We start from the raw sequence: 55793 nt of genomic DNA on the forward strand, positions 1-55793 counted from the left end.
GGTGACCCCACACACTGAGAACCAAGCTAACAGTTCATATGCCTGCAAGCCGAACACGTGTGTATGCAAACTGTTGTTGTCAACGACGATCCGATGATCCGCGCTGACGCCCTGCGTCACGTACTCGGCGATGACGTGACAGTCGAGGTCGCTGACCTGCAGACGACTGAGGATATCACCGAGACAGCAGCCGATGCCACGGCCCTTGTTGTCGATGTCCAGACCGATGTTCCGGCCGCGGTCTTCGAAGCCTGTGAGAATCTGGAGATCGTCGCTCGCGCAGGCGTCGGCGTCGACGGCGTTGATATCCCAGCCGCAGCCGACCACGGCGTCACCGTCGTCAATGTGCCTGATTACTGCCGCGAGGAGGTCTCGACACATGCGGTCTCGTTGCTGTTGGCCTCGATCCGGCGACTCAACGTCTACGATCGGTCGGTCAAAGGCGGCCGCTGGGATTGGGCGGATGGCGCGCCGATCCATCGCCTCACCGGCGAAACCGTTGGCTTCCTCTCGTTTGGCCAACTCGCCAAGGCGACCGCCGAGAAGCTTGCCGGGTTCAACTGCGACATCGTCGCCGCCGATCCGTACGTTGAGGCCGACGAGATGGCAGCCCTCGGCGTCGAGAAGGTGCCGCTCGACGAACTGCTCGAAACAGCGGATCACGTCTCGGTGCACGCGCCGCTGACCGATGATACCCGCCACCTCTTCGACCGCGATGCGTTCCGCAAGATGAGCGAGACTGCTGTCCTCGTCAACGTTGGCCGTGGCCCGATCGTCAAAGAGGACGCCCTTGTGTGGGCGCTTGAAAACGACGAGATCGCCGCTGCCGGGCTCGATGTCCTCGAAGACGAGCCGTTGACAGACTCGTCGCTGGCCGACCGCGACGATGTCATCCTGACGCCGCATACCGCCTTCTACTCCGAGGAGTCGCTGACAGATCTCAACGAACACATCGGTCACGATATCCGCTCGGTTTTCGACGGCGAGGAACCAGCAGGCTACATCGATCCCGAGGCCGACTGGCTGTAGCTGCGTCGCCTCGGCTCTGACCGCGACGGCAACGTTTAGAACCAACCGGGTCGCATACCCGCATATGACAGTCAGCGATTGGGGCGATTGGTTGCCGACCGCCGTCGCCGACGCCGACCCCGAGACCGTCGCCGTCTGGTATCTCGGCTGCAATGGCTTTGTGATCAAAGGCAGTGAGGGCACAACGATCTGGATCGATCCCTACGTCGGGCTGGGTGATCCGCCGCGGACGATCCGGATGATCCCGGTGCCGTTCGATCCCGAGGATGTGCCGGCGTCCGAAGCCGATGCCGTGTTGGCAACGCACGAGCACACCGACCACACCCACGGCCCGAGTCAGGGGCCGATTCTCGAACGGACAGGCGCGGAGTTTTATGGCCCCGATGACAGCCTCGCGGTCGCCTTTGACGACGAGAATTGGCTCGACAGCTACGACATCACCGAGTCACAGTTCACCGAGGTCACAGAGGGTGACCGTATCGAGGTCGGCGAGTTCACGATCGATGTCGTTGAAACACAGGACGCCGATTCGACCCACCCGGTCGGCTACATGATCCAACATGAGTCGGGAACGATCTTCCATGCCGGCGACAGCAAGCCCGCCGACAATTTCGCCGATCTTGGCGAGGAGTACGATATCGATCTCGGGATGCTCGCCTTCGGGGCGATCGGCAATATCCCTGACAAGGAGACCCGCGAGCCGGGACGAACGAAGTGGTATGCGACCGAAAACGAGACGATCAAATCGGCGTCGGATCTCCAACTCGATCGATTGCTGCCAACCCACTGGGATATGTGGAAAGGGATGACCGCCGATCCAACTGTGCTCCACCACCACGCTGCGTCCTATGGGTATCCCCAAGCGTTGGAGATCGTCGAGGTCGGTGACCGCGTCGAGTTGTAACGAGAGTAGATCGCCCAACTGCCGGCTTACTGTTACCCCACTCGTTTGTGTGTTGTAGAAGGCTGTTCGTACAGATTAAAGGAAAACACCGGCGTGTATATACACATATAATGGCATTTCGATTCGCACACCAACAGTTAACTCTGTAGCAAACATATGTATATTCGAAGTAGCAGCGCAGACAGCACAACGAGCGCTGTGTAACAGTACGGAGAACAACACAATGATGACTGACTACGACTTCCCGGTGTGGTTCTGGGATCCGGAGACGACTGACAAAGACCGCAACGACTGGATGACCCGAGAGCGGTGTCGCCGCCAGGCGATGCGACAGCAGACTGCCTACCGCCGTCGCATGGAGCAATCGGCCGAACGACGGGCACGCCGCGACGCAGCCAACCCCGCGACGGTGGCTGTCGAAGAATACCGATAGACCCTCTTACCGCCCCGGTCGACGACATTTGCGTGGCAGTCGCTGACGGTGGGCGTTGCCGGGCATCGGCGGTGTGTGACCGTCCACCAGCCCGCATATTTTAAGTCACTGGTTGAGTAGTCCTTTTTATGAGCCAGGGGCCAGACACGGATGACCTCGTGACGGTGTCCAACGACGGCGTTGTCGTTGAGAAGACCGTCACGGCCGAGGAGTTCCCCGTCCCAGCCGTCGCGTTTACACTCACGTCGAACACGGATGTGCCGATCCATGTTCGACTCACCGACCAGATCCCGAGTTCCTTCCCGATGGAGCGGGTCGGCTTCCATCCTGACTACCACAGCGACGCGTGGACGGCCTACAAGAACCATCGGGTCGAGTTCGAACAACCCCTCGACCCAAACGAGACGATCGAAACCGTCTACGGCATCCGGACTGACAACCCCGAAGAACTGCAGCAGTTCCTGACCGAACCCACGATCAAAGAGGTCGCCACCGCTGGGGACGACCCCAACGATATTGAGGGGGTGCTTGGCCCAGACAACAGTCAACTCATCCGTGACGTGCTGGCCGGTGAACGCTCCTCACTCCCCGGTGCAGACGCCAGCGATTCCCCGCTCGATGGCCCCACCGATCCCAGCGAGTCGGATGTCGACCCTGAAACACCACCCGCAGACGCGACCGAGAGCAGCCACACCGATGATGACGGCAGCGACAGCGAGGAGGCGGTGGACGACATACCATCGCCCGACGTTGCCGATGACCCCGTTGACGCGGGGCCGCCGACCGACGACGGTGTCGGTACCGACGAGTCCGCAAGCGACCCACCAGCAGCCAACGACGATGGATCCGACACCGGTGACATCGAGCCCATCGATAGCGACTCAGCAGCCGCTGACGACGCCACCGAACCGGAAGCTGCCGGTAACGACGCCGCCGATGACGATCCCGATATCGACCCGATTGATGGTGTTGATATCGACGCCGATCCAACCGAGACCGACGACGAGTGGGGGCCAGCAACCGGGCCCGATGCTGACAGCGATTCGACCGAAGACGACGAGTGGGGAACCGAAACCGGCCCTGACGCGACCGACGGTGATGCGTCACCCGCCGAGAGTGAGTCAGTAGCCGACGAGACGGCCGCTGTGGAGGCTGACTCGGAGGCGGTCGATGACGCGGAATCCGCTGTCGCCGACGAAATGTCGGCTGACGACGCGGCGCCAGCCGACCCAACAGCGCCTGACGACGGATCGCCATTTGATGATGCCGATAACGAACAGCCGGTTGCCGCCGCCGAGGATGCCGATGACACCGATGCTCCCATTCGGGACACCACGTCGGTGACTGACGCGGACGCCGACGACAAGGATTCGATCGACGATAAAACGGATCGTCACGCCGACGACGTTGAGACGGCCGCCGATCTCGACGTCGCTTCCGAACCGGATACCGAACCCACCGATGACGGTGCTGAATCGATTGCGGCAGCTGTCGACGACGCCGACGGTGTCGACACGGAGAAAACTGCCGATGACGGTGCCGAGCCCGCAGTGACCGCCGACAACGACGATGCCGTTGAGGAGGACGCTATGACACCTGATTCTGATTCTCATCCCGACGACGAGCCTGTTGCAGCGACAACTGACACCGAGCCAACAACCGCGGCGACCACCGACACCCCTGAGGGGATCGCCGCAGCCCTTGCTGCGGAACTCCGTGAAGGAACGATCTCCGAGGCGGATCGTTCAACGATCAAATCCGAACTCGGATTAGGGCTCCCCCGGAGCGCGGAGGTGCGGATCGAACGCCTCCAATCACAGGTTGAGGATCTGGCCGCCTACACCGACGCCCTTGAGGCGTTCATCGATGACCGCGGGACGAGCGACGACATCCTTGATGACCTCCGCGACGATGTCGACGGGCTCTCAGCGACTGTCGGGACGATAGAAGAGGAGCTGGCGGCCGACACCGCCGATCGTGAGGCGCTTGAAGCCTCGGTTGACTCGCTTGAGACCGAGGTTGAGACGACAACTGATGAGCTTACAACCCTCTCGGAGACGGTCGACAGCCACGAGCGAAGCCTCGACGATATCGAGTCCGACATCACCGTCCTCGATGAGCGACTGGACGAGACCGACGACACCGCAACCGAGGCGGCGGAGACAGCCGACACGGCTCACGCGACGGCCACCGACGCCGAGGCCGCCGTCGATGCGGTCGAAGACGAGCTTGACGATGCTGTCTCGGAGATCGATGCCGTCGTCGACGAGGTTGACTCCCTTACCACTACGATTGACACCGTCGACGACAGCGTCACCGACATCGAGGGAACAGTCGAGACGCTTGAGGACTCGGTTGCCGCCCTTGATGATGCCGTTGTCGACAGTCAAGCTGAGATCGACGAGCTCGGTGCCCAACTCGACTCGGTCGAGGCTGAGCTTGGCGCGGACATCGACTCGCTCCGAGAGACGCTCGGCGAGGTCGAACGGCTGGTGGATGCCGCCGCCGACGAAGACGACATCGCCGCCATCGAAGCCCGGATCGACGATGTCGAAGATGGGGTCGAAACCCTCGAACAGTTCCGTGAAGGCCTCAGTTCTGCCTTCGGCGGCGTTGGCGACGACAGCTAAGCCTCGGTCGCGTTGAATCGTTTGTTGGCCGCGAAAACGGAATCCGTTTAGTCGGGGACGACAAGTGTTGAGCTAATGACCGCGACGATCCCGGTTGCCGTCCCCAGAAAAGGCCGGCCGCTGGAGGCGGTGCTCGAACGCATCGCTGCCGTAGCCGATGTCGACGCCCTCGCAGACAGCATCATCTCCACGCTGCGCTACGAGAAGGCCCTCACCAAAGGCACGAAAACGGCCGACGCGGGCCCCTACGAACGGTTGGCCGACTACAGCGAGACAGATTCCCCCCACACCCCGGAGTATACGCTGCTGCGTGACGACCGAGAGGGGTTCCCCCGGCGAGTGGTTTTCGATAGCCTCACCGTCGCACTCGATGGGATCGACCTTCGGCTGATCGGCCGCGAGGAGCCGTTTCGGGCGCTGCGAACCCATGAGTTCGCTCTCGGCTTCGACAGCGCGGATCTGGTGCTCGAAGAGGTCGTCGAACTCCGGAAAGCGGGTGTTGGCTCACTTGCTGAGATCAACGCACGCATCGATCCACATGACACCGATGTCGCCGTCGTCACCGGCCTCGGCGATACTGTCTATCATACGCTGTTGGCAACACCCGGAGTCATCGGCGGGACGGCAACACTTGACCGTGAGTTTGTTGCCGACTACGAGGGGCCGCTGTGCATCTCGCCGCGGTACGAACGCCTCGTTGAGGCTGTTCTTGGAACGCGAGCGACCGATGGTGTCGAGTTCGTCTATCCGAGCGACGCCGCCGAGGAGGAAGCCGCGATCACAGAGGCCGGCCTTGGGGTCTACCTAACGGTCACCGGGTCGACAGCCAGAGAGCACGGCCTCGTGCTCGGCGAGCACCTGTTCCCGAGTGAAACGGTGCTGATGGAAAACACGGTTGAGGCCGACAGCGAGGCCGATGCGATCAAAACACTGCTCACCGAGCCCGCTACCGAGACCGCCTTACAGGTCGGGTAACTACTGTTCCGGCGTCGTTTTCGCGTGCGTGTTGGCCTGTTGTCGCCGAACGATACCGATATTGTTGGCGACACGTTTGGTCATCGCTTGGAACGCGGTTGCTGTCTCGCCATCCGATCGGACGATCGGCTCGCCGCCGTCGCCGCCGGCTCGGATCGCCGGATCGAGTGGGATCGCCCCAAGGAAGGGGAGATTTTCCTCGTCGGCAAACTCCTTGCCGCCGCCGCTGCCGAAGATATCGTGACTGCCGCCACAGTCAGGACACCGGAACGACGACATGTTTTCGACGATCCCCAACACCGGCGTTTCGTGCTCGCCGAACATGCGTAACCCCTTGACGGCGTCGTCAATCGCCACCTCCTGTGGTGTCGTGACGATCACAGCCCCCGTTAGTGGCAGCGTTTGAAGAACTGTGAGCTGTGTATCACCCGTTCCCGGCGGCAGGTCGACGACGAGATAATCAAGCTGGCCCCATTCGACATCCTCGACCAGTTGGGTCAGCATCTTGTGTACCATCGGCCCACGCCAGATCACCGGATCATCGGGGCCGACAAGGAAATCCATGCTCATCAGCTTGAGGCCGTACTGCTCGGGGGGGATCAGCGTCTTGTCGTCGGTTGCCTCCGGGGCGTCCTCGCTGTCAACCATGCGGGGGACATTCGGCCCGTAGATATCGGTATCGAACAGCCCGACTCTCGCGCCGCGCTTGGCGAGGCCAGCAGCGAGGTTCACCGAGACCGTTGATTTCCCGACACCGCCCTTCCCGGAGGCGACAGCGATGATATTTTGAATATTGGGGAGTACCTCCTCGTCGGTGTGGAGCCCCGGCGGCATCGCCGCGGTCAACTCGATCTCGCGGTCGATGTCGGCAACGGCGGCCCGCACCCTGTCGGCGATCTGTGATTCATTGGGGGCATACGGGGCACCGAGCGCAAGCGAGAGCCGGATCGTCTCGGCGTCAACGTCGATCGCGTTGACCAAGCCAAGCGAGATGATATCGTCGTCGAGATCCGGATCCTCGACGCTCGACAGCCGCGACCGCACCTCATCGGGGTTCATACTGATAGGTCGGCGAGTCCGTTGAATAAGGGTTTGGTACCGGGTGTGGCCTCAGTCCGCGCTCCCGCCGTCGATCAGCGTCCCCGGCGCGTCGCCGGCCAGAAACGCGCCAACAGCGTCAGGGCCGAAGATACGCGCTGGCCGTGCCAACGCGAGTAACTCCTCAACCTTGCCGGCCATCCCACCGCTCACATCGGTTGAGTCGCTGTCGCCTAACGCGGCAGCAACCGACTCGAAGTCGGTGATCGAGTCGATCACGTCGCCCTCGCTGTCAAGGACGCCCGGAACCGTCGAACAGAGCCCAACCCGTGCGGCATCAAGCCGCTCGGCCAGACCTGTCACGAGTTCGTCGCCGCTGAGCACTGTGACCCCCTCCCCAGCGTGGGCGATCACATCGCCGTGCAGCACGGGCACAAAGCCCTCAGCGCGGAGGCCCCCAACAGCAGCCGTCGGCAACGACACCGCCGCGTCGTCGTCACGAGCGACTGCTGACAGGGGATGGACGGGAACAGCCGCCACGCCGGCGGCGTGTAAGCGGTCGACGACGACACCGTTCAGCCGTTTCATCGCGCTGTGGATCGCTGTTACTGCCGCCGGATCATGTGTTCCTTCGGTCGTCGAGACACCGTGTTCGGACGCATGGACGTGCCCGAAGCTGCCGCCGCCGTGAACGATGAGTAGGTTTGCTTCGTTGCTCTCGTGATTGATCGCCGCGGACTCGGCGATCGCTTCGACCGCCGCCGCGAGCGCGTCGTTGTCGACTGTTTCGGGCGTCTCCTTGTCGGTGATGACGCTCCCACCGAGTTTGAGAATCGTTAGGTTATCGCTCCCGCTTGTGTCGCTCATTATTCGTCCTCCACGCGAACGCCGTCGGTGGCGAGCTCGGCGCGAAACGCCTGCTCACAGCCCGGCGTATACTGCAGACTCGTCTGGGTTTCAGTGGTTGCATCGAGGGCGACGATACAGCCACCACCGCCCGCGCCGGTCAGCTTTGCCCCATCCGCGCCGGCCTCACGGGCGGCCCAGACCATCGTATCCAGCGACCGCGAGGAGACACCGAGTGCCGACAGCAGCCCGTGGTTGATATCCATTAGCTCGCCGAGTTCACCGATCAGCTCCGCGCTGGGGTCGCTGTCGGGGTCGGCCGCCGACAGCAACGACTCGCCTTCCCTGACAATGTCGCCGATGGCGTCGACCGTATCGGCCGCAAACCCATAGCGGTCGCGCAGCGAGCGCACGCCGGCGACGAGTTGGCCGGTGTCACCCGCGCCGCCATCGAAGCCGACGACGAAGGGGAGTTCCGGCGTCTCAAGCCGGCTGCAGTCGTCGCCCTCGACGCGGACAGCTCCCCCCATCGCCGAACAGAACGTGTCGGCTCGGGAGGCTTGGCCGTCCTGGACATCGTACTCTGCTTGGTAGGCGCGGTTCGCAAGCTCACGGCGGTCAAGTGGCTCGCCCAGCGCGCGGGTTGCGGCGTCGATGCCGGCGACGACGACGGCGGCCGAGGAGCCAAGCCCCGCCCCAAGTGGGATCTCGCTGTCGACGGCAATATCGAAGCCGGCGGCCGGCGCGTCGGCGGCCTCCCGAGCCTGTTCGACGGCGGCATCAACGTAGCCGGTTGCGGCTTCGATCAGCGGCTTCGGCACGTCTACATCGGGGCCGCTGGCCGGCGAGTCGGCGTACTCAACGGCAAACCCATTCAGCGTGAGATCCTGGGCCTCGACGCGGACGTGACCGTCGTCGCGCGGTTCGACCGTGACAGTCGCGCGTTTCTCGATGGCACAGGGGACGGCTGGCTCGCCGTAGACAACGGCGTGTTCGCCAAAGAGATACACCTTCCCTGGCGCGCTGACGACGGTCATCGGATAGCCCCGTCGTCGCCCGCTCGCTCGTGTGTTGGGATCGAATTGTCCATCTATCTGTCCGTACGATAGCGTAGGTTTTTATATGGTTGCATGGTAACAGCAGGGTGTGAACGTCAACCACACCGTGGTTGACACTCACGTGTTTGGGGTGTGGCCCTCGCCCTCCTCAAGCGGGAACGGGGAATGCACGCTACGTCCGCACAGGTGTGCGGACACTAGTTCTCACTATTCGGGACGAGTAACGTAGCCCCCGGCCCGCGTCTCAACTGGATCCTCGCGGCATTCATTACGGTTTTGACCGTCTCAGTCGCTATCATCAGGCTAACAACCGCGCCATCCTGTACAACAAGGGCTCACGTTTGCCCGTCGGCTTGACCCTGATCGAAGCGTCGCTTACGCTTATCTCGGCGGCGACGGTCATGTTGGTGCGGTGGTATCCTCGAAGCACTCTTCGCTACCCTGTAGCGCGTCGTAGCGGTTGGGAATCGATGGCGAGGCGACGACACCACCGAGATCCGTTCGGTTGTCGCCAACCAGTGGGATCCGGGTATAGCGTATAACGAATCCGGTCAAGGTTGTCATCGACTGACCGCCCTGCCGATAGGGCGACGATGTTAGTCTGGAGTGTCGATATAGAGCCCATAGCGGTACAGCTGGTCGTTGTACCACAGCAGCCTGCCGTTCAGGCTTTCGTCGGTGGTCGCCACGCCGAGAGCCGCAAGCACCGCCTCGAAGGCCGCTGACAGCGGCGTCGACTCCGAATGCTCGCCGCCGAGCGTGCGATCTAACAGTTCACGGGCTGCCGTCGACAGCGAGGCATCGTCAACCTCGGCGTCGATCTCGGCGGCAAACACCACCTCGCGGAACGCAGCCTTGCTGTCGGCAACAGGGATCGCTCGCGTCGTGTACTCCGTCTCGCTGATCGAGTCGGTGCTGACGGAGACACGGTACGAAAACCCGCCGTCCTCGGTCATCGAGACGATCTGCCCATCGAGCTCACCGGTCGCCACCTCGCTTTCGCGCTCTGCTGGTCGCCGGAGAACATAGGCATCCCCTCGGAGCAGCTCGGCCGATGCCCCCGTGCCGTCGGTTGTGCTGTTGGTGTGGAGGATTTTGAGCGCCCGCGCACTCGGCCGATCGAGGCTGTCGACGTGGATCGCCGCCTTGCCGCTCTCGTCGCTCCCGCCGACAGCATCGTCGTCGAGCTTTTCTACCCGAACCAGCGTTCGATCCATCTCCTGCCGACCGGTGATCGCCGTCTTGATCTGGGAATACCGGCCTTTGCCGGCGACGTAGCCATCCTCCGGCAGCGGCGTGTAGCCGTAGGTTCTGTGTGTGTCCTCGGGGATGATCGCGGCCAGCGCGGCGCGGGCCGGGTCGCCGAACAACGGATCGTCGCTCGGCTCATACAGCGCGTGTTCGGTCGGGCTGGCCGCAACTGTGTCGATGCTGAGCGTGTATTCGGTTGACTGGTCGCTATTGCCGAATCCCTCGCTCGTACAGCCGGCAAGCCCGGCTATCAGCGTCGGTGCAGCCGTCTGGAGAAGTCGGCGTCGACTCGGGGACATACCCGGAGCTTTGGCCGAACAGACTTGCGAGTATCGAAGCCGACCACAAGCAAAATTGAACGGTAAAACCAGCTTACAGTGCGTCCTCGAAGTCTTCGAGCTCGTAGAGCGTGCCGGCGTTGCGTCGGTCGAGCGTCTCGTTGGCAAGCAGCCAGTAGACAACGCTCAGCGCGCGGCGACCCTTGTTGTTGGTCGGGACAACGAGGTCAACATTGCTGACCTGATTGTTGGAGTCACACATCGCAATCACCGGGATGCCGACGGTGATCGCCTCTTTGACCGCCTGGGCGTCGCCGATCGGGTCAGTGACCACAACGACATCGGGCTCGATGTAGCCCGCGTAGTCGGGGTTGGTCAGCGTCCCGGGGATGAATCGCCCGGTGCGGGCGCGTGCACCGATAGCGTCGGCGAACTTCTCGGCTGGGAACCGACCGTACTGCCGCGAGGAGGTCACGAGGATCTGCTCGGGGTCGTAGTTTTCGAGGAAATCAGCCGCCGTCCGGATGCGGCTGTCGGTCTGGCTCACATCGAGCACATAGAGCCCATCGTCACGGACACGGTGGATGAACCGCTCCATGTCGTTGGTCTTCTGTTGGGTACCGATGTGGACACCCGCGCCGAGGTAGTCCTCAACGGGGATGAGCAGGTCAGCCTCGTCATCCGGCATCACGTCGTCGTCGAACGGGGTGGCGTCCGCTTCCTCCTCAGCCTCGGCCTCGCCGCTGACATCAGCGTCGTCGGCCCCCTCGGTTGCTTCGGCCTCCTCGGCGGCCTCGCTGGCGGCGTCGGTGGCGTCCGGTTCATCATCGACAGGCGCGTCGTCCGCGTCGGCTGCGGCGTCGTCCTGTTCTTCGAGTTCTGTGTTGTTATCGCTCATACTGCGTCGTCCGCGATTCGGATCAGTTCGTTTAGCTTGGCGGTGCGTTCGCCGGCAACGGTGCCGGTCTTGATGTAGTCGGCGTCGGTGGCCACTGCGAGGTGGGCGATCGTCGTATCCTCAGTTTCACCCGACCGGTGGGAGATGATCGTCTCGTAGCCGTTCTCGACGGCCAGCTCGATCGCATCGAAGGTATCCGACAGCGAGCCGATCTGGTTGGGCTTGATCAGGATGCTGTTGGCCGCGTTGGCGTCGATGCCGTCCTGCAGCCGTGAGACGTTGGTGACAAAGAGGTCATCACCACAGATCAGCGTCTGGTCGCCGACCTGCTCGGTCAGCTCGGCGAAGGCCTCGTAGTCGTTTTCGTCGAGTGGATCCTCGACGTAGGCGAGGTCGTACTCCTCGACGAGATCAGCGACGTACTCGATCTGTTCGTCGGTTGATTTCTCGCCGTCGCTGTACTGGTAGGCGCCGTTTTCGTACATCTCCGCGGCGGCCATATCGAGGCCGAACTTGATCTCGAAGCCAACTTCATCGGCGACCTGTGAGACCGCCTCGTCGACGATTTCGAAGGCTTCCTCGTCGTCGATCGGTGGGGCCCACGCGCCCTCGTCGCCTTTGCCCGCACCGATGTCGCGCTCATCGAAGATGTCGCCGATCGCCGCGTGGACGGCGGCGTTGGCGAAGACGGCCTCCTCGACGCTCGGCGCGCCGACGGGAGCCGAGAGGAACTCCTGGATGTCGGTGGCGTCTTTGGCGTGTTCGCCGCCGCCGACAACGTTGCCCAGTGGGATCGGGAAGTTGTCGCCGCGGAACGCGCCGCCGAGATGCTGGTATAGTGGTGCGCCTAGCGTGTCCGCGCCGGCCTTGGCGGCGGCCATCGAGATGGCGACCGCGCTGTTGGCACCGATCTCCGAGAAGTCGTCGGTGCCATCGGCGGCCCGTAGTGCGTTGTCGACCGCGCGTTGGTCGCCCGCGTAGACGGTGTCGACCAGCCGTGGCACCGCGTGTTCGCGGGCGTTGGCGATGGCTTCCTGTGCCGGGAGTTCGATCGCCTCGAACTCACCGGTTGAGGCACCCGAGGGTGCTGCAGCGCGGCCGAAGCCACCGGCGTCGGTGAGGACATCTGCTTCAACCGTGGCGTTGCCACGGGAGTCCAGTACGCGTCGGAGTGAAACGGAGCTGATTCGTGTCATTGGTCTCGGTTGATCGTAAACGGCAGGACGCCCGCGTCGTACTCCTCGGCGGCGATGAGGATCGGTTCGCTCTGGTCAGTGTCGACGAGCACCGGGGCCCCATAGGAGATCTGCAGCGACCGCGCGCCGAGAATGCGGGCCTTCTCGTAGCGGTTGTAGTGGGTTGTCATTGATATGGGGCAACGACGTCGACGAGGTCGGTGTGCGATACCATCATGCGCCGACAGCAGTGGCGGGTGATCCCCAGGTCGTCGAGTACCTCCGCGGGGTCTTCATCGCCCTCGCCGGCGCGTGCCTCGAATGCCTCGTAGTGTTCACCGATGACCGTGCCACAGGTGAAACACCGGACTGGGATCATCATACTAGATCACCTCAGCGGTAGGACTTCTGGTAGCGGGCCCGTGCACCCGGGCCGCCCCACTTTTTCTTCTCGGATTGCCGAACATCGTTGACCAAAAGCGAGCGATCAAACTCGCGGTAGGCCTCACGCAGTTCGGCGTCGTTGTGATGCTGGACGAGCCCGCGAGCGAGAGCGGTGCGGACGGCGTCGGCCTGACCGCTGAAGCCGCCGCCCTCGACGGTCACATCGATGTCGACGCTGTCTCGCAGCTCGTCGTCGGCGATACGGAACGGTTCGAGCATCTTGAGCTGTGCCATCTCCGGCTCAACCAGCTCGACGGGCTGGGAGTTGATCCGGACACGACCCTCACCGTCGCTTACCGTTGCGCGAGCGATGGCCGTCTTCTTCTTACCTGATGTGTTGGTTACCATGTAACGTTTGCCCCCAGTTTCTCTGAGATCTCGCCAAGCGAGATGAACTTGATATTCGAGAGCCGATCCAGTGAGGTGCCGTCAAGCACCTCGCCCTCGGCGTCGTAGGGGTTGCCGAGGTAGACGCGGACGTTCTCGAAGGCCTCCCGGCCGTGATCCTGCTTGTACGGCACCATCCCACGGATCGACCGCTTGAAGATGCGATCCGGTCGTTTCGGATAGTGCGGCCCGCTGTCGGAGCCGATCTCGGCGCGTTTCCGGTAGGTCTCCATCGTCGACTCCGGATTGCCGGTGATGACGGCGTTTTCGGCGTTGACGACGGCGACGCGGTCACCATCGAGGGCCTGTTGGGCGACCTCGCTGGCGACGCGGCCAAGGATGCAGTCTTTGGCGTCGACGACAACGTCGACGTCGAATTTGGCCGCGCTCATCGAACCACCCGGACGTTACTGCCCTCGGGATTGCTGTCGAGGGCTTCTTCGAGTGTCACCGCGTCGCCGACCTGCCCGATCTTGCGGCGGGCGGTCGAAGAGAAGTCGACGGCGGCGATCGTGACGCTTGTTTCGAGCACACCACTGCCCAGCACCTTGCCGGGGACAACAACGGTCTCGTCTTCCCGGGCGTATCGTTCGATACGGCCAAGGTTGACTTCCGCGTGGGTGCGCCGTGGCTTTGCGAGACGGTCGGCGATATCGCGCCAGACACCGGCGTCTGACTCGCCTGCAACCGTCCGTAGCTCGGCGATGAGACTCTGTAGTCTCGGATTCGTTTTGCTGCTCATGAATACTGCTCCTGAGAGAAATCGGAGTGCAGGGAGCAGGATTTGAACCTGCGGACCCCTATGGGACAGCGCCCTGAACGCTGCGCCGTTGGCCTGACTTGGCTATCCCTGCACGCACTCTGAGATACCGCACACCACGGCTTACCTGTTTCGATCCCACGCCGGTCTGTCATCGACCGACGGCCACGGCTCGACGGCCACAAGGCTGTGCGGCCAGGGTGGCGAGCGCGTGAGTGGATCGGGTGTGTCGTCATATGCGGTGAATGCAGTCTAAGCGGTGACTGCGTCGTGTAGTTCGTCCGCGCGGTCGCCGAGCGATTCGGCGGCGCGGAGCACCAGTTCCTCGACATCGAAGGAGCCGTCGGTCTCAACGTGGAACACGTAGGCTCCGGGCACGTCTTCGACGGTCAGCTCCGTGCCGGGATACTTGTTGGTGAGGTCGTGATCGAACGCCTTGGTGAGGACAACCTCGCCCTCGTCGGTTTCGATCGCCCCACGCAGAATCTCCGGCTCCTGTTCGTCGAACTCGCCGATGTCGTCGCCAACGGTGACCGACTGGAGGTGGCGGAAGCCGACAGCCACGCCGCCCTGCTGTTTGGCGTGTTCTTTGCCGGTATCCAACACCGCGTCGGCCTCGAATTCGAGGCTGTGACCCTCTTTGAGCTCGACGATCGGGATATTCTCGTCAGCCGGCTGTACCAGCGCGTCACTGGATTCGATATCGCCGGAGTACGCTGTCGCCGGCCCCTCGACATCCAGGGCAACGGTGACGGTGTCGCCGATCTCGAAGTCGTCTAACGGCGTTGTCAACGGCACCAGCCCCAGTCGGAGGCCGATCATCTCGTCGAACATGACCGAGGAGTTCTCCGTGAACCGAACGGAATCGATGGCAAACGTCGGCACATCGGCGATCATCGACCGGCGGAAGCCGTTGGCTAACGCCGGTGTGAGCCCGCGAACAACGAAGCGGGCCTGCCGATCGTCGCGTTCGATGATCTGAACGTCGAATTGGCCTGACATACTAGAGTCGCTTGTTTTTCGGCGCGCGTGTCCCGTCGTGTGGGATCGGGGTTACGTCCTCGATGCGGCCGATCTCGATGCCGGCCCGGGCCAGCGCGCGGATCGTCGCCTGCGCGCCGGGGCCGGGGGATTTGTTGCCGTTCCCGCCGGGGCCGCGCACGCGAACGTGAACGCCCTCGATGCCCGCAGCCTTCGCCTTCTCGGCGACGACCTCGGCCATCTGCATGGCGGCGTACGGCGACGCTTCGTCGCGGTTCTGTTTGACCACAGTACCACCGGACGATTTGGCGAGGGTCTCCGCGCCGGTCTGGTCGGTGATCGTGATCAGCGTGTTGTTAAACGAGGAGAACACGTGGGCGATGCCCCACTTCTCATCTTGTGATTCACTCATTGGTTACTCCTGGGCCTCCGCCCGGGCTGGGTGCAGATCGTCTGCAAGCGGACTGGTCTCATCGTAGCTGATCGCCGACTCCTCGGCGACCTCGACGGTGCGGGACGGTGTCGTCGCCCGCGCGCCGTCGACGGTAATGTGGCCGTGAGAGATGAACTGCCGGGCCTGCTGTGGGGTGCTGGCCAAGCCATCCCGGTAGACGACCGTCTGGAGTCGTCGTTCGAGGATGTCGGTGACCTCAAGCGACAGAATGTCGGTGATCGTGTCGTTATCGGTGAGGATGCCGTAACGGCGGAGCTTGGCGAGGAACTCGCTGCCGGCTTCGGCGGCGGCCTCGGTGTCTCCCTGGGCCTCACCGATGAGGCGACGGGCTTCCCGTCGGATCGATCGAAGCTCCGACTGGGCGCGCCAGAGCTCTTCTTTGTTTGTCAGGCCGTAGCGGCCGACAAGGCCGCTCTCCTCGGCGATCCGTTCACCCTGGTAGGGGTGGTTCGGTGTCTCGTAGCCGACGGTGTTTTGACCGGTTGTCATTCGGCGTCACCCCCGGCAGCCGCCTCTTCGTCGGCGGCCGCGTCTTCGGCTTGCTCCTCTTTGATCCGCTCGACGTTGACACCGATCGTCCCTTCGGTACGACCGGTAGATTTGGTGCGCTGGCCGCGAACCTTCTGGCCGCGCTTGTGACGGATCCCTTTGTATGAGTCGATCATCTGCATGCGGTTGATATCCTGTCGACGCTGCTCTTCGAGATCACTACCTACAATGTGGGTGGACTCGCCGGTAAAGAAGTCGTCTTGCCGGTTGACCATCCACTCCGGGAGGTGTGAGTCGAGGTTTTCGACGACCTCGACAACGCTGTCGATCTCGTCGTCCTCAAGCAGGCCGAAGGTGGCTGTACGGTCGATACCGGCCGCCTCGGTCACGATGCGTGCCGTACGCTGGCCGATACCTTTCATGTCTGTGAGACTGCGTTCGACGCTCTTCGTGCCGTCGAGATCGGTCTGGCCGATCCGGACGAAGTACCGGAGGTCGTCATCGTCCTCCGCCGTCGAACCGTCTTCGGTGTCTTCTGCACTCATAGCTAGTTTAGTTGTGCGAGCGTTGCGGCGGGGATTCGAACCCCGGAGGCAGTGACGCCACAGAGTTAGCAACCCTGCGCCTTGGGCCAAGCTTGGCTACCGCAACCCGCGGTTGTCGGTCATATTGTCGCCCATCACGGACTCGGGGCCGGTCGCCCCTGCAGTACTACGAGTAGTCGAAGCCCTGTCGGTTACTTAAGGGTCACGGATAGTCGGAGGCATGCGGTGGTGTCGCATGGCTGTCAGCGACCGAGAAAACCGGATTCATTTTATCACCCCATCGAAACACTGGGATATGACCGACCACAGCGACGACCCCGAGGTGCCGATCATCTGTGAGGAGTGCGGCACGGAGACGACGGTGCCGCTGTCAAAGCTTGAAACGCAACTCGACCGACACAATGAAAATCGCCACGATGGCGAGGCGCACGCGAGCGTCGATCCGACGCTCAAATCCCAACTGCAGGATCTTGTCGCCGAGGATCTCGGGCTGTTTGAGTAGCCCTCAGCTTACAGAATCTGTTTTGTCGCGTTCTCGGCGTTGAACGTCCGGTTGTGGACAGCGACTCCCGAGTCAGTATCGAAGAGGTGGATCGAATCCGGCGGGAAGGTGGCGGTAACCTCATCGCCGGCCGAGATATCTCGAAGGCCGCTGACAGTCGCGGTGAACGTCACCGGGTCGTCGACGCTGCGGTCGAAGGTGAGGTGGATCGTGTTCTCGTCGCCCCGTGGCTCGACGACATCAACCGTTACCTCGAACTGATAGTTGTCGCTGAGCCCGCCGGGCTCCTTGATCCGGATATCCTCCGGCCGGATACCGAAAACGACGTTTGATCTGTTCCTGATGGCATCCTGTTGGGCCGGCTTGAGCGGGTACTCAAAGCGGTCGATGACGAGTGTTTCGCCGTCGACGGCCATCTCGAAGAAGTTCATCGAGGGGTCGCCGATGAAGCCCGCAACGAAGCGGTTGTTTGGTGTGTGGTAACACTCAAGCGGCGTGCCGACCTGCTGGAGCACCCCGTCGTTGAGGATGGCGATCCGGTCGCCCATCGTCATTGCCTCTGTCTGGTCGTGGGTGACGTAGACGGTCGTCACATCGAGGTTATCCTGAATCCGCTGGAGCTCCGTCCGCATCGTCGCCCGGAGCTTAGCGTCGAGGTTGCTCAGCGGCTCGTCCATGAGGAATGCTTCGGGCGCACGCACGATGGCCCGCCCGAGAGCGACGCGTTGCTGCTGGCCGCCGGAGAGATCGCTCGGCTTGCGATCCAACAGCTCCTCGATCTCCATGAGATCAGCGGTGTCAGCGACCGTCGATTCGATCTCGTCGTCGCTCATCTCGGTTGACTCCTCCAGCCCGAAGCTCATGTTTTCCCGGACGGTCATATGCGGGTACAGCGCGTAGGACTGAAACACCATGGCGATGTCCCGCCCGGCGGGCGGCTTCTCGTTGATGCGCCCGCCGGCAAGCCGGATCTCGCCGGTTGTGATCGTCTCCAGTCCTGCGATCATCCGCAACGTCGTCGATTTCCCACAGCCGGAGGGGCCGACCAACACGAGGAACTCGCCGTCCTCGATGTCGATCGAGACCTCGTCGACCGCGGTGATCTCGTTGCCGTCGTCTTCGGTGAATACCTTCGTTACGTCGTCGAGTGTTAGCTCTGCCATTGATGAGTTCCTCCTGTGAGTTCAGTGAACATACTATGCGGCGACCCCCTTGGCGAACTTGTCGCCGAAGAAGATGTACACCAACAGCGTCGGCAACGCCGCCAGCAACGCCGCGGCCATCCGCAGCGGAAAGTTCGTCCCCGACTGGGAGACGCCGATCCCGACCAGTTCCTGCGTGACGACCGCCGCATCGCCGAACTGGACGATGGTCAGCGCGAACAGCAGGTCGTTCCAGATCTGGGTGAACTGGTAGATGAACACAACAGCGAACATCGGGATCGACAGCGGCAGGATGATCCGCCGGTAGATCGTCGCGATTGAGGCACCGTCGAGCTGGGCGGCTTCGACCATCTCGTCGGAGAGTTTCTTGTAGTGGGCGCGGAACAGCAGCGTACAGATCGGCAGCCCGTAGGCCGTGTGGGTGATAATCAACGCCAGCAGCTTCCAGTGGTACGTCTCGACCAGCGGCAACGCCGCCAGCGGTTCGAACATCGACCGCAGCGGGACGATATTGTACCAAAACTGCGTCAGCGGTACCAACACCGCCTGGTAGGGGATGAAGATCCCTGCAACAAACAGGATGTAGATGCCGATCTGCCCGCGCCAACTGATCGTCGTCAACCCGAAGGCGGCCATACTGCCGAGCAGCCCCGAGAGAATCGTCGCCGGGACGACGAGGATGACGCTGTTAACAAGCCCCTGGCCGAGTCCGTCGAGGGCTCCGCGCCACGGTTCCAGCGAGAACGCTCCCGTTCCCGAAACCAGCGGCTCCAGCGGCGGGAGGTACGGCAGGTTCCCGGAGTAGGTTCCCGGGCTGATGATCGATGTCATCAGTCCGGTTTCGATCGGGATGAGATAGAACGCCCCCATCCCGAGAAGAACGAGATACAGGATGAGCCGCCGCAGCGAGTGGCCAAACAGGGTGCGTTCGCCTGCGCGACCCGTTTCGGTGCTCATAGCTCACCCCGCTGGTACTGCGTGTAGATGTATGGGGCGACGATGGCGAGTGCCATAATGAACAGCAGCACCGCGATCGCCGAGCCGTAGGCCCAGTTGCCGTTGGCGTAGGCCTCCCGAACCATCCGTGTGGCGAGGATATCCGCCGACGGCCCCGGCTGGTAGCCGCCATACATCGAAAACAGGAAGTCGAAGGCCTTCAGGGAGAACACCGTCAACACGACGAGCGCGCTCACCGTAGCCGTCCTGAGTTGGGGGATAATCACGCGCCAGTACATCCGAATCGTGCTCGCGCCGTCAACCCGGGCGGCCTCGAAATGGCTTGTCGGAATTGCCCGTAAGCCGGCCAGATAGACGATCATCGCATAGCCGCTGAACTGCCAGATCAGCGCGAAGGCGACCGCCGCCAACTTCAGGTCGGGGTTCTGGACGATCTCGATCGGGCCAACGCCAACCGCCCCGAGAATGAGGTTCACGAGGCCGGTTTCGACGTTGTACATGTAGAGCCAGAACTTCGCCGTCACGACAAACGAGAGGCTCATCGGCAGCAGGTAGATCGTCCGGAACGTGTTCTCAAAGCGGATCTCCTGGTCGACAAGGATCGCCATCACCAGCCCAACGGCCAGACAGACCACAGAAAACGACACCATCAGCACAACCGTGTTCCAAGCCGCATTCCAGACCGGATCAACGGTTAACGACGACCACGAGGGCGTCCCGCCGGTGAAGGCGATAACGTAGTTTTCGATATCAAGCGCGCTGTAATCGGGCGAGCCGAGCCCCTGGAAGTCGGTCAACGAGAGGACGATATTCCAGATGATCGCCCCGTAGATGAACAACCCGATCAACAGAAACGGCGGGAGCCAAAACGGGGCCGATCGCACCGAATCACGGTCGAGAATCGATCCTGCTTCCGTGGCGGTGCCGCCGTCGGCGCGTACCTCACGGTGGGCTGCGAGGCGTTGTCTGAGTATGGTAAGTGGATTGCGCATAGTGCGGGGATTGGAGCCTCCCGATCAGTTGAACGCGTTGATCAGCGCCTCTGCTGTGGCGGCGGCGTCGTAATCCTCAAGGAAGCCACTGAACGCGCTGCTGATGTTGGTGGCGACGCCGGGGGAGACAGCCAGGCCATGTTGGACTGACGGCGGCTGGTTGTCGGCGCTGTTGAAGTCCTCGAACTGATCCTGCTGGAAGGTGTTCAGTGAGGACACGTCAGCGTCGCTCCGCGGCGGGATCGAGCCCTTCTCGGCGTTAAACAGGACTTGTCCCTCCGCGCTGCCACAGTAGCTGAGGAACTGCTTTGTCGCCTCCGGTGAGGGGTTGTTGGCGAGATACGGGAAGGAGTCCATGTTGAGGAGATAGCTCCCACTCGTCCCGGGGTAGGTGACCTGCCCCCAGTCGTCGCCGTAGCTGAAGTCGTCAGCATTGCTGTAGGCTCCGGCGGCCCAGTCGCCTTGGTGGATGAACGCGGCGTCGCCGTCCATCACCATCGTGTTGGCCTCGGTGAAGCTGATCGACGAGGAGTCACTCGGGTAGTACTCGCTGAGATCGACGACCGACTGGAGGGCGCTCTCGACGGCCCCGGTGTCGCCGTTACCGCCGGTGAACGCCTCATAGCCGTCGATGCCAGCCTGACCAAGGAGGATCGTCTCCCACAGTTGGACGGTCGACCACGACCCGCTGGTCTGTTGGGCGAAGGGCACCGCATCGGTTTCGGCGGCGATCGTTTCACAGGCGTCGACAACATCGCTTGGCGACGAGAGGCTTTCGGGATCGACCCCGGCCTCCTCAAGGACGGCCGTGTTGTAAAACAGATTGTTGATCCGGTGGATGTTTAGCGGGACGGTGACGTAGGTGCCGTTGTACTGGGCTTGCTCCTGTGGCCCCGCCAGATAGTTCTCCTTGAGATCGTCGTCCCACACATCGTCCTCGATGTCCTCGTAGGCACCGTCAAACTTGGCGAGGGTGTTGCCGGGCCACGTCTGGAACGTACTCGGCGGATCGTTGGCCTGCAGTTTGTTGAGCACGACCTGATCGAGATTGCTGCGGGCCGCGCCGTCGACGGGCTCCTCGGCGAACTCAACATCGGGGTGTTCCTCCTGGAACCCTTCGATGAGGGCCGCGATCGCGGCGTTGCCGTCGCCGGACGACCACGCGTGAAGTAATTCGAGCTCGTTGCCGCCGCCGCTACCATCGCTGCCACCACCGCCACCACTACAGCCGGCCAACCCAGCGACAGCGGCAGCGCTGGTGGTCGTGAGGACGGTACGGCGTGACACATTGGGTTCGTGTTCAGACATTTGGTATCATTCCTCTGGGGGGATCGTGCTGCCGGTAGGCTGCCCGGACTACCATCACGCACGAATCCACAGATCGTCATGAAACACTAAGAAGCATTAACAATTATGTAGAATATAATTTATATAGTGTTTTAAAACCGGATACTGTACACGATTTGTAAACTGGTTCTGATTGCATCTTCTGCAGTATTTGCTACAGAGTACGAGTGGTACAACAGTCTAATCAGCAATATCGCCAACGTGATTCGGCGCAAATCGAACGTTCAGTAAACTGACCACGACGGCTATGTGAGTGTACTAGCGATGGCGGGAAGTTATCGACGAACGCTGACGAGCAGCCAGCCGATGTAGCTGAAGGCCACCAACACCGCCGCGATCGATCCCCAAACGATTCCACCGAACAGGAGGCTGCCGACCATCAGTCGGACACCTCCGAGGCTGCCGTGCCGTCCTCAGTCGCCGCCTCAGCCCCGGGCGGATCGAACGATCGGATCTCCGTGGTTAATGACTCAAAGGCGAAGCCGTCGCCACCGAGGACGGATGCAATAGCCGTCACAGCCGTCGAAACGGCGGTTGCCCCGAGAAATGCCGGGAGGAACGCCGGTTCGGGGAGCACCCCGGCGATTCCGGGAATCGTCGCGACCAGCCCGCGAAGCATCGGGAAGTAGGCGAAGCCGACGACGAGGCCGGCAAGACTCGCCACCAGCGCGCCCGCCTCGGTAAGATCACGGGAAAACAACCCCCAGATCAGCGGAACGAACACAGCGGCCGCAAGCAGGTCGGCCGTCAGGAACAACCGGAGAACGCTGTACTGTTGGGCCCCGATGATGACCGCTCCAAGCGCGACGAGCGCGGTGAGACCACGACCCGTCAGGCGAAGCGAACGGTCGTCTTCGACGTCGATAATCCGGGCGAGATCGACGGTGATGAGACTCGAGATCGCGTTGAGCATCGTGTCGGCCGAACTCATCACCAGTAGGACGACCAGCATGACGACGACGAAGGCGATCACGTCAGGCAGGGCCTCCGTGACAACGAGAAAGAACGCGACGCTGTTGGTTTCCGGGGTAGTGAGCCCTAACCCAGCAGCAGCGACGCCGAACAGCCCGGCTAACAGCACCATCGGAATCACGGTCAGAGCGGCGACGCTGAACGACCGCGAGAGCGTCGACTCACCATCGGCTGCATACACGCGCTGCCAGATCCCCTGATTCAGCATGTTGGCGCCGAGCACCGCAAAGACGACGTACAGGCCAAACTCAAGGCCGGGCCGGAAGCCCGGATCGAGCAGCGTCGGATCGGTTGCCATCGCCGTCTGATAGAGGTCGCCGGTGCCACCGAGCGAGACGACGGCCGCGGCGAAGCCAACCGCCAACAGCGGGAGGATCACGAGCGTCTGAACCGTATCGGTAAAAATGCTGGCGACGAGGCCGCCGTAGGCCGTATACACCAACACGAACGCGCCGACAACCGTGGCGGTCTGCCACGCTGGAACGCCGGCGATCAGCTCAAGTGCGCCCGCGATCCCGGTCATCTCCGCGGCAAGGAAGATGAACATGTAGAACACCGAGACGATGAGGACGAAGCCGTACATCACGGGGCCGAAGCGGACGAGCACGAACTCCGTCAGCGAGTGTCCCGTCGGCATCAACTCCCGAATCCGTTTGCCGACCGGGACAAACAACAGCAACGGAACCGCACTCCCGATGGCGTAGCCGAAGACGGCGGTGACGCCGCCGAACGCCGCACCTGCCTCCGCGGGACTAAACAGGATCCACGCGCCCATCGTTGAGGCGATCAGCGTCGCGGTCGTCATCCCCGTCCCCGTGGAGCTGCGTGCGGTCAGCAGATCCTCAACGCTACCGACGCGCCCGCGGGAGTACCACAGGCCGGCGACAGTAAACACCGCCAGCGTGGCGACTGTCAGGCCGAGGCCGAGACTGGTTGCAACCATGCTATGCGCCCTCCAGGGACTCGATTCGAACTCCGTAGTGTCGAGACATTCAGTTCAGTCGAGGTGTGCCGACCGCGACCTATATAATTGACGAATATAACCACTGAATAACTCGCTGCTGTAGGGTGACACGATGGTCGCGAGGCGACGGTGGGGCAGTTATGAGATCGAAACCCGAAGGCCGTCGCGAGCGACGTGTACCGTGCCGTCGAAGGACTCAGCAACGGCCGCACACATCGCCTCGTGGCTGCCCTCGGTGTGTGGGTAAAAATGGGTCAGATAGAGGTGGTCGACATCGCTGTCGGCGAAGGCCTCACCGAGTCGACTCGGCGTCGGGTGGCCGTCAACATCGACCGAATCCGGGAACGAGCAGTCGTGGGCGACAACCCGGCAGCCCGCAACGAACCGTGCCATCCCGGCGAAGGCTTCGGTATCGCTCGAAAACGCGAAGGCTGCGTCGCTTTCGACATCGACCGCGAACCGGTAGGCCAGCCCATCGATCGAGTGCCGTGTCTCCTGGCTCTCGACGCTGAACCCGCCGACGGTAACGGTCTCGCCGGCAACAATCTCCCGCACCTGGAGGTCGACCCGACCATCGAGATAGTCATGGACAGACAGAAGCGCATCAAGGAGGCCTTTGGTTCCGATCGGGCCGACAACTTCGAGATGTTCCTCGCCGGCGAGCCACCGCGCTTTGAGCAGCGGGAGCAGGTCGGCAACGTGATCCAGATGGAGATGCGTCAGCAGGACGGTACTCACGCCCTCGTAGCCGGCATTGGTCGCGGCAAGGCGGTGAAGGACGCCGCTGCCGCAGTCGACTAACAGCCGGCGGTCGTCGTGGGTCACCAACAGACCGGTTTGCACGCGGTCGCCGGTCGGCATCGCACTGCCCGTTCCGAGAAATGTGACCTCCATACCCGGAGCCTGTGGGGCGGCGTGGAAAGCGATTGCGTCACGCTGTCAGTTGTGGCTGTGAGTCCGATCCGCACAACGGACTTAGGGGTGCACGCGCAATCATGATTACTAATGGTACGCTCTGGGCGGGATCGACTCTGTGACGCCGACATCGACGTTCACTTTGATCCCGAGACCGTCGCTATCGCCGACGAGGACGTACTCTCCTTGCTTGAACCTACCGTCGCCGACTGGTGGGTCGACCAGTTTGGCGAATACGTCGACGGCAACGGCGGCTTTTTTACCCCGCCACAGCGCGGTGCGATTCCCCACATTCACGACGAGCAAAACGCCTTGATCTGTGCGCCGACCGGCTCGGGCAAGACACTGGCCTCGTTTGCGGCGATCATCAACGAACTCTTTGCCCGCGAGCAGGCCAGCCCGGACGGTCTCGACAACTCGGTGTACTGTCTCTACATCTCGCCGCTGAAATCGCTCGCCAACGACATCCACCGGAATCTCACCGTCCCGCTTGAGGGGATCGCCGACCGGCTGGCCGACGACGGCGTCGACACCGACATCCGGCATGCGATCCGCCACGGCGACACCGACAGCAGCGACCGCCAGGCCATGCTGGAGACAACGCCGCACATCCTCAACACGACGCCGGAGACGCTGGCGATCCTGCTCAACAGCCCGAAATTCAAACAGAAGCTCGAAACCGTCGAGTACGTCATCGTCGACGAGATTCACAGCCTCGCCGAAAACAAACGCGGCACGCATCTCGCGGTCTCGCTGGAACGGCTCGAAGCGATGGCCGAGACCTCGCCGACCCGCATCGGCTGTTCGGCGACGGTCGAACCACTGTCGACGGTCGGCGAGTTTCTCGTCGGCCGAAAGGAGCCGGGCGGCGACCCCCGCGAGTACGAACTCGTCGACAGCCGCTTTGTGCGGGAGTTCGATATCGAACTGGAGTGTCCGACTGACGATCTGATCAACACGCCCAGAGAGATCGTCCAAGGGCAGTTTTACGACCGTCTGCACGAACTCATCGGCGACAATGATCAGACGCTCGTCTTTACCAACACCCGGTCGGGCGCCGAGCGCGTTCTCCAGACGCTGCGCGAGCGGTTTCCCGCCGAATACGATGACGACAACTCCGGCTGTCATCACGGCAGTCTCTCAAAAGAACGGCGAAAGGCGATCGAGTCCGGGCTCAAAGCCGGCGATCTTGACGTAGTGACGACCTCGACGAGCCTCGAACTCGGGATCGACATGCCACACCTCGATATGGTCGTGCAGGTCGGCTCGCCGAAATCCGTCGCCGCTCTACTCCAGCGGATCGGCCGGGCTGGCCACCAGCTCGGCGAAACCGTCGCTGGCCGGGTGATCGCACTCGACCGCGACGAACTCATCGAGTGTGCAGTCATGTTGCAAAAGGCCGAGGAGGGGTTCGTCGACCGCGTCTTTATTCCCGACAACGCCGCCGATGTCGCCTCTCAGCACGTTTACGGGATGGCGATCAACGCCGTGCGGCCAGAGCGGGAGATCAAATCGATTCTTCGGCGTGCATATCCCTATCGCAACTTCGATAACACCGAGTGGGAGCGACTGCTGCGGTATCTCACCGCCGACTACGCCGGCCTCGAATCGAAGGATGTGTACGCCAAAATCTGGCGGGACACCAACGACGCGCCCGATGGCGACCACCACCACGAGGCGTTCCCGGTCGGTGAGCCGCTGATCGGCAAGCGAGGTCGACTCGCGCGGGTGATCTATATGACCAACATCGGGACGATCCCCGATTCGTTTAGCTGTGACGTGCTCACCCGACAGGGCGACGAGTGGGTCGGCAGCCTTGACGAAAACTATCTCGATACGCTTGAACCGGGCGACGTGTTCGTTCTCGGTGGCTCAAACTACGAGTACAGCTACCGGCGGGGCTCGAAGGTCTACGTCGACCCGACGAGCGCGCGGCCGACCGTTCCCTCATGGTTTTCCGAACGGCTGCCGCTGTCGTACGATCTGGGCCGCGAGATCGTCGATTTTCAGGGTGACCTGTGTGAGCGATTCGGATCCGGCGGCGTCGCTGGCTGCCGAGAGTGGCTTCGGGAGTTCCACATCGATGAAAACGCGGTGCGGGCGATCAGCCGGCTGTTTGCCGAACAGTTGCAGTACCTCGGCCCCGATGCCGTGAGTACGCCCGACCGGATCGTCGTCGAAGAGGAGTTAGATCGCGCCGAGTACCAGCGACGGTTCTACGTCCACTCGAACTACGGCCGGCAGTTCAACGACGGCCTCTCGCGGCTGGTCGCCTACCACTGCGCCCAGCAGGCAACCGCGAACGTTCAGGTTGCCGTCGCCGACAACGGGTTTTCGGTGCAGATGCCGCTCAACCGCAAGGTCGATATCGCCGGCATCATCCGCGATCTTGACCCCGGTAGTGTGACGACTGACCTACGGGACTCACTCGACGGCACCGACCTCCTCCAGCGGTATTTCCGCATCAATGCGACCCGGTCGCTGATGATCCTCAAACGGTACAAGGGCTATGAGAAATCCGCGGCTCAACAACAGGTCTCCAGTGAGATGCTGCTGTCGTTCGCGCAGGATCTCGACGCCTTTGCGGTGATCGAGGAAACCTATCGGGAGATCATGGAGGACACACTCAACGTGAGCGGGATTCGAGAGGTACTAGAGCGCGTCGACCGCGGCGAGATCGATGTCGTTGCCCACGAGGTTGACTCACCGAGTCCGCGCGCGTTCGGGCTGGCGACGCTAATGGCCAGCGACGTGGTGCTCGCCGAGGACGAAAGCGCGGTGCTACAGGAGTTTCACGAACGCGTGTTAGAGTCAATCGACGAAACATCACAGTCGGCGGCTGAGGCGCTTGAAAACGACTGATACGGCACCAAGCTGGGCCAAGTGGTCAGCGATAGTGTGACGCCTGTCGGTGAGATGCCCTGCTATGTCTCCGTTGTGACCTGTACGACCTGTTTGCCGATGTTGTCGCCAGAAAAGAGGCCAAGAAACGCATCAGGAGCGTTTGAAAGCCCCTCAACAATCGTCTCGCGATGGCTGAGATCGCCGCTGGCTACCCACTCACTGAGCTGTTCAGTTGCAACCCCAAACCGGTTGGCAAAGTCGCCGACCAACAACCCCTGAACGGTCGCTCGTGGTGCGATCAGCTGTGGCAGCTTCCGCGGGCCTGTGGGTACTGTTTCATCATTATAGTGTGCTATCTGCCCACATACAGCGACACGTGCATCCAGATTCAGTTGGGTGAAGACCGCATCGGTAATCGGGCCACCAACATTGTCAAAGTAGACATCAACACCCCCGGGTGCAGCATCGGCCAGTGCGGCCTGATACTCGTCGGTTGATTTGTAGTTGATCGCCGCATCAAAGCCAAGTTCCTCGGTAAGCCACGTTGTTTTCTCATCGGTGCCGGCAAAGCCGACGACGCGACAGCCGTTGAGTTTTGCGATTTGCCCCACAACAGAGCCGACAGCCCCGGCTGCCCCCGAAACCACGACCGTCTCACCAGGCGATGGGTCGCCGACCTCAAGCAGCCCGAAGTACGCCGTCCGACCCGGCATTCCAAGCACACCAAGATACGCCTCTGGGGCCGCAACAGACGGGTCAACAGCGGTCACATCGGCAGCGTCCATGACACTGTACTCCGCCCACGTGCCTTCGCCTGTAACAAGATCGCCGGTGTCGTATGCGTCGCTTTCAGCCTCAACTACCTCGCCAACGATACCACCGTTGAGTGGCTCACCAACCGCCCACGGCTCAGCGTATGACTCCGAGTCACTCATTCGCCCACGCATGTAGGGGTCGACCGAGAGGTACCATGTTTGCACCAGCAGCTCGCCCGCGGTTAGGGCAGCCGTCTCCGTTTCCTCAAGCTCAAAACAGTCCATACTGGGTTCGCCAGCCGGTCGTTTCGCAAGCACCCATTCGCGGTTTGTGTACATCCGATCGATCGATACTCGGGTTGTCCTGATAGTGTTGTCGATTACTCACTAAACCGGTTGGGTGTTTTTATTATACAGTCACCGGATCACGATGGCACCGTCTCCGTGAGCGGTTCAACTCGGCTCTCCACACAGCAACCGGCTTGAAAACCCGGCTACAGACGGTGCTTCAGTGCGTTTCACAGCACAGGGTATACCACATCACGAACCACAGCTACCCACATAAACGAGGCCTGAATGATCGACTAGCTAGCTCATGTCGCTCCGTCAGCCACCCGTCTTGCGGACGGTTTAATAGCCGCGACGTGTTGCATCGGCCTGTGAACCCCCCGCAGAACCCGCTCGATGAGCTTCAGATCCCCGACGGGACGACCGTCGAGGAACACGATGTCGTCACCGACGGCGACATCCTCATCGGAAGTAATAGCACCGTCGATTTCGGGCTGCGGGGTCGAACGATCGCTGCGGGTGAACGGGTCGAATTTGGCCGACAGATCGAGGCCGACGGCGACTGCCGGCTTGATATGTGGTGTGAAACCGACGGCAGCGTGCTGGCCGGTGAGGACGCCTACATCGGCGAGCGCGTCGAGATCAACGGCCAACTGCTCGTCTCTGGCGATCTCGATATCGGCGACGACGTAACCATCGAGGAGGGATTTGAGGCCAACGGCTGGATCGTCACCCGAAATCCAGTGCCTGTTCTCGTCTTCTATTTCATTGTCCTCTCGCAGTTTCTCCGAGTGGGCGATACCGACAAAGCCGACGAGTTCGCGTCCGCGCTGGCCGGCGAGGGCATCGAGGAGCGATCACCGCTTGTCGTCCCCCGCGGAGCCGAGATCTCCGACGATGCGTGGCGCGTCTCGACACCGGCTCAGATCGGTGACAACTGTCGCCTCCACGGCAACATCCGCGCCGAATCAATCGTCATCGGCGAGCAGACAACTGTTTTCGGCAGCCTGCGCGCTCGCGATGACATCGAGGTTGGCGACGGAACGGTCGTCATCGGCGATGTGACGACCCGCGGCGGAACCATTACCCTTGCCGCTGGCTCACATATCCGCGGCGACGTGGCCTGTGAGGATCTCGTCGTCAACGAGGGGGCGGACGTCGATGGGACGCTCCGGGCTCGCGGCGAGATGAAGCTAATCCGCCAAGCTGAGGCTGCTGCGAGGGAGGGCGACGCAAGCGACGCGGAAACACCCCCGGACAGTGACGCTGTTGACGACGGTGATTCAGCGGTCGCCGACACCGAAAACCCGGAGCCAGCTGACACAGCTGAGGATTCCGGGCTGAGGATGTCGTACACAACCGGCAACGACGCAGCCGAGGCAGATGCGGTCGACGACGACGCTACCGAAACAGCGGACACCGACGAGCAGCCCACTGATCCGGTCGGTGCCGCCTACACCGTCGGTAGCAGTGATGCGGTCGACAGCGAATCGGCCCTCAAGACCGGCGACAGACGATCCGGCTCCGACAGCAAAACAGCGAACAGGGTCGGGTCTCACTACCTCGCTGGCGACGGTGACGCCGCTGATGCCGCGTCTTCATCTGAGACAGACGCTGACAGCAACAACGGAATCAATACAGCCAACGACAGCGACGATAACGCGGTCACTATCACCGATGCCGAGAGCGACGATATCGAACTCAAAACCAACAACGATGACGACCCCGATTCGACTACGGATTCCTAACCCGCAGCTACTCGACTGACTGCTGGCGGGCTTGTTCAAACACTTGCTCGTGAAGCGTCGTCGTCACCTCATCGGCCAGTGTTTTGAGGTTGATCGCATCCTCGCGATTGTAGGAGATCAGCGTGTCGAGGGCACCATCGACACCGGATTCGTGTTCGCGCCACAGCCGGACGGCGTCCCGTCCCGAGATGTCGGGGCGGTCGCGCTCAACCCCGATATCGCGTTCGACCTGTTTGAGTCCACCGTCGAGCCCGACGGTTTTGCAGGGGTACATCAGATCGAGATGCGGGACGTCGACATCGACGCCGAAGGCGGTCTCCAGAAACGGTTGGTCGAACCGAATCCCGTTGAAGCTGACCAGTAGGCTGGCATCGTCAACCATCGTCTGTACGCGGTCGGCCGTGAGGTCGTCGCCGCGGACGAGCGTCGTCGTCTCGCCGGCCTGATGGTAGCTGACGGTTGTGACGATATCGCGGTGTTCGTCCAACCCAGTCGTCTCGATATCGAAGAAACAGGCGTTAGTTCGAAAGTTCTCGTAGAGTCGCCATCGCTCGCTGCTGGGGAACGTCTGATCGAAGAACGTGGGGTTCTCGGCGGCGAGGTGATCCCGCGCCGTGTCGATGAACGATTCGATCTTCTCGGCGGTCGTCGGGCCGACCAGCGAGGGATCGAAGCAGTCCCAGTCGGTCGCGCCGTTGGCCCAGAGCTTGCGCTCGGTCTTTTCGCCGACCCCGCCAACCGGGATGAAGCTGTTCTCGATTCGCACACATAGAGCCGGGCGACGGGTGTAGTTTAATTCTCCGGCTCGACGCGGATCACGACAGCTAAGCCGCCGCAGCCACAAGTCATGCCATGTGCGGCCGGTACACCCTGCATGCGTCGCCGGAACGCCTCGCCGAGCGGTTCGGTGTCGCGGTTCCCGACTCGTTCGAACCGCGATACAACTGTTCGCCCGGACAGGAGTTGCCGGTCATCACGAGTGACGATCCTGACCACCTCCAGCGGTTTACCTGGGGGTTGACGCCGTCGTGGGCCGATGAAAAACAGGGGCTGATCAACGCTCGATCCGAGACCGTCCGTCAAAAGCGAAGCTTCGCCGATGCCTACGAATCGCGCCGTTGTCTCGTGCCGGCCGACGGCTTTTATGAGTGGGCAGACCTCGGCGACGGCAAGGAGCCGTACCGCGTCGCCTTCGAGGACGACCGCCCGTTTGCGATGGCCGGACTGTGGGAACGTTGGGAGCCACCGACCCAGCAACTCGGGCTTGAGTCCTTCGGTGGTGGCGATGCCGCCGCCGACCCTGAACCACTGGAGACGTTTACCGTGATTACGACGGAGCCGAACGACCTCGTGTCGGAGCTACACCACCGGATGGCTGTCGTGCTCGCACCCGATGAAGAAGAGACATGGCTCGACGGCGATCCCGATGCAGCCAGCGAGCTACTCGACCCGTATCCCGACGACGAGTTGGAGTATTTCTGCGTTTCCCAGCGTGTCAACAGCCCCGCGAACGACGATTCAGAGTTGATCGAACCGGTGACAGCGGGGTCTGGTGGCAGTGACGACCCAGCGTAGGGATAATACTTTGACTCTACGAGGCGTATTTTGCTGTATGCCTCGTGCTGATGCCGATAGCGACACGGATGGGTCGATCCGAGCGGAGATCCAGCGCGTGCTGTCGGCCCATCCGGTTTCGTTCGCCATGCTGTTCGGGTCAACCGCACGCGAATCGATAGCTACTGCCGACGACATCGATCTCGCTGTCGAGCTCGGGACGCACCGACCAGCCGACGACGGCTACAGCGACGTGTATCTCAAGCTCGTGGGCGACCTCGAAGCAGCTCTCCCGACTGAAGTCGATGTCGTCGATGTTCACACGATGAACGAGTCGTTTGCAACCGTTGTTTTCGATACGGGGGAGGTACTCGTCGGCGACGACCGTCGGTCGGAACTCGCGGCGTGCGTGACGGGAGCAGGCCCCTCAGCTGAGCGTGCACGAAACCGGGTTACCGCCGCTGCCGATCGACTGACGGAGCAGAACGAATGAGCAACCCGCCGGCCGACCTGCTCGCACGGATCGCCGACGGCGTTGAGGCCATCGAACGAACCGTCACCGAACTCCGCGACCTCTAAGGCGTCTCGCGGGCGGCGTACAAACGCGACGAGAACCGACTACACCGTGACGCCGCCGAGCGAAAGTTCGAGAAACTGACCGCCGCCGTGATCGATGTCGGCGAGACAGTACTTCGTATCGAACAGGACACGGTTCCGGATCGGCGCAAAGCAGTTGTCACCGAGTTGGAACCGGTCGGTGTTATCGACGCCGAACTTGGCGAGAAACTCCGGGCTGCCGTCGGCTTCCGCGATGTGCTCGCCCACACTTACGGCCCAGTCGTCAACGACGACATCGTCTACGACGCGCTGCAGAACTCTCTCGATAGATACGTCACCTTCGTCGAACGGATCGATCAGTACCTTTCGGAATCCGATCAGATCGACTGACGAGCTGGCTCATCTGGTTACGATCCTGCAGGGCCGGACGCGTCGGCTCACCGACAGCGTTTTTCAGCCCGCCGCGCAGAGTCACGATAGTGACCGACGAGCTTCGCGGTGAAATCGTCGCCTGCGATGGGGCGACGACAGTCGACACCAGCCATGGTGAGCGACGGCTGGCCGAACTCCGCGTGCGACCGACCGACGGCACGCCGACCGGTGGCGATGACGCCGTCGACGTGACGCTGTGGGGCAAGTGGGCTGACACGGCCGAGGAGGCCGAAACGGGGATGGATTTGCTCGTTACCGATCCCGAAGCAAGCGAGTATCAGGGGTCGACGACCTACAGCACCGGCGGCAATTCATACGTCGTGCTTGAACCGGATTTCATCGTCGACGTGACCAGCGTCCGGTCGTGGGTGCAGTGCCCGCGGATGTACTATCTCAACAAGTTGTCGGCGATTCCGCTGAACTACCCCGTGATCAAGGGAACCATCGTCCACGAGGTGTTCGGCGATCTGCTTCGTGGCCGCGGCCTCGATACCGCCGTCGCCGACCGTGTCGAGGAGGCCGGCCTCGAACTCGGTGTCTTGGGGCGGGATGTGGCCGAAGTCGAAGGCGAGGTCAAACAGAACGCCGCCGCCATCGAAGGCTGGCTCGCCCAGGGAACGCTCACCGAGGCGGACAACTGGCGATCCGAATACACGCTCATCAGTCCGACGTTCGGCCTGAAGGGCCGTGCCGACGCGCTCCGTCGTGGGATGCCGGTCGAGCTCAAAACGGGCAAAAACACGACCCGCGAGCCGCGGTTTCAGGACAAGATTCAGGCCGCCTGCTACGCGCTGATGCTGGAGGAACGCGGGGTCGACGCCGACACCGGAACCTTACTCTATACAAAAAATACCACACTGGAGCGAAATGAGGAGTCAGGTGATCTCTCGCCAGCGAAAGAATTCTCTGTGGGCAAAGGGCTGCTCGATTTTGTCGTCCGCAGCCGCAACGAGTTGGCGGCAATGGAGGCACGCAGAGAGGTGCCGACCGGCTACGAGGCCGACGCGAAATGCGAGTACTGCTTCGAGCAGGACACCTGCATGGTCGTCTCCGGGCGGCTTGACCAGGAGTCGAAAGCCGGCCAGATCGCGACGGCGGTACCTCAAGAAGAACGCGACTACTTCGAGCGGTTCTACCACGCGATTGAGGCCGAACGCCGGGCGATTCACGCCGAATATCGGAAACTCTGGGAACAGGATGCTGCGGAGCGGGCGGCCGACGACCGCGCGTTGATCGAGCTTGACCCACTGGGTCGCGAAGAGATCGACGGCAATCGTTGGGAGCTTCGAGCGCGGAAACCGCCTGAAGCCGTATCCAAACTCCGCGAGGGTGACGTTGCGCTCGCCAGCGACGGTGACCCCGTCGGGGGCCATGCTGAACTCTGCCGGATCACCCAACTTGACAAGGAGATCGTCGTCACGGCCGACGAGCCGGTCGAGGTGCAACGCCTCGACGTGTACCCCTCCGAACTCTCGGTCGACCGAATGTTGACCGCGCTGCACGATACGGTGCTGAAAGGTAGCGACGATCGCAAGGATGTCCTATTCGGTCGACGTGACCCCGAATTTAGCGAGGGCGAGGAGCAGTTCATCGACAACAACGACGGACAAAATCAGGCGGTGAATCTCGCGGTCAACGCCGAGGACTGCGCGCTGATTCACGGCCCGCCTGGGACGGGGAAAACCTACACTATCGCGCGGCTGATCCGCGCGCTCGTCGATCGCGGCGAGCGGGTGTTGCTCACGGCGTTTACCAATCGCGCGGTCGACAACGCCTTGGAGGCCCTTCGTGAGCAGGGCTTCGAGGATATCCAACGCGTCGGGACGACGACGGGCGTCCGCGAGGATATGCTCGACGTGCGGCTTGAGAAGGCCGGCGACCCACAGGCGTTGGCCGGCTCGCTTCGGAACGCACCCGTGGTGGCGGCGACGACCGCGAGCTGTGGCTCCCGGGTGATGCGCGAACAGGCGTTCGACGTAGCGGTCGTCGACGAGGCCAGCCAGCTCACCGAGCCGGACGCCTTGGCCGCGCTGAATCGTGCCGAGCGGTTCGTGCTGGTCGGCGATCACGAGCAGTTGCCGCCGGTCGTCCAAGCCGCCGATCCCGGTGGCGAGGGCGGCGTCGCCGACGAACCGGCTGCGGACAATCCGCTGTCGACCTCGCTGTTCGAGCGGCTGATCGAGGCCTATCCGGAGGCGAGTGTGATGCTCACCCGGCAGTACCGCATGTGCCAGCGGATTCAGGCCTTCTCGTCGGCGGAGTTCTACGACGGCGCGCTCCGTCCGGCGACCGGCGCGGTCGCAGGCCAGTCGCTTGACGACCTCGTCGATCCGGCGTCGCTGCCGGCTGCGTTGGGTGACTCGGTGTCCGTTATCGATCCCGACGGCGAGCGCGTCGGCAACACGAACCCCGTCGAGGCCGGCCGGGTCGCCGAGATCGTCGAGTCGTATCTTGACGCCGGCGTCGCCGCCGAAGACATCGGTGTCATCGCACCGTTCCGCGCGCAGGTCGCCGAGATCAGCCGCCGGGTCGACGTAACCGTCGACACCGTCGACCGGTTTCAGGGCTCAAGCAAGGAGGTCATCATCGTCTCGTTTGTCGCCACCGGGGGGTTGGATGGGCCGCTGTTCGAGGATTACCGCCGGATCAACGTCGCGCTGACGCGGGCGAAAAAGGGGCTCGTGTTGGTCGGTGACGGGGCCGCGCTGTCGAGTGAGCCGTTCTACGAGCGGATGCTAGAGTGGGCTGATCGATGAGTGGAAAAATCGCGTCGCAGGGGTTCTAATTCGATTACTCTGATTGAGTCGTGTAGAATGTTCTAACCTCATCGTCAACGAAATTCACAAATTCAGTCGTCTTGGGAAAGCCAAGTAACCGAATCACATTGTATATATCTTGAATTGAACCGATGGTATTGACTACGAAGACTAACTCTGCGTAGTAACTCACTTTATTCGGCATGGGAAGTAACAATACACCAGCTGCGAGCGAATTAATCAAAATCAGCGGTGCGATAAGCACCAAAATATTCTCGTTACGAGAAATCCGTTGTTTGAGTGCAATAACATACGGATTTATCTCTAAGGGTAGTCCAACCGTTTTACCGACTTTCAATCCGAATTGTGGCTTCTTTCCTTCTGCGACCGCTGCCGCATAATGGATACACTCGTGGACAACAACAAGCAGGAAAATAAGACCTATTTCTGGGGCGATGCTTTGCAGCGCGCTAATATAGCCCTGATCCAACTCGCTTCCGAACCGAATGATTTCCTCCGGATAGAATAGTACAGACACCACGATCACTATCAAGACCCCTATTACTCCTATCGCTCTCTCTGGGATAATGTATTCAGTCCAGTTCGGATCAGCCGAGAGTGTTTTGAGTCGATGCTTCGTTGTGTCTGATTCATTGTGGCCTGACATAGCCAACCATAACCACTGTTCGAGGGTCAAAAAACACAGAAGACGTTTAAATCGGCTAATACGGGGGTTTATCGCTATCAACCGGGGTATTGATCGTCATCAACACCGGAACTAATTATTTACTTTCGGGTTTCGTGATATGTTCATATGGTTCAAATTCCGAATAGCTTCGAAGATGAATTCGATTCTAAGGGAGAAACGTTCTTCGAAATTGCAGAACTCCTGTACATGAACCATGGGAAGCAGTTCACACTTGATGAGATAGGGGATGCTGTCTCGGTCTCGAAAACTCGTGTCAGTGAACTAATTCAGGAAATGGAAGAGGGAGACGAAACATGGATTAACAAAACAGAAGCACAAATGACGGTCGTTTGGAATACAGAAACACACAATCCAGCCTCAACGGAGACTAAGACGGCGGTGGGTGGATTTTATCGAGAACTCTGGGGTCTGTTGAAACGACACTCCAGAACCGCTCCTGGTATGTATGTGATAATTGGCTCTTTGATGTTTGCAACGGCACTTATTTTGATTGGGACATATATCGGATTCTCTCTTGGTGGACAATCCTCTGGATTTCCAGTGAGAGCCTATCTCGTACTGGGTATTAGCTCATTTGCAGCCGGAGGTGTTGTCACTGCACTGGGGCCATTTCAGGCGGTCGTAAACAGACTATTGTGGCCTCTGCACCCAACAGAATTGTTCGAAAATGAAGACTAATTGTGGATTGATCTATACCCAGTTCTTGAAACTCATAGCCGCTTCGATACCGTCAATCGAAGTCGTCTACAGATCAAGCCGCTCGCGGAGTTCCTCGGTCGAACAGGTGTCGTCCTCATCTACATTGAGGGTTTCCAGCCGCTCGGAGACGGTATCGCCGTTTCCAAGCTCGGGGTCGTCCTGTTTATCGAAACCACTCATGACTCTTGCCTGAATTACTGGCGGCCACGTGAATAAGTTCTGACGCCACACCACGAGCTATGCTTCGAGAACCGTGATTTCGTACGGCAACTTCGGATGCTCGTACGTCCCTGGAGTCGCCTCGCTATCGACGACGGTCGCGCTGATCGGCTCGCTGTCGGCCACTGCCTCGGTCGGATACCACTCGCTGCCAGCGGGCAGCACGACGAACCGCGCCCGGCGGTCGCCGACCCACGCGAACGACGCAAAGCACTCATGAATCACGGATAGCGACTCACCACTTCAGGGATCACATTTACCTGCGCTGCACCCGAGACAGCTACTATACCATGGGCGACGACAGGCAGGTTGGCGAGGCCATCTTGGTCGTGATCGCGATCGTCGCCCTCCTGGTTTCGGCCGCGTTTCTCCCGACTGTCGACATCTTCGGCTCAAACGAAGCCATCGCCGAGCAACTCCCAGACGGCAGCCAACTGCCCGCCGGCACCCAATCGCCCGGCGGGCCAGCGGCTGGCACGCAAGCAGGCGATCAATCCGGCAACATGGAGTCCACCGGCGACGGCGAGTCCGGCGAAAGCCAGTCCGCTAGAAGTGGTGAGCCAACTGGGATCGGCGCGCCCGGACAGACCGCCGGGGGCTCGCTCACCAACCCCCCACAATCGGCTCAGATCAGCGGGAGCCTCAGCGAGCAGCCTAGCCAAGTCCCGCTGTTTACCGTCGAATCGCCGGTGAACACCTACTGGCGACAGACCGCCTACGAGACCTACACCGGCACCGGCTGGCGGCAGGCCGGGGCTCCAACCCCACTCGATGAGGGGATTCCAAACGACGACCGCACCGGCGGTAATCGACGGATCACCTACGATGTCACCCTCTTGGAGGGTGGTCGATCGCTGCCGACGGCGTGGCAGCCCGAATCAGTCTCGTTCCGCGGCGACGACAGCCAGCCAGCCCTACAAACCTCGGCGACCGGCGGGGTTCAAACCGACGAGCCGCTGTCGGCAGAGACGACCTACACCGCAACGAGCGTGCTCCCACCGCGGCAGCCGTCGGTGCTTCGAAACGCGGAGGGCCAAACACCACGGGAGATCCGCGAAACGTACACCCGAATGCCGGGCGACACCCCCGATCGCGTCGGCGACTTCACCGGCGAACTCTTGGCGGGGACAGACACCCGATACGACCGCGCGATAACCGTCCAGCGGTGGCTCACATCGAACAAGGGCTACTCACTGAATACCTCGCTCGACCCGAGCCAGCCGATCGCCGATCAACTGCTCTTTGAGGTCGATGCCGCCTACTGCCAGCAGTTTGCGACCACGATGGCCGCCATGCTCCGAAGCCAGGGCGTCCCCGCCCGGTATGTCGTCGGCTTCCGGAAGGGCAGACCGGTCGGCGATGACTCCTATCTCGTCACGAGCGACCGCGGCCACGCGTGGGTCGAGGTGTACTTCCCGGATGTCGGCTGGGTTCGGTTCGATCCCACGCCAGCCGACGAGCTTTCGGTGTCGACACCAGCCCCACCGTACGAGGTCTCGTTGAACCGATCGGCTGTTGTCGGCGCGCCGGTGTCAGTGCGTGTCACCAAGCAAAATGAGTCGATCAGCGGCGTCCCGGTGTTCGTCAACGACGGGCGGGTCGGGTGGACAGATGCGACCGGTGCCGTCGAGACCACACTGCCCTATACCGATCGGGTCACGATTCGGGCCGGCGACGACACCGCCCAGACCGAGTACACCGATGCCACACCGCCGCCGCAGGGGAGTCAACTCGCTGTGGCCTCGGTCGGCGCGATCACCAACGGTCTCCCACTGCTGAGTGCGGCGACACCACTGACACCGGAGAATACGGTGATCCCACAGGTCGATGGAGAGACAGCAGACTCAACAGCGACCTATCCGCTGGCGAAAAACGCAACACTCGCGGTCGTCGGCAGCCGAACAGCCGGCGAAACCGCCAGGGTGGTCGCCAGCGTCGAAGATATCCCGATCAGCGATGCAACAGTCTCGTTCGATGGAACCGAGGTCGGAACAACAAACCAGGACGGCTACTACGACCTCTCTTTGGCCGATGTCACTCCAGGCACCTACCGTATCACCGTCTCCCGGGGAGCCGTGAGCGAATCAACCACCTTCGAGGTCATCCCACCAACTGCTGACACGCCGAACGACGATCCGACGGCATTGACACCAAACGTCTCTGTCAACCCGGTTGGCATCGCGCTCCCCGCGGGGCCAGCGACGGCGACAGTGACACGATCCGGAGAGCCGGTCGACGGGGTGACAGTCCGTGTCAACGGTGAGACGGTCGGCGAGACAGACGAAAACGGCACGCTTGGGCTCAATTTTCCGATCGCAGACATCGCTCTCGTCGCAACGACGGTGACCGGTGTGACAGGTGAGACACAGATCGACGGGCTCTATCGGAACGCTGCTCTCGTTGGTGGTGGCATACTTTTCCTCATCGCCGGGATCGTGACTGCTGCCAGTCGTCGCGGTGTGACCAGCGGTTCGGTGACAGACCGGTTGGCGGTCATTAGATCATTTCTACGGCGGCTCCCTGAGCGAGCAACGACACTCCTGGTGGGGCTGGCAGACCGGTTGACCACCGCGATGAGGCGGCTTCTCGCCCGGCTCCGAGCGTGGCGGTCTGTGTTCGCCCTGTCAGTGAGTGAGATCCAACAGCGGCTTGATCCACGCCGACTGGTCGCCGCACTCAGATCGTGGCTAGAGCGCCTTCGTCGCCGGTGGCAAGCAGCTGCTGGCAACGGAACCCCAGAAGCGGCTCCCAGTGAGGCCAGCGGGACTGGCCCGGATCGACAGCTCAGATCGATGTGGCAGACCTTTGTCTCGCTCATCTGTCCCCCACAGGCTATCACCCGAACGCCCGTTGAGATCGGCCAGTACGCGATCGAGAAGGGGGTTCCGAGCCAACCGGTCACCTACCTCACAGATCTGTATCGGGCCGTTGAGTACGGCCAGCAATCACCGGGGGACTCACGGCTTGAGGCAGCCCGACAGGCCCTTGCAGATATCACCGAGTCCTCGGAGGACGACGACCCATGAGCCAGACACCCACCGCTCGTAGTATCGCGCTCGTTGGGAGTGTGAGTCTGACAGTCGGCTTTGCGTTGTTGATCGGCTACCGCCCGTCGGCCCTGCCAGACAGCGTGACCGAGCCACTCACCCAGGGAACCGAGGCGCTTGGCGATCGGCGCATTGTCCTGCTAACTGGCGGCCTGCTCGCGGTCATTGGATTGGTCGGATTCGGGTTCTGGAACGGCCGCGATGCCGACACCGGATTCAACACCACATCGGTCGAAACACCGACTCGCGACGTGTCGATCACAGGTGAGCGGCTCACGACAGCGTTTGAACAGACAGTCAACGCACACAGCGCGGAGACCCCCATCGAGGACGCACTGCGGCAAACACTCATCGCACTGTACACGCAGGACAGACAGAAACAGGACGCAGTCGGGTACGTTGACGGCGGCGACTGGACGACCGACGCTGTCGCGGCAGCAACACTGACGACGACTAATGCCGCGGACTTCCCGCTGTGGTACCGGCTCTACGAGTGGCTGTATCCAACCCATGCCTACGACTACCGTATTCGACGAACAGTGCGGGTTGTCGAAACACACTGTGCTGAGGCGACGACCGACTTTACGCCAGCCACCAACCAGCGATCATGGGCCGACAAACTGCGTGATCGATTACGGACAGACACTGGTGGTGACAGCTGATGCGGATTAGACGATTTAGTGGATTTCGGGCATATGCACTGCTCTTAGCAGCCACAGGTGTTCTCACCGGGACGTACGCGCTGATTCTCGCAGCCGGGATTCCGCTGCTCTTTGTGCTGACGGCGGCTGTGACCACCACACCGGCGATCGACGACACCGTCACCGTCACCCGAGAGCTCACACCCGAAACACCATCGCCCGGTGAATCGATCGCTGTCACACTGACAATCGAAAATACGGGGGCGTCGACGATCCCGGATCTGCGGGTTGTCGACGGGGTTCCTCCGGAGATCGGGGTTACTGATGGCTCGCCTCGATCCGGGGGCGCGCTCCGCCCTGGCGATCAGTATACCGCAGCCTACACGATCAGCGCCGACCGCGGGAGCTACAGCTTTGAGCCGGTCACACTCAGAGCCAGAAACACCAACGGCACCCGACTCGTGGAGACGACAAAAACGGCCGACGGTATCGATCGCTTCGAGTGTCGGGTAACGATCGAGGATATCCCGGTTCAACAGACAACCGCCTACGCGGGCCAGTTGGCGACAGACAGCGGCGGGCCGGGGGTCGAATTCCACGCCACCCGTGAGTACCGTCCCGGCGACCCGGTTACACGGGTTGACTGGCGTACCTACGCCAAAACCGGCGAGCTGGCAACCATCGAGTTTCGTGAACAACATGCCGCACACATCACCGTCCTCATCGACAGCCGCCGGACGGCCCACACCGCAGCCAATCGCAACGCACCGACGGGGGCGACACTGAGCGCGTACGCCGCAACGATCGCCCTTGAGGTGCTCATCAACGAGGGCCACGAGGTCTCGCTGGGGGCCCTCGGCGTCGCAGATCCGGAAACCGATCGACAGCCGCCAGCCTGGGCTGCTGCCGCGGAGGGCCGCTCATTCGTGCCACACGCCACCGCCATCTGTAATGCTGCTGCGACCGGTACGACAGACGAGTCACACACAGGCTTCGACCCGGCGGCGACCGCTGACAACACACCCTCCGCGGCGTCTGCCGCCGACGGCGGGGTGGCGTGGGATCGAACGCGGTCGCTCGTGCCGACCGGGGCACAGGTGATTCTCTGTAGCCCGGTGACAGACGGGCCGATCACCGACCTCGTCGAATCCCTCCGCGCTGATGGCCATGCGGTGACGGTTCTCTCGCCAGCGACGACGCCGGCGACGATCGGCGGCCGGATCACCGGGATGCAACGGGCAGCGCGACTCGAATCTCTCCGACTGCTGGGGGCGACCGTCATCGATTGGGCATCCGAAGACAGCCTTCGGGATGCCCTTACACGACTCACAGGGATGGGTCGATAACGATGCTTCGTGGCCGACTGTCGATTCCAGAACCGAATGTCACGCGGTCGACAGCGGCACTCATCGCGCTTGCGGTCGCGGTAGGGATCTGGCTGCTCACAACCGTCGTTGGGCGGACACTGCCGGCACTCGTCGCTGGCTGCTCCGGGGTAACCGTCGGCGCGCTAACGATTCTGCGTGACACAGAGACGCCAGTCGGCCTCGCCATCACCGCACTGTTGCTGCCGATCGGTGGTGGCAGTGTGGTGGCAGCGGTCGTCCTGCCAGTTCGTGTGTTGGTGCCGGTGCCAGTCGATGCGATTCTCGCAACGATTCCGACAGCGATCGGGCTATTCGGGCTCGTGGGGGCTGCATGGCTGGCTGGATTCGGCGTTCTCGGGCTGTTCAACACCACCGTTGGCAGCGGGAGTGTCGCGGACATGTGGGTGGTGAACAACAAGGCCGCAGTTGGGCCCGGTATCATCTTTGCGGGGATACTCGTGGGACGGTTTGATGCTCTGAGACAGGTTCCGTCAGTCGGGTTCGACAGCCTGGGCATCACCTCCGCGCTCCTTGCGCCGCGAAACGCGGCCGTGGCGATGATTACCTTTCTTGTTCTGTGTAGCTTCGTCATCGCAGGAGTACAGCTCATTCTTGCGGCCGCACCGATCGTCCAGCTTACCCCGCAGACGAGCCAAGCGCGGGTCGAAGCCGGTGTGAAGCAGCTCAGCCAACTGCTGAATGGCTCACTCTGGGTGATTGTGTTGCTGACTGTTGTGGGGATCGTCGCTGTCGTCTCGTCAGTCGACATCACTGCTATCGCCGGTCGCTACCCCACGCTATTTGGGCTGTTTGCGGCCCCAGGTCTCCGTCGAATGCTGCTTGTCGCCTTTGGTGGGGCGGTACTGATTGCGGCCGTGTTTGGTGGGGTACAGCTGGTCACCGGCCGGATCGCAAGCACCGTCGGCTGGTTTGTGCCAGGGCTGCTTGCAGGTGCTACCACGGGTGCGCTAGCTGTTGTCGGGACGCCGGCGGTGTCGATGCTGCACACCCGTGTCCCAGCGGCGGTTAGCCCCGTTGTTGAACAGCTGACGATCGCGCTCACGCCGGCTGGTGTGATCGCCGGCGGCATTGTCATCGGTATGTCGCTTCTGACAGTCATTTTCGGCGTCGTCATCCTCGGCAGCGGCATCAACTACTTTCCCGTCGAGACCGCCGGCAGCGCGATGGCGGCGACCGGCCTTGCGATCGGCGCGATTGCGATCGGTATCTTCGGAGCCTCGGGGCTCACGGTGTTTGCTCTCGTCGGCCTCTCGGTGTTCGTCTGGGATATCGGCGACCGGGGGGCGACCACGTGGGCGGAGCTTCAAACCGAGTCACCGCCGCAGATCGAGTTGATTCATACACTGTCAGCGGCGATAGTCACGATCGTCGGGATCGCCGTCGCGTGGGTCTTGTATGCGACGGTGCTCGGTAACGTTGTGTCTGCAGGCGGAACGGTACTTGCGATGCTGGCCGCCATGTTGAGCGTTGTTGTGATCCTCGCCGCAATCCAGGGCTGACTCTCAGGCCTCGCCGGTCGCCCCCGGAACAGGAACGCCCTCAAGTACCGATTCAACAATCGTCGCCGCATCAACATCTTGGATCGCTGCCTCCGAGGTCAACACGAGACGGTGTGTCATCACAGGACGTGCAATCGTCTTGATATCATCCGGTGTCACGTAGTCGCGACCCCGAATCACGGCCCGTGCCCGGGCGGCCTCGAAAAACCGCTGAACCCCACGCGGCGAGACACCAACGTCAACGCGGGCATCGTCCCGGCTTTCGCGAACGAGATCAACAAGATAGCCTTTCAGCTCTGTCTCCATCCGCACCTGCTCCGGCAGCTGCCGGAGTGTCGAAACCTGCCCGGCGTCGACGACGGGATCGACGGCGGGTAGCTTTGTTGTTCGATCCTCGCGTCGGGAGAGGAGCTCGATCTCGCCGTCACGATCCGGATAGCCGAGTGAGGTCTTCACCACAAATCGGTCGCGTTGGGCCTCGGGTAGCCGAAACGTTCCCTCCTGTTCGATCGGGTTCTGGGTCGCGATCACGAAGAAGGGATCCGGCAGCTCATAGGTGGTTCCGCCGACAGTCACCTGCCCTTCGTCCATGGCTTCAAGCAGGGCGGACTGCGTTTTCGGTGGCGCGCGATTGATCTCATCGGCAAGCACGACATTCGCAAAGACCGGGCCGCGCTGGAAGCGAAACTCCCCAGCCTGCTCGTTGTAGATCTGCGAACCGGTGATGTCGCTCGGCAACAGATCAGGGGTGAACTGGATTCGGTTGAACGCAAGATTCAACGCGTCGGCAAGGGCGACGGCGGTCAGCGTTTTTCCGGTTCCCGGAACATCCTCTAAGAGAACATGGCCTCTGGCCAGCAAGCCGGAAAGCACCGTTTCAAGGAACTCCTTGTCGGTAATGACCGCATTTCGAACCCGTGAAATAATGGTCTCGATTTGGTTCGACGCAGCATCGATGGTCGCTGTGTCACTCATATGTGTTGACTACCTGCCGGTGAGCTTGCTGATGATATGCCCATAGTTGTGTGCTGGCTGCCCCGAGGTCGGCGAGCAACGACTCGACTGATCCGACGATAGCTTCTATACTGGTCGAGACACATAGCTGTACCCTTTGGCCGCCCGACAAGCCTGATACAGACAGACGGCGGGTAGATAACGGACAGTGCTCGGGTCAGTAGGTATGTGCGATGAGTGGGTGAGTGAATATCACCCTGCTTAGAGATACAGTTTACAGCGGATCGACGGCTGTAGACGCGCTGCTCGTGGAACCCCCGCGGTTCGTTGACTCGTCACGAAGCGACAGATAGGCTTCGGCAAGGACACCGTACAGCATCACGATGATAGCTGCCATCGCAATCACCGAGACGACCTGTCCGGCGGCCGGAGAGATACTCGATACCAGTGCGGTTCCCATACCGAGTGCCATCGCAACGATCGTAAACGCCACCAGTATCGCAACAAGTCGCCACCTGTTGCCGCTGGCGAGCCGCCAACTTTGACGCAACGCGCCGATCGCTCGTGCATCTTCGACCCCGATCAAGAAAACACCAAACTGGAAACTAACCGCTAAAAAGAGTCCGGGGATAATCAACGGCATTCCGAGCAGTATCAACGGCGTCAAGATGAGTGACATGCCGACTCCCGAAAGGGTTGCTCGGCCGATCCGGCGCGTACACAGTGATCGCGGAAGCGTCGATAATTCATGTTGCTCGCGGGTGAGCAATCGGGTGCTGACAAGAAATACGACAGTTCCAAACAGTGTCACGCTGACAGCAATCGCGGCGGCGACCGGCACTGAAACTGGCACTGTGATGCCGATCTCTGTGCTCGTTGCCTCCGGTAGCAAGTCCGTAATGATGCTCGCTACGATCGTGTTTGTGGCCCCGACCAACAGCAACTGAGATGCGGCTGTCAGCACAAAGATCACCAACCCGGTAGTTGAGAGCGTCCGCTGTACTCCGTTGCTGACTGTTTGCCCAAGTGGCAACGTCATACAGACAGGTCGACTACCAGCGGTAAAGTACAGCAACCAAGATTTCCGGGCGTGAAACTCACGGTATCGTTTATGCGCGTTCGTGTTTTCTGGGCCTGAAACTGTCCGCGCTGTTTTTTTTAATATCTTTACAGAGCATCTGTATGGCATTCCGTCTTCGAACTGCTGTCACCGATGGGTTACGGCTGACGTTTTCACGAAACGGTGCGGTCTTTGTCGGGTGTAACGCCGTAGCACAATTTGTAAGCCTCATGTTGCTTGCCGTTGCTGTAAGCCAGCAGCTCCCGGTTTCATCCGGCATCGGGGCTGCCCCTCTCGCTGACGTTCCAGCTACTCAACCGCTTCCCACCGCAGCAACCGGCGTAACCGTTGGGCTTACGACGGTGTTTTCAGCTATTGTAACAACACCGATCACGATCATTACGATTCGCACCTTTGTGGATGGTGCAACCGATCGCATCCTTGAGCGTCACCTGTATGGGCAGCTTGGTCGAGCGACCGCTCGCGGATTGGTTGCTAGTCTGGTGTTCGGCGTGGTGATTTTCATCGGCTTTCTGTGTGCGTTTCTGCTTCCGGTCGCTCTTGGAATCGGGGTTATGATTGGTGTCGGGCAGATTGGATTTTTGCCGGACTGGATCGGGGTCGCTGGGATGGTGCTCATCGGAGCTATCGGATTCATCGGGGTGGTTGCTGCGGCACTTCTCTTGTACATCCATCTCATGTTTGTTCTTCATGAGATCAGCGTTCGCAACCGGTCTGTCATCACGTCACTGCGTGGGAGTTGGGGTCTCGTTCGGGGACATCGCCTCAGGCTTGGAGTGCTTTCAGTCGGGGTAATCGGGGTACAGAGTGCCATCAATTCCATCGCGACACCGAACCAGCTTTCTGATCCAACTACCGCCGAAGCACTTCGAACCTCGGTTTCGCAGCTAGTTTTTCTCCCGGTCGGGGTCGTCCTGACGGCATTCGTCACGACGCTTTCGGCAGCCATCGTTGCCAGAGCCTATGCCGAACTCACCACAGTCGATGTCGTCGGGGGACACCCTCGAGATATCGACACTGGTGATGACCAGCTAGACCGACAAGCAGGTGTCGACACCGACGGAACCGATGTAGACACCGAGCCAGCACCGTGACTATCCGTTTCGAGGTGTATCACAGCCGACTTCGGAACCTGAAAACTAGCCCCGACTTATACCGGCAGTCCCGCGGAGGGACGTGGTGTGAGTGAGGAGCCAACAGCCGAGGACTTGCTCGCTATCCTCGATGATGAGTACGCACGCCCGATCCTCGTCGCAGCGACTGCTGAACCGCAGTCCGCAAAGGAGCTCGCCGAAGCGTGTGGTGCCTCGCTTCCAACCGTCTACCGCCGACTCGATACCCTCGCCGAGTATGACCTGATCACCGAACGAACCGAACTTGATGACAATGGACACCACTACAGCACCTACGAAGCTACACTACAGGCCGTCGCAATCGAAGTTGATGAAGCGGGATTCACCGCCGATGTGTCCCGGGAGCCAACCGACGCAGCGGATCGGTTTACCAAACTCTGGGAGGAGATCTAGTCATGACTGGTGCTGAAGCGGCCCTCTACTTGGGCTTGGTAACAGCCACGCTCGTTGCGATGACGCTTGGCCTGATGATCGTGTTTCAGGCCTACCGTGGGTACCGGCGTAATGAGAGCCGGCGGATGTTGTATCTCGCCGTTGGCCTCGGATTCGTCACTATCGCCCCCTTTGGCCTCTCACTCGGATTTGAGGTATTTGCGCCGCTGGTTCCGCAGGCCACACTCGTGCGAACATCGTTACTGCCGTTGGGGTCGCGAGTACTGGAGATCATCGGGCTTAGCTTGATCCTCTATTCACTCTATAGCTCTCGGCTCAGCGGGTCGATATGATCGATTCGGTGACACACCCACTCGTGAACGGGTGAGATACAGCGTGGGTTTTAGACCTGTCCGCAGTTGGGTCGGGTGACCAATACGCACCACTCTGATTCAACATTTCGCCGTGCAAGCGTATGCCCGAGGGTGTGCCCCTACCGTACGGGGTTGGGCCACAACTCAGTGTTTGATTGTATATTTTATAATGTATTCTATCTGTTATTTCAATCGGCTGTTGAGGAAATCAAACATGTTTATTCGCACAAAACGGGTAGCAACGACGAAATCGTATACGCGTTAGGCCAGTTTGTAATAGACCGAGGTTCCGTCCTCGGTCTCAATTTCCTTCGTCGTCACAACGTCCTCCTCGACGAGTTCGGCGAGTGCCTCGTCGATGTCGTTGACGACGATTGTTGTGGCAGCCACATCCCCAGCAAAATCGATCAGCCCGTCAGCGAACGACCCGAGTGAGCTCTGGGTTCGGTTCATAAATACGGGGCTGTAATCCACACCAAGCACGACCTCTCGCTCGGTAAATGCTCTCTCCGGCCGTTCGCTCAGAAACGGTGTAATTAGTCCTTTTCGGTTTCAATCGGATCGATCTCGTCGTCGTCACCTGGCCCGTTGCTTCCTACATCGATACTTCCCGCCTCGAACTCATCATTGGAGATCGGCATACTGTGCTATCGGGTATGAGGACAGGGAGTAATTACCTGTCGAACATTCTGAGGGTCGCGCTGCTTCTAATCGGCGAGCGACTCGGTTATATCTCGGCAGGTTTCGGTGTGTACGAGTGACATCCTGGTCGCACGCTCACCTCTCCCTCTGAACGCAGCCAGCATCTTGGCTCCCCACCGCCGCCATTGATCGACCGGATGGCTACGATGGGTAGGAAACCCATCAGGAGCGGCTGGCAGTTCAACAGCGACCCGCCACACAATAAGAGATAGCAGATTGGCTGCGGACGAACGAACCCAGTCGAGTAGGTTGGTATTCAACAGAGCAGTCAAAACGGCTTTCAGCAGCTGCCACCCCTCCTTTCGGCCGGTTCTGGGATGCTAGCTAACAGCCGCCAACGGCCTGTAAGAACTGTTCGCCACAAGTTGGGCATCGCAACCAATAGTTATCGGTGGTTGTTGTAATCTGTTCTTCACAATCTGTGCAGTGGATTGTGTTCATACCAGCAGATAGACAGCCAGCGGAATTATTCTTTGGTATGCCGACGCATAATCTCAACCAGTCCCGAAGAGCGTGATCTGCTCAGCTAGATAAATAATCACTATTTCATTCAGCTGAATGGGTTGTGTAACGCAAAAATATGTGCGGTATTATAGATATAAAGTCAAACTCGTGCCGTCATTATCTCTGGATATAAAGATTGCTCGATCGTGTTTGTTTTCTCTCAGAGATATACGTACACGTAGTATACCGCGATAACAAGGAGGGCAAATGGGAGCGCAATCAAGAGGAGAAGTTCTACGATACTTGGATTAATCGAGCTAATGAGTGTTCTCATACCGATACAGACGAATAAGCAAAGCGCGATTGTGACTGTTACGGGTATCGTCTATCAGTACCATCTGTTATGTACTTCTTTAGGGGGACTAACCGCTATACCGTTGGATCAGATTGTTATGGCCTACGGTGACAACCAAGCCAGTTCAGCCAACGTCGCTGTTGACTGACCTCGTTTGGCTAACCAGATGGAAGCGGACAAGCTGTGCGGTTACCGTTTGGAATCAGCAATGTGGCCGGGTGCGTCGTCGTCGAAAGACGCATGCAGATCATCTTGAGCCGACGCAGATAGCCCATGCCGTCGAGAAAATGCAGCATCAGTGGTTTTCGTGGTTTCTGTAAATCGATACAAAAACCCCGCCACAGGGTCTCTGTCGTCGACAGATCAGGGCACGTCTCCCGTGTTGTTGCGGGTAGCGTTGGTTGTGGCTGCTTGTACACTGCATACGGGTTGTGGGTGCAACATATACGGCCGTATCCACTACTATTCACATGACCGACGCGTATCCGATTGACGACGCCCCCACACCAGACCCGGGGTACGATCCGTCCACGGTTGTCGAGATTCAACTTGAGGGATTGGCGAACAACGACGAACCCGTTGATAACGCCGGGGTCGCGACCGCATACAACTTCGCCTCACCGGCAAACCGTCGATCAACCGGCCCGTTCGATCGGTTTGTAAGGATGGTAACCGGGCCACAGTATGCACCGATGGTTGACCATGTTGAGGCGACGACGGGCCCACTGGAGCAGGACGGACACACCGCTGAGCAGCGCGTCACACTGACCGGTGCTGACGGCAGGGTCGCAACGTACCGTTTCGGCCTTTCAGATGATCGAAGCGGCTCACTCGATGGGTATTGGCTCACCGACCGCGTTCTCGTGATAGAGTCCTAGTCGGCGACGAAGCCTACACGGTGTCGAGCCCCGCGGATGCGACTCTCAGACTGCTCCCTCGACACAATTGATTGCCCCGTCGACTACTGGGTACTGATTCTCCCCGTCTTAGTAGTGTGAGCGCACACTGTATTTATATGTCGAGACCATCCCAACTCACACATGAGCAGTGACAGCGTCGATTCCGAGAGTAAGGTCTCGGGGAATCAAGCGAATATCCCCGCTTGTATCCGTCGGGAGCTTGATATCGACGACCGAGACACGCTTCGTTGGCGGATCGAAGACGTAGAGGAGATCCGCGTGCAGGTCATCCAACAGCGCAACGGAACGTTCGGCGCGTTTGAGGGCTATGACGGCGATCAAGACACTACTACGACCACCGACCACGACGCGTGGGGCGTTGACGGATAGATGCCACACGCGCTGATCGACACGACAGTGCTCTATGCAGCAGCCTATCGGCGCGACGCGGCCCACGAGGACGGACTTGCGATCCTTCGTGGTGTCGACAGCGACGAACTGCCCGAGGCGGTCGTCCTCGATTACGTTCTCGCGGAGACGCTGAACGGCCTGAGGACACATGCTGGCCACGAGGCGGCCGTCGATTTCCTTGACCGAATCGAAGAGAATGCCCGCTTCTATATCGAGTCACTGACTGCGGACGGGCGTGCGATGGCGAAGGCACAGTTCCGGGGGTACGAGGCGTTCTCGTTCGTTGATGCCTGTCTACGTGCATATCTGAAAGCTGAGGAGTTGGAGTACCTGTATGCGTTCGACGACAATTTTGATGTGGTTGGCCACATCTCGCGTCTCGACACGGTGACGAATCCGTATCAGCCGAGCTAATCTCTTTTTGTGTTGGATATCCGAACAAAGAGGGTATCGAAGTCATGTCGTATGCTCCGTTCTTCGGCTGAAGGGTCGTAGCACTACATGAGTGTGAGGCGTTGATGCGCACAAACACGTCTGTAGGGCTTTCTTCTCTGCTTAGCATACGGATTGTGTATCGCTACCGAACGCTTTTGCTCTCGTGTCCTGTACAGCCGTATATGAGCATCGAATCGGACGACGAGCCAGAGAACGCGGGTATTCCAACGCGGATTTCGTTGGAACTCTCTGACGACGGTGAGGTGTGGCTCGTCCGCGATGAAGAAACTGGCGTGGCTACGGAGGGCGAGACTCGCCAGCACGCCCTCGAAATGCTCGATGACGCGGTCGCCGCGTACAACGGGGCGGGGCACGAACCGACAGAGCAAGAACTCCGTGAGGTGGGGATCGACCCCGAACAGAACACGTCCGGATCGCTTGAGGACTCGAAAATCTTCGAGTAGTCAGTACCGAAAAAATCGGAGAAACGGTTTTAGGAATTCACATCTGAACGTCTAATATGGGAACGAAGTCGATTCAGGTCTCGGAGGCGTTTCACTCGTATGTGGAAGCCCACAAGAAAGAAGATGAGACGCTGGGTGAGACATTGGTTCGACTGACCGGCGGCCCACGACCCGAGATCGTCGCTGGCCTCGTCTCCGAGGAGACAGCCGAGGCGATGGAAGAGGCGATTGAGACCCGAAGTCAGAATCAGACGACCAGCCGCGAACAGATCGTCGAGCAGTTCGAGGCCACTAATGATGCTTAACACCCACCTTTTTCCGCGTCGGGTGGCCTCACTTCGTTCGGCCACCGCTCTCTGCTCACGGCGACGGAGTCGCCGTTCGCATGGTCAGCGGAACCTCCGGTTCCGCTCGACTTGAAAAAGCTGGATCAAAAACTGCTGCCTCCCTCCGGTCGGCAGTGAACCGCTCGCTCCCTATGGTCGCTTGCGAACGCTACTTTCGGACAATCACATCAACAAAATTGAGCTCGTCGTTGATTACGCTTCGTCGTCTTCGGCTTCGTTTCTATCGCGTTGTCGACCTTTTGCGACTCGTTCGCCGCCGCTGAGAAGGCTTTCACGCGCCTCCTCACGTGCGGACTGCTCGTCACTCTCGGTGCTCATATTAACATTTTCAGCGGCTAAGTGTATAATCATTGGGTCACCGCCACGCTCGAAGGTCGGTAATTGCACGTCGTGTCTGGGCGGACAGTCCGGATACCAAAACAACAACAGCGAGCAAGAGAACCGACGAGAGCCAAAGCCAGGCGGGGACGGCACCAGCGATGCTATGGTACAGCCCCAGCGCGAACGAAATGATAGCTGAGACGATCAGTAGTATCGTTATCTGAATCAGTGGGATATTGCGAACGTTTGTGCTCCGGTTGAAATTAATTCACATGATGTAGTTTTGTATCAGTAGTACCTCGGTTTCCTGCTGTTGGAAATCGGAGTTGAGCAGTTTCGTGAGGTTCTCGGAACTCACGCCAACATCGAGTTCCGATGCTGTGTAGGTCACCGCTGCAAACGCAGTCGAGAGAACCAGCGCGCCGATACCGGTCACGGTGTAGCTGTTGAGAAACGGTTCGACGGTTCCAACGCCAGCCGCCGAGCCAGAACCGAGCTGTGTTGCGATGGAGACCACCGAAATCAGGATGCCGACCAGCGCGATATTGAGCCGGAGTATCTTGCTCGCTTTCGTGTCGATGTCGGCGAGTGTTTCCCGCTGTGCATCGACGGTTGCTCTCGCTTCTGCTCGTAACTCCCCAAGCTGCTCTGAATCTCCGGAGAACTCGATTTTCTCCAGTTCCGACTTCAGTTCTCTCGGATCTCGACTCGACATAGTTTGAGCGTCGCTTCGGCTTTTGATTTAAGATATAGCCTGCGTTTTTCAAATAGTGCTGCCGCCGTCTGGAAGCGCAAGCTCTTCTATGCTCTCGTTTGTTTCACTCACGAGAACTGCGGTCGCTCGCGCGATCGATTCATTCCCCGACAGCTTCCTCGACAATCTCGATTTCCTCGTCAGTCAGCCCGTACAACTCATACACGATCTCATCGATCAAATCATCAGTCTCCTCGATTTTCGCCTCTAACTCCTCGGCGCGCTCCTTGGTCTTCGTATAGCTCTCTAACCCACTTTCGACATCAGCCACAGCGGGCAACGTCAGCTTCCGCAGTCGATCCACCAGCGAGTTCGTCCTCGCCACCCACCTTTTTCAGCGTCGGGTGGCCTCACTACGCTCGGCCACCGCTCCTTGAAAAAGCTGGATCAAAAACTGCTGCCTCCCTGAGGTCGGCAGTGAACCGCTCGCTACGCTCGCGGATGCTATTTCTCAATGGCCGCTGCTTTGACTAGCTCCTCAGCGCGTTCGTTCATCTCATCGGTATGGCTCACAGAGCTACGAGAGATTGTTCCAATTCTCTCGGTACCGCAGTCACTGTTCTCACTTAGGCAAACAGAATACACTTTCCAGCTACTCGGCTCCTCTTTGACCCCAGTTCCCACTTTTCCAACGCAGTGTCGACATCGGTACCCTGTGAGTTCAGTCACAAACACACGGAGGGGTGGCACCGTCTTCAGTTTTGAATCCTCGCAGCAAATATTATTTAATGGTGATTGACGAATCGAAGGGTAATGGGATACGATGGGCCGAAAGTGTTTCAAGCACCGTATGGCAACGATGCCGCGCTGGAAAATTTCGAAAAGAGTGTTCTGGAGGGGATTGATGCTAATCGTGTCCACCAGTATACCGATGAGGCACCCCAAACAGACAGTGAAGTCATTCGCCTATGGGGAACGAAACCATCACTAAACGGCGTTTGGAGTGCTATTGAACAGGGCGATTATCTATTTTTTTACAGAGACGGAACATATACGCATTCCGCGAAGATTCTCGCCACAGAACAGAACGAAGCATTCGGCAGAAATATTTGGCCAAATTTTGAGGATGATCCTTGGGATAGAATCATATATCTCGCACCACCAATGAAAGTGAATGTTTCCTCCAAAGAGATTCATAATCTTGCAGGATACGATATTTCCTACCCGATGGGTTTCACTTCTCTTAACGATATGGGGGTTGGTGGCATCCGCGGAAAGTACGGTTCCGTAGAAGCGTTAGCCTCCGGAGAAACTGGATCAACCCAAACCGAAATCACGGAGACGACAACAGATATTGAGATTCACAGTACGCCAGATTTCGACCTCGCAAACGAGGGACTTCTCGATGGGTTGTATTTCCAAGACAATCGTGGAACCGAGATTCTTGAACAAATCGAATCAGCGTTCAAAGCTGGTAAGCATGTCATCTTCACCGGGCCGCCCGGAACAGGGAAAACTGAAATCGCTAGACGAGTCTGTCGTTCGCTCGTAGAATCTCACAGCGATACCTATTCCGGCTACGAGATGACGACAGCCACAGCTGATTGGTCGACCTTCGAGACCGTTGGTGGGTACATGCCAACAGAGACAGACGGTGAGAACCTCTCGTTCGAGACTGGGCAGGTGCTACGGCGGTTCAAACAAGATGGTACTCAAGAGAACGAACTCTTGGTGATTGATGAGATCAATCGCGCCGATATCGACAAAGCGTTCGGGCAGTTGTTCACACTTCTCTCCGGACAAGAAGTACAGTTGCCCTATCGCCGAGATGGCAACGAAATCGTTGTCAAACAGGCTGACGGCAGTTCCGGAACACCAGCACCCCATGAGTATATCATGCCCACTTCGTGGCGATTGCTGGCGACGATGAACACCTATGATAAGACTTCACTATATGAGCTGTCGTACGCATTCATGCGGCGGTTTTCGTTCATTCATGTCGATGCCCCGCAGGTGCCTGAAACCCGATCAGAACGAATCGATCTACTCGAACAGTACGCAGACGCTTGGGGGATGGATCTGTCCAGATCGGCGAATGAAGATGTGCTCAATGCTGTGTCTGAAATATGGCTCAGACTCAATGACGGCCGGAGCGACCGCAAAATCGGCCCTGCCATCGTTCGAGACATGCTGGATGGGATCGTGAACTCGCCTTCTCGAACCACTGAACGCGCTGTCACCGATGCAGTCGGTAACTACGTTCTGCCTCAACTCGAAGGGTCACCTCGCCGAGAAGCGACAGTCAAACAACTCTCTCAGATCGATGCTGTTGATTTCAATCGACTCAGCGAACTCGGCCGTGATATGCTACAGATAGAAATCGATGGATAGAGCCGAACTTATCGATGCTGTCTCGGAGGATTTGTTCGCCTATGTGATGCATGGAGAGATTTCCGAACAACACGTCACAACACAACTCAAACCGACAGGGCTGGATGAACGTTTCGAGAGCTTCGACTCGCTTGTTGACCTCCATTTTCTTCTTCGACCAGCAGTCGTCGATTTCGTAGAACAACTCCCGGCTCGACTCCGGAGTATCAAGACACAGACGAAGAATGTCCAACAGACGACGCGAGGACAGATATCCGGGCGAATCGATTGGACTTCGACGATGAAACAACGCTCCTCGCAGGCACCGAGCGATACGTCGTTATTTGTCTGTGACAACCGTCACGAAAGCTATGACATTGACGAGAATATCGTTCTCAAACGTCTCTTGTCGATCATTTACACGACTCTGGAGGAGTGTGAGACATACCTCAAACAGGAATACGAATGGGTAACTGATCGCTGGCAGGAGAATCTTGAACTCGTTGAGCAGATGCGAGAGTTGTTTGAACGGAACGTCCACATCAAGCGCATTCGTGACCCCGAGACCTACGAGCCGACAGACCGAATGATTCAGACAGCAGCCATGTCGCGTAGCGATGTCTATCGAGAGGCTGCTTCGTTGTTACAGGATCATAGACGAGCCAGAGAGAGCAATCCGGACGCTCTCAGAGAATTGTTGGAGGAGACGCTGATTACGCCTGATGACGAGGAAACACTCTTCGAACTCTACGTCCTGTTCCAGTACGTAGAATCAATTGAGGAGTACCAGCAAAGCGAAACATCCGTCAAAACGATTGAATCTGGAAAACAAGAGGTCGCTCGGATAAAGAGCGAGGATCAGTCGATCACATCGGGTTAGTTTGAGTGTCTGCTTGGAGAAGATATGCACTCG

At 60.1% G+C, this 55793-nt stretch carries 58 protein-coding genes, 2 tRNA genes and 2 pseudogenes; 27 read left to right on the forward strand and 35 right to left on the reverse strand.

Annotation, left to right across the window (positions count from 1 at the left end):
• Positions 1 to 63 precede the first annotated feature (63 nt).
• The 5 genes from DP106_RS07975 to DP106_RS07995 all read left to right on the forward strand — a co-directional run bounded on the left by DP106_RS07975 (position 64) and on the right by DP106_RS07995 (position 5971).
• Entirely contained in the window at positions 64 to 1029 is a 966-nt protein-coding gene (locus tag DP106_RS07975) for a C-terminal binding protein (protein WP_120084562.1), read from the forward strand.
• Positions 1030 to 1093: 64 nt separating this feature from the next.
• A complete protein-coding gene (locus tag DP106_RS07980; RefSeq protein ID WP_120084563.1) occupies positions 1094 to 1933 on the forward strand; it encodes an MBL fold metallo-hydrolase in 840 nt (279 codons plus the stop codon).
• A gap of 226 nt (positions 1934 to 2159) precedes the next feature.
• On the forward strand, positions 2160 to 2366 hold the full coding sequence (locus DP106_RS07985; protein WP_165857848.1) for a hypothetical protein: 207 nt from the start codon (positions 2160 to 2162) through the stop codon (positions 2364 to 2366).
• A gap of 128 nt (positions 2367 to 2494) precedes the next feature.
• Positions 2495 to 4996: a hypothetical protein gene (locus DP106_RS07990; protein WP_120084565.1), complete on the forward strand. Its 2502-nt coding sequence runs from the start codon at positions 2495 to 2497 to the stop codon at positions 4994 to 4996.
• A gap of 75 nt (positions 4997 to 5071) precedes the next feature.
• Positions 5072 to 5971 carry a hypothetical protein gene (locus tag DP106_RS07995; protein ID WP_120084567.1) on the forward strand — a complete coding sequence of 300 codons (900 nt, stop codon included), beginning with the start codon at positions 5072 to 5074 and terminating at the stop codon, positions 5969 to 5971.
• Here the strand turns inward: DP106_RS07995 and DP106_RS08000 are convergent, their stop codons facing one another.
• The 18 genes from DP106_RS08000 to DP106_RS08080 form a co-directional block, all read right to left on the reverse strand.
• Positions 5972 to 7030, reverse strand: coding sequence for an Mrp/NBP35 family ATP-binding protein (locus DP106_RS08000; RefSeq protein ID WP_120084568.1), 1059 nt, complete (start codon positions 7028 to 7030; stop codon positions 5972 to 5974).
• A gap of 51 nt (positions 7031 to 7081) precedes the next feature.
• Complete coding sequence (locus tag DP106_RS08005) at positions 7082 to 7876, reverse strand: isopentenyl phosphate kinase (RefSeq protein WP_120084569.1); 795 nt, start codon at positions 7874 to 7876, stop codon at positions 7082 to 7084.
• Complete coding sequence (gene mvk / locus DP106_RS08010) at positions 7876 to 8892, reverse strand: mevalonate kinase (protein ID WP_120084571.1); 1017 nt, start codon at positions 8890 to 8892, stop codon at positions 7876 to 7878. The genes DP106_RS08005 and mvk overlap by 1 nt, the downstream gene beginning before the upstream one ends.
• Before the next feature lie 420 nt (positions 8893 to 9312).
• Positions 9313 to 9477: a hypothetical protein gene (locus DP106_RS15820; protein ID WP_165857849.1), complete on the reverse strand. Its 165-nt coding sequence runs from the start codon at positions 9475 to 9477 to the stop codon at positions 9313 to 9315.
• Positions 9478 to 9509: 32 nt separating this feature from the next.
• Positions 9510 to 10463, reverse strand: coding sequence for a hypothetical protein (locus DP106_RS08015; protein ID WP_120084572.1), 954 nt, complete (start codon positions 10461 to 10463; stop codon positions 9510 to 9512).
• Positions 10464 to 10536: 73 nt separating this feature from the next.
• Complete coding sequence (gene rpsB, locus DP106_RS08020; RefSeq protein WP_120084573.1) at positions 10537 to 11340, reverse strand: 30S ribosomal protein S2; 804 nt, start codon at positions 11338 to 11340, stop codon at positions 10537 to 10539.
• On the reverse strand, positions 11337 to 12536 hold the full coding sequence (gene eno, locus DP106_RS08025; protein WP_120084575.1) for a phosphopyruvate hydratase: 1200 nt from the start codon (positions 12534 to 12536) through the stop codon (positions 11337 to 11339). The genes rpsB and eno overlap by 4 nt, the downstream gene beginning before the upstream one ends.
• Positions 12533 to 12706 (reverse strand): DNA-directed RNA polymerase subunit K, encoded by a 174-nt coding sequence (locus tag DP106_RS08030; protein WP_120084577.1) that lies wholly within the window; start codon positions 12704 to 12706, stop codon positions 12533 to 12535. Before DP106_RS08030 ends, eno begins: the two co-directional genes overlap by 4 nt.
• Positions 12703 to 12897 carry a DNA-directed RNA polymerase subunit N gene (locus tag DP106_RS08035; protein ID WP_120084578.1) on the reverse strand — a complete coding sequence of 65 codons (195 nt, stop codon included), beginning with the start codon at positions 12895 to 12897 and terminating at the stop codon, positions 12703 to 12705. Before DP106_RS08035 ends, DP106_RS08030 begins: the two co-directional genes overlap by 4 nt.
• An 11-nt stretch (positions 12898 to 12908) precedes the next feature.
• Complete coding sequence (locus DP106_RS08040; protein WP_120084580.1) at positions 12909 to 13307, reverse strand: 30S ribosomal protein S9; 399 nt, start codon at positions 13305 to 13307, stop codon at positions 12909 to 12911.
• Entirely contained in the window at positions 13301 to 13738 is a 438-nt protein-coding gene (locus DP106_RS08045) for a 50S ribosomal protein L13 (RefSeq protein WP_120084581.1), read from the reverse strand. Before DP106_RS08045 ends, DP106_RS08040 begins: the two co-directional genes overlap by 7 nt.
• On the reverse strand, positions 13735 to 14088 hold the full coding sequence (locus DP106_RS08050) for a 50S ribosomal protein L18e (RefSeq protein ID WP_120084582.1): 354 nt from the start codon (positions 14086 to 14088) through the stop codon (positions 13735 to 13737). Before DP106_RS08050 ends, DP106_RS08045 begins: the two co-directional genes overlap by 4 nt.
• Positions 14089 to 14115: 27 nt before the next feature.
• Positions 14116 to 14200 (reverse strand) — tRNA-Leu (locus DP106_RS08055).
• A 158-nt stretch (positions 14201 to 14358) separates the two neighbouring features.
• The gene (locus DP106_RS08060; RefSeq protein ID WP_120084584.1) at positions 14359 to 15108 is read right to left on the reverse strand and encodes a DNA-directed RNA polymerase subunit D; all 750 of its coding nucleotides are present in this window, start codon (positions 15106 to 15108) and stop codon (positions 14359 to 14361) included.
• Between the two features lies 1 nt (position 15109).
• Positions 15110 to 15499, reverse strand: coding sequence for a 30S ribosomal protein S11 (locus tag DP106_RS08065; protein ID WP_120084585.1), 390 nt, complete (start codon positions 15497 to 15499; stop codon positions 15110 to 15112).
• Between the two features lie 3 nt (positions 15500 to 15502).
• The gene (locus DP106_RS08070) at positions 15503 to 16030 is read right to left on the reverse strand and encodes a 30S ribosomal protein S4 (protein ID WP_120084586.1); all 528 of its coding nucleotides are present in this window, start codon (positions 16028 to 16030) and stop codon (positions 15503 to 15505) included.
• Positions 16027 to 16575: a 30S ribosomal protein S13 gene (locus DP106_RS08075; protein ID WP_120084587.1), complete on the reverse strand. Its 549-nt coding sequence runs from the start codon at positions 16573 to 16575 to the stop codon at positions 16027 to 16029. Before DP106_RS08075 ends, DP106_RS08070 begins: the two co-directional genes overlap by 4 nt.
• Positions 16576 to 16595: 20 nt before the next feature.
• Positions 16596 to 16681, reverse strand: a tRNA-Ser gene (locus DP106_RS08080).
• 129 nt (positions 16682 to 16810) lie between these two features.
• Here DP106_RS08080 and DP106_RS08085 point away from each other — a divergent pair.
• Positions 16811 to 17077 (forward strand): hypothetical protein, encoded by a 267-nt coding sequence (locus DP106_RS08085; protein ID WP_394343453.1) that lies wholly within the window; start codon positions 16811 to 16813, stop codon positions 17075 to 17077.
• A gap of 8 nt (positions 17078 to 17085) precedes the next feature.
• Here the strand turns inward: DP106_RS08085 and DP106_RS08090 are convergent, their stop codons facing one another.
• The 6 genes from DP106_RS08090 to DP106_RS08115 all read right to left on the reverse strand — a co-directional run bounded on the left by DP106_RS08090 (position 17086) and on the right by DP106_RS08115 (position 24366).
• A complete protein-coding gene (locus tag DP106_RS08090) occupies positions 17086 to 18240 on the reverse strand; it encodes an ABC transporter ATP-binding protein (protein WP_120084588.1) in 1155 nt (384 codons plus the stop codon).
• Between the two features lie 33 nt (positions 18241 to 18273).
• Positions 18274 to 19197 (reverse strand): carbohydrate ABC transporter permease, encoded by a 924-nt coding sequence (locus DP106_RS08095; RefSeq protein ID WP_120084590.1) that lies wholly within the window; start codon positions 19195 to 19197, stop codon positions 18274 to 18276.
• The gene (locus DP106_RS08100; RefSeq protein WP_120084591.1) at positions 19194 to 20189 is read right to left on the reverse strand and encodes a carbohydrate ABC transporter permease; all 996 of its coding nucleotides are present in this window, start codon (positions 20187 to 20189) and stop codon (positions 19194 to 19196) included. Before DP106_RS08100 ends, DP106_RS08095 begins: the two co-directional genes overlap by 4 nt.
• A gap of 24 nt (positions 20190 to 20213) precedes the next feature.
• The gene (locus DP106_RS08105; protein ID WP_321167546.1) at positions 20214 to 21476 is read right to left on the reverse strand and encodes an ABC transporter substrate-binding protein; all 1263 of its coding nucleotides are present in this window, start codon (positions 21474 to 21476) and stop codon (positions 20214 to 20216) included.
• Positions 21477 to 21915: 439 nt separating this feature from the next.
• Complete coding sequence (locus tag DP106_RS08110; protein WP_120084593.1) at positions 21916 to 23451, reverse strand: sodium:solute symporter family transporter; 1536 nt, start codon at positions 23449 to 23451, stop codon at positions 21916 to 21918.
• Positions 23452 to 23610: 159 nt separating this feature from the next.
• Entirely contained in the window at positions 23611 to 24366 is a 756-nt protein-coding gene (locus DP106_RS08115; RefSeq protein WP_120084595.1) for an MBL fold metallo-hydrolase, read from the reverse strand.
• Positions 24367 to 24477: 111 nt separating this feature from the next.
• Here DP106_RS08115 and DP106_RS08120 point away from each other — a divergent pair, with 111 nt between their 5' ends.
• The gene (locus DP106_RS08120; RefSeq protein WP_120084596.1) at positions 24478 to 27249 is read left to right on the forward strand and encodes an ATP-dependent helicase; all 2772 of its coding nucleotides are present in this window, start codon (positions 24478 to 24480) and stop codon (positions 27247 to 27249) included.
• Positions 27250 to 27311: 62 nt separating this feature from the next.
• On the opposite strand, the gene DP106_RS08125 is transcribed toward DP106_RS08120, so the two are convergent.
• The gene (locus DP106_RS08125) at positions 27312 to 28325 is read right to left on the reverse strand and encodes an NADP-dependent oxidoreductase (RefSeq protein ID WP_120084598.1); all 1014 of its coding nucleotides are present in this window, start codon (positions 28323 to 28325) and stop codon (positions 27312 to 27314) included.
• A gap of 320 nt (positions 28326 to 28645) precedes the next feature.
• On the opposite strand from DP106_RS08125, the gene DP106_RS08130 reads away from it, so the two are divergent.
• Positions 28646 to 30022 (forward strand): polymer-forming cytoskeletal protein, encoded by a 1377-nt coding sequence (locus DP106_RS08130; RefSeq protein WP_120084599.1) that lies wholly within the window; start codon positions 28646 to 28648, stop codon positions 30020 to 30022.
• A gap of 7 nt (positions 30023 to 30029) precedes the next feature.
• On the opposite strand, the gene DP106_RS08135 is transcribed toward DP106_RS08130, so the two are convergent.
• Positions 30030 to 30788, reverse strand: coding sequence for a ribonuclease H-like domain-containing protein (locus DP106_RS08135; RefSeq protein ID WP_120084601.1), 759 nt, complete (start codon positions 30786 to 30788; stop codon positions 30030 to 30032).
• A gap of 86 nt (positions 30789 to 30874) precedes the next feature.
• On the opposite strand from DP106_RS08135, the gene DP106_RS08140 reads away from it, so the two are divergent.
• The 4 genes and pseudogenes from DP106_RS08140 (at position 30875) to DP106_RS08155 (ending at position 35322) form a co-directional block, all read left to right on the forward strand.
• Entirely contained in the window at positions 30875 to 31597 is a 723-nt protein-coding gene (locus tag DP106_RS08140; protein ID WP_120084603.1) for an SOS response-associated peptidase, read from the forward strand.
• 37 nt (positions 31598 to 31634) lie between these two features.
• Positions 31635 to 32069, forward strand: coding sequence for a nucleotidyltransferase family protein (locus DP106_RS08145; RefSeq protein ID WP_120084604.1), 435 nt, complete (start codon positions 31635 to 31637; stop codon positions 32067 to 32069).
• Positions 32070 to 32194: 125 nt separating this feature from the next.
• Positions 32195 to 32524 (forward strand): annotated as a pseudogene (gene hepT, locus DP106_RS08150) (type VII toxin-antitoxin system HepT family RNase toxin); the annotation flags it as partial.
• 89 nt (positions 32525 to 32613) lie between these two features.
• Positions 32614 to 35322, forward strand: a complete 2709-nt coding sequence (locus DP106_RS08155) for an AAA domain-containing protein (protein WP_120084606.1) — start codon at positions 32614 to 32616, stop codon at positions 35320 to 35322.
• Positions 35323 to 35356: 34 nt separating this feature from the next.
• Here DP106_RS08155 and DP106_RS08160 read toward each other — a convergent pair whose 3' ends face one another.
• Positions 35357 to 36019, reverse strand: a complete 663-nt coding sequence (locus DP106_RS08160; protein WP_133305116.1) for a DUF3267 domain-containing protein — start codon at positions 36017 to 36019, stop codon at positions 35357 to 35359.
• A gap of 117 nt (positions 36020 to 36136) precedes the next feature.
• On the opposite strand from DP106_RS08160, the gene DP106_RS08165 reads away from it, so the two are divergent.
• A complete protein-coding gene (locus DP106_RS08165; protein WP_120084609.1) occupies positions 36137 to 36709 on the forward strand; it encodes a hypothetical protein in 573 nt (190 codons plus the stop codon).
• A 66-nt stretch (positions 36710 to 36775) separates the two neighbouring features.
• Here DP106_RS08165 and DP106_RS16400 read toward each other — a convergent pair whose 3' ends face one another.
• Both DP106_RS16400 and DP106_RS08170 read right to left on the reverse strand, forming a co-directional pair.
• Positions 36776 to 36910, reverse strand: coding sequence for a hypothetical protein (locus DP106_RS16400; protein ID WP_276310071.1), 135 nt, complete (start codon positions 36908 to 36910; stop codon positions 36776 to 36778).
• Between the two features lie 57 nt (positions 36911 to 36967).
• Positions 36968 to 37174 carry a hypothetical protein gene (locus tag DP106_RS08170; protein WP_120084610.1) on the reverse strand — a complete coding sequence of 69 codons (207 nt, stop codon included), beginning with the start codon at positions 37172 to 37174 and terminating at the stop codon, positions 36968 to 36970.
• A 65-nt stretch (positions 37175 to 37239) separates the two neighbouring features.
• On the opposite strand from DP106_RS08170, the gene DP106_RS08175 reads away from it, so the two are divergent.
• Genes DP106_RS08175 through DP106_RS08190 form a run of 4 tightly spaced genes read left to right on the forward strand, consistent with a single transcriptional unit; the run spans position 37240 to position 43524 of the window.
• A complete protein-coding gene (locus tag DP106_RS08175) occupies positions 37240 to 39975 on the forward strand; it encodes a transglutaminase TgpA family protein (protein WP_120084611.1) in 2736 nt (911 codons plus the stop codon).
• Positions 39972 to 40658 (forward strand): DUF7269 family protein, encoded by a 687-nt coding sequence (locus tag DP106_RS08180; RefSeq protein ID WP_120084612.1) that lies wholly within the window; start codon positions 39972 to 39974, stop codon positions 40656 to 40658. The genes DP106_RS08175 and DP106_RS08180 overlap by 4 nt, the downstream gene beginning before the upstream one ends.
• Positions 40658 to 41983 carry a DUF58 domain-containing protein gene (locus DP106_RS08185; RefSeq protein ID WP_120084613.1) on the forward strand — a complete coding sequence of 442 codons (1326 nt, stop codon included), beginning with the start codon at positions 40658 to 40660 and terminating at the stop codon, positions 41981 to 41983. The genes DP106_RS08180 and DP106_RS08185 overlap by 1 nt, the downstream gene beginning before the upstream one ends.
• A 2-nt stretch (positions 41984 to 41985) precedes the next feature.
• Positions 41986 to 43524 carry a hypothetical protein gene (locus DP106_RS08190; protein WP_120084614.1) on the forward strand — a complete coding sequence of 513 codons (1539 nt, stop codon included), beginning with the start codon at positions 41986 to 41988 and terminating at the stop codon, positions 43522 to 43524.
• 3 nt (positions 43525 to 43527) lie between these two features.
• On the opposite strand, the gene DP106_RS08195 is transcribed toward DP106_RS08190, so the two are convergent.
• A complete protein-coding gene (locus tag DP106_RS08195; RefSeq protein ID WP_120084616.1) occupies positions 43528 to 44499 on the reverse strand; it encodes an AAA family ATPase in 972 nt (323 codons plus the stop codon).
• A gap of 253 nt (positions 44500 to 44752) precedes the next feature.
• Complete coding sequence (locus tag DP106_RS08200; RefSeq protein WP_120084617.1) at positions 44753 to 45517, reverse strand: hypothetical protein; 765 nt, start codon at positions 45515 to 45517, stop codon at positions 44753 to 44755.
• A gap of 143 nt (positions 45518 to 45660) precedes the next feature.
• Here DP106_RS08200 and DP106_RS08205 point away from each other — a divergent pair, with 143 nt between their 5' ends.
• From DP106_RS08205 to DP106_RS08215, 3 genes are all read left to right on the forward strand, one after another.
• The gene (locus DP106_RS08205; RefSeq protein ID WP_133305117.1) at positions 45661 to 46653 is read left to right on the forward strand and encodes a hypothetical protein; all 993 of its coding nucleotides are present in this window, start codon (positions 45661 to 45663) and stop codon (positions 46651 to 46653) included.
• Between the two features lie 87 nt (positions 46654 to 46740).
• Positions 46741 to 47085 carry a winged helix-turn-helix domain-containing protein gene (locus DP106_RS08210; RefSeq protein WP_120084620.1) on the forward strand — a complete coding sequence of 115 codons (345 nt, stop codon included), beginning with the start codon at positions 46741 to 46743 and terminating at the stop codon, positions 47083 to 47085.
• A 2-nt stretch (positions 47086 to 47087) separates the two neighbouring features.
• On the forward strand, positions 47088 to 47417 hold the full coding sequence (locus DP106_RS08215; RefSeq protein WP_120084621.1) for a DUF7521 family protein: 330 nt from the start codon (positions 47088 to 47090) through the stop codon (positions 47415 to 47417).
• 282 nt (positions 47418 to 47699) lie between these two features.
• Here DP106_RS08215 and DP106_RS08220 read toward each other — a convergent pair whose 3' ends face one another.
• The gene (locus DP106_RS08220; protein WP_120084623.1) at positions 47700 to 47891 is read right to left on the reverse strand and encodes a hypothetical protein; all 192 of its coding nucleotides are present in this window, start codon (positions 47889 to 47891) and stop codon (positions 47700 to 47702) included.
• Between the two features lie 1518 nt (positions 47892 to 49409).
• Between DP106_RS08220 and DP106_RS08225 the strand changes: the two genes are divergently transcribed.
• From DP106_RS08225 to DP106_RS08245, 5 genes are all read left to right on the forward strand, one after another.
• Positions 49410 to 49817: a DUF4864 domain-containing protein gene (locus tag DP106_RS08225; protein ID WP_120084624.1), complete on the forward strand. Its 408-nt coding sequence runs from the start codon at positions 49410 to 49412 to the stop codon at positions 49815 to 49817.
• 162 nt (positions 49818 to 49979) lie between these two features.
• On the forward strand, positions 49980 to 50228 hold the full coding sequence (locus tag DP106_RS08230) for an AbrB/MazE/SpoVT family DNA-binding domain-containing protein (RefSeq protein ID WP_120084625.1): 249 nt from the start codon (positions 49980 to 49982) through the stop codon (positions 50226 to 50228).
• Positions 50229 to 50663 carry a type II toxin-antitoxin system VapC family toxin gene (locus DP106_RS08235; protein WP_120084626.1) on the forward strand — a complete coding sequence of 145 codons (435 nt, stop codon included), beginning with the start codon at positions 50229 to 50231 and terminating at the stop codon, positions 50661 to 50663.
• 203 nt (positions 50664 to 50866) lie between these two features.
• A complete protein-coding gene (locus DP106_RS08240) occupies positions 50867 to 51148 on the forward strand; it encodes a type II toxin-antitoxin system HicB family antitoxin (RefSeq protein ID WP_205738906.1) in 282 nt (93 codons plus the stop codon).
• A 56-nt stretch (positions 51149 to 51204) separates the two neighbouring features.
• Positions 51205 to 51453 (forward strand): hypothetical protein, encoded by a 249-nt coding sequence (locus tag DP106_RS08245; protein ID WP_120084628.1) that lies wholly within the window; start codon positions 51205 to 51207, stop codon positions 51451 to 51453.
• Between the two features lie 234 nt (positions 51454 to 51687).
• On the opposite strand, the gene DP106_RS16405 is transcribed toward DP106_RS08245, so the two are convergent.
• From DP106_RS16405 to DP106_RS08255, 3 genes and pseudogenes are all read right to left on the reverse strand, one after another.
• Complete coding sequence (locus DP106_RS16405) at positions 51688 to 51813, reverse strand: hypothetical protein (RefSeq protein ID WP_276310072.1); 126 nt, start codon at positions 51811 to 51813, stop codon at positions 51688 to 51690.
• Positions 51814 to 52084: 271 nt separating this feature from the next.
• Positions 52085 to 52531 carry a hypothetical protein gene (locus DP106_RS08250; protein WP_120084629.1) on the reverse strand — a complete coding sequence of 149 codons (447 nt, stop codon included), beginning with the start codon at positions 52529 to 52531 and terminating at the stop codon, positions 52085 to 52087.
• Positions 52532 to 52670: 139 nt separating this feature from the next.
• Positions 52671 to 52889: pseudogene (locus tag DP106_RS08255) on the reverse strand (restriction endonuclease); the annotation flags it as partial.
• A gap of 434 nt (positions 52890 to 53323) precedes the next feature.
• On the opposite strand from DP106_RS08255, the gene DP106_RS08260 reads away from it, so the two are divergent.
• Positions 53324 to 54901: an AAA family ATPase gene (locus DP106_RS08260; protein ID WP_120084630.1), complete on the forward strand. Its 1578-nt coding sequence runs from the start codon at positions 53324 to 53326 to the stop codon at positions 54899 to 54901.
• Positions 54894 to 55760, forward strand: coding sequence for a hypothetical protein (locus tag DP106_RS08265; RefSeq protein WP_120084632.1), 867 nt, complete (start codon positions 54894 to 54896; stop codon positions 55758 to 55760). Before DP106_RS08260 ends, DP106_RS08265 begins: the two co-directional genes overlap by 8 nt.
• Positions 55761 to 55793 lie beyond the last annotated feature (33 nt).

Origin of the sequence: Halonotius pteroides (assembly GCF_003605635.1) — an archaeon.
GTDB lineage: Archaea > Halobacteriota > Halobacteria > Halobacteriales > Haloferacaceae > Halonotius > Halonotius pteroides.

Excerpts from the sequence above, each read along its gene's own strand:
- DP106_RS08215 (WP_120084621.1), top strand. The coding sequence starts at position 47,088 with ATGACTGGTGCTGAAGCGGCCCTCTACTTGGGCTTGGTAACAGCCACG.
- DP106_RS08030 (WP_120084577.1), bottom strand. The coding sequence starts at position 12,706 with ATGACAACCCACTACAACCGCTACGAGAAGGCCCGCATTCTCGGCGCG.
- DP106_RS08205 (WP_133305117.1), top strand. The coding sequence starts at position 45,661 with ATGGCATTCCGTCTTCGAACTGCTGTCACCGATGGGTTACGGCTGACG.
- DP106_RS08200 (WP_120084617.1), bottom strand. The coding sequence starts at position 45,517 with ATGACGTTGCCACTTGGGCAAACAGTCAGCAACGGAGTACAGCGGACG.
- DP106_RS08060 (WP_120084584.1), bottom strand. The coding sequence starts at position 15,108 with ATGTCAGGCCAATTCGACGTTCAGATCATCGAACGCGACGATCGGCAG.
- DP106_RS08245 (WP_120084628.1), top strand. The coding sequence starts at position 51,205 with ATGGGAACGAAGTCGATTCAGGTCTCGGAGGCGTTTCACTCGTATGTG.
- DP106_RS08005 (WP_120084569.1), bottom strand. The coding sequence starts at position 7,876 with ATGAGCGACACAAGCGGGAGCGATAACCTAACGATTCTCAAACTCGGT.
- DP106_RS08110 (WP_120084593.1), bottom strand. The coding sequence starts at position 23,451 with ATGGTTGCAACCAGTCTCGGCCTCGGCCTGACAGTCGCCACGCTGGCG.
- mvk (WP_120084571.1), bottom strand. The coding sequence starts at position 8,892 with ATGACCGTCGTCAGCGCGCCAGGGAAGGTGTATCTCTTTGGCGAACAC.
- DP106_RS08035 (WP_120084578.1), bottom strand. The coding sequence starts at position 12,897 with ATGATGATCCCAGTCCGGTGTTTCACCTGTGGCACGGTCATCGGTGAA.
- DP106_RS07975 (WP_120084562.1), top strand. The coding sequence starts at position 64 with ATGCAAACTGTTGTTGTCAACGACGATCCGATGATCCGCGCTGACGCC.
- DP106_RS08000 (WP_120084568.1), bottom strand. The coding sequence starts at position 7,030 with ATGAACCCCGATGAGGTGCGGTCGCGGCTGTCGAGCGTCGAGGATCCG.
- DP106_RS08240 (WP_205738906.1), top strand. The coding sequence starts at position 50,867 with ATGAGCATCGAATCGGACGACGAGCCAGAGAACGCGGGTATTCCAACG.
- DP106_RS07995 (WP_120084567.1), top strand. The coding sequence starts at position 5,072 with ATGACCGCGACGATCCCGGTTGCCGTCCCCAGAAAAGGCCGGCCGCTG.
- DP106_RS08115 (WP_120084595.1), bottom strand. The coding sequence starts at position 24,366 with ATGGAGGTCACATTTCTCGGAACGGGCAGTGCGATGCCGACCGGCGAC.
- DP106_RS08145 (WP_120084604.1), top strand. The coding sequence starts at position 31,635 with ATGCCTCGTGCTGATGCCGATAGCGACACGGATGGGTCGATCCGAGCG.
- DP106_RS08075 (WP_120084587.1), bottom strand. The coding sequence starts at position 16,575 with ATGAGTGCAGAAGACACCGAAGACGGTTCGACGGCGGAGGACGATGAC.
- rpsB (WP_120084573.1), bottom strand. The coding sequence starts at position 11,340 with ATGAGCGATAACAACACAGAACTCGAAGAACAGGACGACGCCGCAGCC.
- DP106_RS15820 (WP_165857849.1), bottom strand. The coding sequence starts at position 9,477 with ATGACAACCTTGACCGGATTCGTTATACGCTATACCCGGATCCCACTG.
- DP106_RS08180 (WP_120084612.1), top strand. The coding sequence starts at position 39,972 with ATGAGCCAGACACCCACCGCTCGTAGTATCGCGCTCGTTGGGAGTGTG.
- DP106_RS08230 (WP_120084625.1), top strand. The coding sequence starts at position 49,980 with ATGAGCAGTGACAGCGTCGATTCCGAGAGTAAGGTCTCGGGGAATCAA.
- DP106_RS08165 (WP_120084609.1), top strand. The coding sequence starts at position 36,137 with ATGGTTCAAATTCCGAATAGCTTCGAAGATGAATTCGATTCTAAGGGA.
- DP106_RS08085 (WP_394343453.1), top strand. The coding sequence starts at position 16,811 with ATGGCTGTCAGCGACCGAGAAAACCGGATTCATTTTATCACCCCATCG.
- DP106_RS08265 (WP_120084632.1), top strand. The coding sequence starts at position 54,894 with ATGGATAGAGCCGAACTTATCGATGCTGTCTCGGAGGATTTGTTCGCC.
- DP106_RS08250 (WP_120084629.1), bottom strand. The coding sequence starts at position 52,531 with ATGTCGAGTCGAGATCCGAGAGAACTGAAGTCGGAACTGGAGAAAATC.
- DP106_RS08185 (WP_120084613.1), top strand. The coding sequence starts at position 40,658 with ATGCGGATTAGACGATTTAGTGGATTTCGGGCATATGCACTGCTCTTA.
- DP106_RS07980 (WP_120084563.1), top strand. The coding sequence starts at position 1,094 with ATGACAGTCAGCGATTGGGGCGATTGGTTGCCGACCGCCGTCGCCGAC.
- DP106_RS08190 (WP_120084614.1), top strand. The coding sequence starts at position 41,986 with ATGCTTCGTGGCCGACTGTCGATTCCAGAACCGAATGTCACGCGGTCG.
- DP106_RS08225 (WP_120084624.1), top strand. The coding sequence starts at position 49,410 with ATGACCGACGCGTATCCGATTGACGACGCCCCCACACCAGACCCGGGG.
- DP106_RS08070 (WP_120084586.1), bottom strand. The coding sequence starts at position 16,030 with ATGACAACCGGTCAAAACACCGTCGGCTACGAGACACCGAACCACCCC.
- DP106_RS16405 (WP_276310072.1), bottom strand. The coding sequence starts at position 51,813 with ATGAGCACCGAGAGTGACGAGCAGTCCGCACGTGAGGAGGCGCGTGAA.
- DP106_RS08220 (WP_120084623.1), bottom strand. The coding sequence starts at position 47,891 with ATGAACCGAACCCAGAGCTCACTCGGGTCGTTCGCTGACGGGCTGATC.
- DP106_RS08090 (WP_120084588.1), bottom strand. The coding sequence starts at position 18,240 with ATGGCAGAGCTAACACTCGACGACGTAACGAAGGTATTCACCGAAGAC.
- DP106_RS08050 (WP_120084582.1), bottom strand. The coding sequence starts at position 14,088 with ATGAGCAGCAAAACGAATCCGAGACTACAGAGTCTCATCGCCGAGCTA.
- DP106_RS08095 (WP_120084590.1), bottom strand. The coding sequence starts at position 19,197 with ATGAGCACCGAAACGGGTCGCGCAGGCGAACGCACCCTGTTTGGCCAC.
- DP106_RS08100 (WP_120084591.1), bottom strand. The coding sequence starts at position 20,189 with ATGCGCAATCCACTTACCATACTCAGACAACGCCTCGCAGCCCACCGT.
- DP106_RS08140 (WP_120084603.1), top strand. The coding sequence starts at position 30,875 with ATGTGCGGCCGGTACACCCTGCATGCGTCGCCGGAACGCCTCGCCGAG.
- DP106_RS08195 (WP_120084616.1), bottom strand. The coding sequence starts at position 44,499 with ATGAGTGACACAGCGACCATCGATGCTGCGTCGAACCAAATCGAGACC.
- DP106_RS16400 (WP_276310071.1), bottom strand. The coding sequence starts at position 36,910 with ATGAGTGGTTTCGATAAACAGGACGACCCCGAGCTTGGAAACGGCGAT.
- DP106_RS08175 (WP_120084611.1), top strand. The coding sequence starts at position 37,240 with ATGGGCGACGACAGGCAGGTTGGCGAGGCCATCTTGGTCGTGATCGCG.
- DP106_RS08125 (WP_120084598.1), bottom strand. The coding sequence starts at position 28,325 with ATGTACACAAACCGCGAATGGGTGCTTGCGAAACGACCGGCTGGCGAA.
- eno (WP_120084575.1), bottom strand. The coding sequence starts at position 12,536 with ATGACACGAATCAGCTCCGTTTCACTCCGACGCGTACTGGACTCCCGT.
- DP106_RS08040 (WP_120084580.1), bottom strand. The coding sequence starts at position 13,307 with ATGGTAACCAACACATCAGGTAAGAAGAAGACGGCCATCGCTCGCGCA.
- DP106_RS08235 (WP_120084626.1), top strand. The coding sequence starts at position 50,229 with ATGCCACACGCGCTGATCGACACGACAGTGCTCTATGCAGCAGCCTAT.
- DP106_RS08260 (WP_120084630.1), top strand. The coding sequence starts at position 53,324 with ATGGGATACGATGGGCCGAAAGTGTTTCAAGCACCGTATGGCAACGAT.
- DP106_RS07990 (WP_120084565.1), top strand. The coding sequence starts at position 2,495 with ATGAGCCAGGGGCCAGACACGGATGACCTCGTGACGGTGTCCAACGAC.
- DP106_RS07985 (WP_165857848.1), top strand. The coding sequence starts at position 2,160 with ATGACTGACTACGACTTCCCGGTGTGGTTCTGGGATCCGGAGACGACT.
- DP106_RS08045 (WP_120084581.1), bottom strand. The coding sequence starts at position 13,738 with ATGAGCGCGGCCAAATTCGACGTCGACGTTGTCGTCGACGCCAAAGAC.
- DP106_RS08015 (WP_120084572.1), bottom strand. The coding sequence starts at position 10,463 with ATGTCCCCGAGTCGACGCCGACTTCTCCAGACGGCTGCACCGACGCTG.
- DP106_RS08120 (WP_120084596.1), top strand. The coding sequence starts at position 24,478 with ATGGTACGCTCTGGGCGGGATCGACTCTGTGACGCCGACATCGACGTT.
- DP106_RS08065 (WP_120084585.1), bottom strand. The coding sequence starts at position 15,499 with ATGAGTGAATCACAAGATGAGAAGTGGGGCATCGCCCACGTGTTCTCC.